56 protein-coding genes (1 of these 56 running past the window's edge) are annotated in these 55,814 nt (G+C 58.9%); 37 read left to right on the top strand and 19 right to left on the bottom strand.

Annotated features, from left to right (window positions below; genetic code table 11):
- A protein-coding gene (locus tag ACB035_RS17015; protein ID WP_371167771.1) for a multidrug effflux MFS transporter crosses the window boundary here: on the bottom strand, positions 1-321 show its 5' end (the start). It extends 807 nt beyond the left edge of the window; 321 of the gene's 1,128 nt are visible here — the first part of the coding sequence; its start codon is at positions 319-321; its stop codon lies beyond the left edge, outside the window.
- Between the two features lie 92 nt (positions 322-413).
- Between ACB035_RS17015 and ACB035_RS17010 the strand changes: the two genes are divergently transcribed.
- A complete protein-coding gene (locus tag ACB035_RS17010; protein ID WP_371167770.1) occupies positions 414-1,238 on the top strand; it encodes a helix-turn-helix transcriptional regulator in 825 nt (274 codons plus the stop codon).
- Here ACB035_RS17010 and ACB035_RS17005 read toward each other — a convergent pair.
- A complete protein-coding gene (locus ACB035_RS17005) occupies positions 1,168-1,401 on the bottom strand; it encodes a hypothetical protein (protein WP_371167769.1) in 234 nt (77 codons plus the stop codon). The two genes, ACB035_RS17010 and ACB035_RS17005, sit on opposite strands and share 71 nt — an antisense overlap.
- Positions 1,402-1,694: 293 nt before the next feature.
- On the opposite strand from ACB035_RS17005, the gene ACB035_RS17000 reads away from it, so the two are divergent.
- Positions 1,695-2,945 carry a valine--pyruvate transaminase gene (locus ACB035_RS17000; RefSeq protein WP_371167768.1) on the top strand — a complete coding sequence of 417 codons (1,251 nt, stop codon included), beginning with the start codon at positions 1,695-1,697 and terminating at the stop codon, positions 2,943-2,945.
- Positions 2,946-3,017: 72 nt separating this feature from the next.
- Here the strand turns inward: ACB035_RS17000 and ACB035_RS16995 are convergent, their stop codons facing one another.
- Both ACB035_RS16995 and ACB035_RS16990 read right to left on the bottom strand, forming a co-directional pair.
- Positions 3,018-3,458: an Hsp20 family protein gene (locus ACB035_RS16995; RefSeq protein WP_108614333.1), complete on the bottom strand. Its 441-nt coding sequence runs from the start codon at positions 3,456-3,458 to the stop codon at positions 3,018-3,020.
- A 92-nt stretch (positions 3,459-3,550) separates the two neighbouring features.
- On the bottom strand, positions 3,551-3,964 hold the full coding sequence (locus ACB035_RS16990; RefSeq protein WP_005339298.1) for an Hsp20 family protein: 414 nt from the start codon (positions 3,962-3,964) through the stop codon (positions 3,551-3,553).
- A gap of 280 nt (positions 3,965-4,244) precedes the next feature.
- On the opposite strand from ACB035_RS16990, the gene ACB035_RS16985 reads away from it, so the two are divergent.
- The 4 genes from ACB035_RS16985 (at position 4,245) to ACB035_RS16970 (ending at position 7,283) form a co-directional block, all read left to right on the top strand.
- The gene (locus ACB035_RS16985) at positions 4,245-5,015 is read left to right on the top strand and encodes an MBL fold metallo-hydrolase (RefSeq protein WP_371167767.1); all 771 of its coding nucleotides are present in this window, start codon (positions 4,245-4,247) and stop codon (positions 5,013-5,015) included.
- Between the two features lie 91 nt (positions 5,016-5,106).
- On the top strand, positions 5,107-6,066 hold the full coding sequence (locus ACB035_RS16980) for a helix-turn-helix domain-containing protein (protein ID WP_371167766.1): 960 nt from the start codon (positions 5,107-5,109) through the stop codon (positions 6,064-6,066).
- Positions 6,067-6,131: 65 nt separating this feature from the next.
- Positions 6,132-6,836, top strand: coding sequence for a helix-turn-helix transcriptional regulator (locus ACB035_RS16975; RefSeq protein WP_371167765.1), 705 nt, complete (start codon positions 6,132-6,134; stop codon positions 6,834-6,836).
- A gap of 66 nt (positions 6,837-6,902) precedes the next feature.
- The gene (locus tag ACB035_RS16970; RefSeq protein ID WP_371167764.1) at positions 6,903-7,283 is read left to right on the top strand and encodes a VOC family protein; all 381 of its coding nucleotides are present in this window, start codon (positions 6,903-6,905) and stop codon (positions 7,281-7,283) included.
- Between the two features lie 101 nt (positions 7,284-7,384).
- Here ACB035_RS16970 and gyrB read toward each other — a convergent pair whose 3' ends face one another.
- The 4 genes from gyrB to dnaA form a co-directional block, all read right to left on the bottom strand.
- The gene (gene gyrB, locus ACB035_RS16965) at positions 7,385-9,796 is read right to left on the bottom strand and encodes a DNA topoisomerase (ATP-hydrolyzing) subunit B (RefSeq protein WP_005357188.1); all 2,412 of its coding nucleotides are present in this window, start codon (positions 9,794-9,796) and stop codon (positions 7,385-7,387) included.
- Entirely contained in the window at positions 9,793-10,896 is a 1,104-nt protein-coding gene (gene recF, locus ACB035_RS16960) for a DNA replication/repair protein RecF (RefSeq protein ID WP_371167763.1), read from the bottom strand. Before recF ends, gyrB begins: the two co-directional genes overlap by 4 nt.
- 2 nt (positions 10,897-10,898) lie before the next feature.
- On the bottom strand, positions 10,899-12,002 hold the full coding sequence (gene dnaN, locus ACB035_RS16955) for a DNA polymerase III subunit beta (RefSeq protein ID WP_005339306.1): 1,104 nt from the start codon (positions 12,000-12,002) through the stop codon (positions 10,899-10,901).
- An 83-nt stretch (positions 12,003-12,085) separates the two neighbouring features.
- Complete coding sequence (gene dnaA / locus ACB035_RS16950) at positions 12,086-13,456, bottom strand: chromosomal replication initiator protein DnaA (protein ID WP_005339307.1); 1,371 nt, start codon at positions 13,454-13,456, stop codon at positions 12,086-12,088.
- Between the two features lie 311 nt (positions 13,457-13,767).
- On the opposite strand from dnaA, the gene ACB035_RS16945 reads away from it, so the two are divergent.
- The 8 genes from ACB035_RS16945 to mnmE all read left to right on the top strand — a co-directional run bounded on the left by ACB035_RS16945 (position 13,768) and on the right by mnmE (position 20,034).
- A complete protein-coding gene (locus ACB035_RS16945; RefSeq protein ID WP_019445519.1) occupies positions 13,768-14,526 on the top strand; it encodes an amino acid ABC transporter substrate-binding protein in 759 nt (252 codons plus the stop codon).
- A complete protein-coding gene (locus ACB035_RS16940; protein WP_019445518.1) occupies positions 14,527-15,195 on the top strand; it encodes an amino acid ABC transporter permease in 669 nt (222 codons plus the stop codon).
- A gap of 12 nt (positions 15,196-15,207) precedes the next feature.
- Complete coding sequence (locus tag ACB035_RS16935; protein WP_371167762.1) at positions 15,208-15,942, top strand: amino acid ABC transporter ATP-binding protein; 735 nt, start codon at positions 15,208-15,210, stop codon at positions 15,940-15,942.
- Between the two features lie 270 nt (positions 15,943-16,212).
- A complete protein-coding gene (gene rpmH / locus ACB035_RS16930; RefSeq protein ID WP_005307156.1) occupies positions 16,213-16,347 on the top strand; it encodes a 50S ribosomal protein L34 in 135 nt (44 codons plus the stop codon).
- Positions 16,347-16,706, top strand: coding sequence for a ribonuclease P protein component (gene rnpA, locus ACB035_RS16925; RefSeq protein ID WP_005339313.1), 360 nt, complete (start codon positions 16,347-16,349; stop codon positions 16,704-16,706). Before rpmH ends, rnpA begins: the two co-directional genes overlap by 1 nt.
- A complete protein-coding gene (gene yidD, locus ACB035_RS16920; protein ID WP_010672280.1) occupies positions 16,673-16,921 on the top strand; it encodes a membrane protein insertion efficiency factor YidD in 249 nt (82 codons plus the stop codon). Before rnpA ends, yidD begins: the two co-directional genes overlap by 34 nt.
- A 5-nt stretch (positions 16,922-16,926) precedes the next feature.
- A complete protein-coding gene (yidC, locus tag ACB035_RS16915; protein ID WP_005355794.1) occupies positions 16,927-18,573 on the top strand; it encodes a membrane protein insertase YidC in 1,647 nt (548 codons plus the stop codon).
- A 99-nt stretch (positions 18,574-18,672) separates the two neighbouring features.
- Positions 18,673-20,034 (top strand): tRNA uridine-5-carboxymethylaminomethyl(34) synthesis GTPase MnmE, encoded by a 1,362-nt coding sequence (gene mnmE, locus ACB035_RS16910; RefSeq protein WP_371167761.1) that lies wholly within the window; start codon positions 18,673-18,675, stop codon positions 20,032-20,034.
- A gap of 71 nt (positions 20,035-20,105) precedes the next feature.
- Here mnmE and fhuB read toward each other — a convergent pair whose 3' ends face one another.
- From fhuB to ACB035_RS16885, 5 genes are all read right to left on the bottom strand, one after another.
- On the bottom strand, positions 20,106-22,088 hold the full coding sequence (gene fhuB, locus ACB035_RS16905) for a Fe(3+)-hydroxamate ABC transporter permease FhuB (RefSeq protein WP_371167760.1): 1,983 nt from the start codon (positions 22,086-22,088) through the stop codon (positions 20,106-20,108).
- Positions 22,085-22,978: an ABC transporter substrate-binding protein gene (locus ACB035_RS16900; protein WP_108540620.1), complete on the bottom strand. Its 894-nt coding sequence runs from the start codon at positions 22,976-22,978 to the stop codon at positions 22,085-22,087. The genes fhuB and ACB035_RS16900 overlap by 4 nt, the downstream gene beginning before the upstream one ends.
- A 30-nt stretch (positions 22,979-23,008) precedes the next feature.
- Entirely contained in the window at positions 23,009-23,773 is a 765-nt protein-coding gene (locus ACB035_RS16895; protein ID WP_371167759.1) for an ATP-binding cassette domain-containing protein, read from the bottom strand.
- 46 nt (positions 23,774-23,819) lie between these two features.
- Entirely contained in the window at positions 23,820-25,466 is a 1,647-nt protein-coding gene (locus ACB035_RS16890; RefSeq protein WP_088868086.1) for a multidrug ABC transporter permease/ATP-binding protein, read from the bottom strand.
- A gap of 79 nt (positions 25,467-25,545) precedes the next feature.
- Positions 25,546-27,642, bottom strand: a complete 2,097-nt coding sequence (locus tag ACB035_RS16885) for a TonB-dependent siderophore receptor (RefSeq protein ID WP_371167758.1) — start codon at positions 27,640-27,642, stop codon at positions 25,546-25,548.
- Between the two features lie 396 nt (positions 27,643-28,038).
- On the opposite strand from ACB035_RS16885, the gene mioC reads away from it, so the two are divergent.
- From mioC to glmU, 15 genes are all read left to right on the top strand, one after another.
- Positions 28,039-28,488 carry an FMN-binding protein MioC gene (gene mioC / locus ACB035_RS16880; RefSeq protein WP_033138545.1) on the top strand — a complete coding sequence of 150 codons (450 nt, stop codon included), beginning with the start codon at positions 28,039-28,041 and terminating at the stop codon, positions 28,486-28,488.
- A 508-nt stretch (positions 28,489-28,996) separates the two neighbouring features.
- Positions 28,997-30,886 carry a tRNA uridine-5-carboxymethylaminomethyl(34) synthesis enzyme MnmG gene (mnmG, locus tag ACB035_RS16875; RefSeq protein ID WP_371167757.1) on the top strand — a complete coding sequence of 630 codons (1,890 nt, stop codon included), beginning with the start codon at positions 28,997-28,999 and terminating at the stop codon, positions 30,884-30,886.
- 21 nt (positions 30,887-30,907) lie between these two features.
- Positions 30,908-31,534, top strand: a complete 627-nt coding sequence (rsmG, locus tag ACB035_RS16870; protein ID WP_041202839.1) for a 16S rRNA (guanine(527)-N(7))-methyltransferase RsmG — start codon at positions 30,908-30,910, stop codon at positions 31,532-31,534.
- Positions 31,535-31,560: 26 nt separating this feature from the next.
- A complete protein-coding gene (locus tag ACB035_RS16865; RefSeq protein ID WP_005357226.1) occupies positions 31,561-32,364 on the top strand; it encodes a ParA family protein in 804 nt (267 codons plus the stop codon).
- Positions 32,361-33,269 (top strand): ParB/RepB/Spo0J family partition protein, encoded by a 909-nt coding sequence (locus ACB035_RS16860; protein WP_005342343.1) that lies wholly within the window; start codon positions 32,361-32,363, stop codon positions 33,267-33,269. Before ACB035_RS16865 ends, ACB035_RS16860 begins: the two co-directional genes overlap by 4 nt.
- A gap of 190 nt (positions 33,270-33,459) precedes the next feature.
- Positions 33,460-33,870: an ATP synthase subunit I gene (locus ACB035_RS16855; RefSeq protein WP_019445506.1), complete on the top strand. Its 411-nt coding sequence runs from the start codon at positions 33,460-33,462 to the stop codon at positions 33,868-33,870.
- Positions 33,871-33,878: 8 nt separating this feature from the next.
- Positions 33,879-34,661, top strand: coding sequence for a F0F1 ATP synthase subunit A (gene atpB, locus ACB035_RS16850; RefSeq protein WP_005339335.1), 783 nt, complete (start codon positions 33,879-33,881; stop codon positions 34,659-34,661).
- Between the two features lie 58 nt (positions 34,662-34,719).
- Positions 34,720-34,962, top strand: a complete 243-nt coding sequence (gene atpE / locus ACB035_RS16845; RefSeq protein ID WP_005307205.1) for a F0F1 ATP synthase subunit C — start codon at positions 34,720-34,722, stop codon at positions 34,960-34,962.
- A gap of 54 nt (positions 34,963-35,016) precedes the next feature.
- Positions 35,017-35,487, top strand: coding sequence for a F0F1 ATP synthase subunit B (atpF, locus tag ACB035_RS16840; protein ID WP_005339336.1), 471 nt, complete (start codon positions 35,017-35,019; stop codon positions 35,485-35,487).
- Between the two features lie 13 nt (positions 35,488-35,500).
- On the top strand, positions 35,501-36,034 hold the full coding sequence (gene atpH, locus ACB035_RS16835; RefSeq protein ID WP_005339341.1) for a F0F1 ATP synthase subunit delta: 534 nt from the start codon (positions 35,501-35,503) through the stop codon (positions 36,032-36,034).
- Between the two features lie 15 nt (positions 36,035-36,049).
- Positions 36,050-37,591, top strand: coding sequence for a F0F1 ATP synthase subunit alpha (gene atpA, locus ACB035_RS16830; protein ID WP_005339342.1), 1,542 nt, complete (start codon positions 36,050-36,052; stop codon positions 37,589-37,591).
- A gap of 43 nt (positions 37,592-37,634) precedes the next feature.
- Entirely contained in the window at positions 37,635-38,501 is an 867-nt protein-coding gene (atpG, locus tag ACB035_RS16825; RefSeq protein ID WP_005339343.1) for a F0F1 ATP synthase subunit gamma, read from the top strand.
- A gap of 33 nt (positions 38,502-38,534) precedes the next feature.
- Positions 38,535-39,923, top strand: coding sequence for a F0F1 ATP synthase subunit beta (atpD, locus tag ACB035_RS16820; RefSeq protein WP_005339344.1), 1,389 nt, complete (start codon positions 38,535-38,537; stop codon positions 39,921-39,923).
- An 18-nt stretch (positions 39,924-39,941) separates the two neighbouring features.
- The gene (locus ACB035_RS16815) at positions 39,942-40,370 is read left to right on the top strand and encodes a F0F1 ATP synthase subunit epsilon (RefSeq protein WP_005339345.1); all 429 of its coding nucleotides are present in this window, start codon (positions 39,942-39,944) and stop codon (positions 40,368-40,370) included.
- A 94-nt stretch (positions 40,371-40,464) separates the two neighbouring features.
- A complete protein-coding gene (glmU, locus tag ACB035_RS16810; RefSeq protein ID WP_371167756.1) occupies positions 40,465-41,826 on the top strand; it encodes a bifunctional UDP-N-acetylglucosamine diphosphorylase/glucosamine-1-phosphate N-acetyltransferase GlmU in 1,362 nt (453 codons plus the stop codon).
- A gap of 51 nt (positions 41,827-41,877) precedes the next feature.
- Here glmU and creD read toward each other — a convergent pair whose 3' ends face one another.
- The 5 genes from creD to blrA form a co-directional block, all read right to left on the bottom strand.
- The gene (creD, locus tag ACB035_RS16805; RefSeq protein ID WP_371167755.1) at positions 41,878-43,227 is read right to left on the bottom strand and encodes a cell envelope integrity protein CreD; all 1,350 of its coding nucleotides are present in this window, start codon (positions 43,225-43,227) and stop codon (positions 41,878-41,880) included.
- 117 nt (positions 43,228-43,344) lie between these two features.
- Positions 43,345-43,824, bottom strand: a complete 480-nt coding sequence (locus ACB035_RS16800) for a DUF1566 domain-containing protein (protein WP_346213058.1) — start codon at positions 43,822-43,824, stop codon at positions 43,345-43,347.
- An 84-nt stretch (positions 43,825-43,908) separates the two neighbouring features.
- Positions 43,909-44,703, bottom strand: coding sequence for an OXA-12 family class D beta-lactamase (blaOXA, locus tag ACB035_RS16795; protein WP_111900863.1), 795 nt, complete (start codon positions 44,701-44,703; stop codon positions 43,909-43,911).
- Between the two features lie 81 nt (positions 44,704-44,784).
- Positions 44,785-46,206, bottom strand: coding sequence for a beta-lactam sensor histidine kinase BlrB (gene blrB, locus ACB035_RS16790; protein WP_201976419.1), 1,422 nt, complete (start codon positions 46,204-46,206; stop codon positions 44,785-44,787).
- A complete protein-coding gene (gene blrA, locus ACB035_RS16785; RefSeq protein WP_033138557.1) occupies positions 46,203-46,877 on the bottom strand; it encodes a beta-lactam response regulator transcription factor BlrA in 675 nt (224 codons plus the stop codon). The genes blrB and blrA overlap by 4 nt, the downstream gene beginning before the upstream one ends.
- Positions 46,878-46,999: 122 nt before the next feature.
- Between blrA and ACB035_RS16780 the strand changes: the two genes are divergently transcribed.
- Both ACB035_RS16780 and glmS read left to right on the top strand, forming a co-directional pair.
- Entirely contained in the window at positions 47,000-47,773 is a 774-nt protein-coding gene (locus tag ACB035_RS16780; protein ID WP_201976421.1) for a DeoR/GlpR family DNA-binding transcription regulator, read from the top strand.
- A gap of 56 nt (positions 47,774-47,829) precedes the next feature.
- The gene (glmS, locus tag ACB035_RS16775; protein ID WP_005355853.1) at positions 47,830-49,662 is read left to right on the top strand and encodes a glutamine--fructose-6-phosphate transaminase (isomerizing); all 1,833 of its coding nucleotides are present in this window, start codon (positions 47,830-47,832) and stop codon (positions 49,660-49,662) included.
- Between the two features lie 74 nt (positions 49,663-49,736).
- Here the strand turns inward: glmS and ACB035_RS16770 are convergent, their stop codons facing one another.
- A complete protein-coding gene (locus ACB035_RS16770; RefSeq protein ID WP_371167754.1) occupies positions 49,737-50,513 on the bottom strand; it encodes an autoinducer binding domain-containing protein in 777 nt (258 codons plus the stop codon).
- Positions 50,514-50,723: 210 nt separating this feature from the next.
- Here ACB035_RS16770 and ACB035_RS16765 point away from each other — a divergent pair, with 210 nt between their 5' ends.
- From ACB035_RS16765 to ACB035_RS16740, 6 genes are read left to right on the top strand one after another with little or no spacing between them, the layout of a single operon-like run.
- Positions 50,724-51,485: a DUF3450 domain-containing protein gene (locus ACB035_RS16765; protein WP_371167753.1), complete on the top strand. Its 762-nt coding sequence runs from the start codon at positions 50,724-50,726 to the stop codon at positions 51,483-51,485.
- The gene (locus ACB035_RS16760; RefSeq protein WP_042082287.1) at positions 51,482-52,786 is read left to right on the top strand and encodes a MotA/TolQ/ExbB proton channel family protein; all 1,305 of its coding nucleotides are present in this window, start codon (positions 51,482-51,484) and stop codon (positions 52,784-52,786) included. The genes ACB035_RS16765 and ACB035_RS16760 overlap by 4 nt, the downstream gene beginning before the upstream one ends.
- The gene (locus ACB035_RS16755; protein ID WP_005339367.1) at positions 52,783-53,313 is read left to right on the top strand and encodes a MotA/TolQ/ExbB proton channel family protein; all 531 of its coding nucleotides are present in this window, start codon (positions 52,783-52,785) and stop codon (positions 53,311-53,313) included. The genes ACB035_RS16760 and ACB035_RS16755 overlap by 4 nt, the downstream gene beginning before the upstream one ends.
- A complete protein-coding gene (locus tag ACB035_RS16750) occupies positions 53,310-53,711 on the top strand; it encodes a biopolymer transporter ExbD (RefSeq protein WP_005339369.1) in 402 nt (133 codons plus the stop codon). The genes ACB035_RS16755 and ACB035_RS16750 overlap by 4 nt, the downstream gene beginning before the upstream one ends.
- Positions 53,708-54,370 (top strand): energy transducer TonB, encoded by a 663-nt coding sequence (locus tag ACB035_RS16745; protein ID WP_047437742.1) that lies wholly within the window; start codon positions 53,708-53,710, stop codon positions 54,368-54,370. Before ACB035_RS16750 ends, ACB035_RS16745 begins: the two co-directional genes overlap by 4 nt.
- Positions 54,371-54,372: 2 nt before the next feature.
- Positions 54,373-55,551 (top strand): hypothetical protein, encoded by a 1,179-nt coding sequence (locus ACB035_RS16740; protein ID WP_259584450.1) that lies wholly within the window; start codon positions 54,373-54,375, stop codon positions 55,549-55,551.
- The last annotated feature ends 263 nt before the right edge of the window (positions 55,552-55,814 follow it).

Raw genomic sequence — 55,814 nt, 5'->3', positions numbered from 1 at the left:
GCCAAAGGCCGAGATGATCCGGGCCAGCAGCAGGGTTTCAAACTGGTTGGCCAACAGCGCCAGCAGGGTGCCGACACCATAGGTGAGCAGACCCGCCAGCATGGCGGGACGCCGCCCGATCAGATCGCAGAGCCGCCCCCAGCAGACCACGCCCACCGCAAACGCCAGAAAATAGAGCGACAGGGTCTGGGATGCCTGCCCTTCGCTCACCTGAAACTGGCTGGCGATGTGGGTCAGGACCGGGCTGTAGATGGTCTCCACTATTTGGGGAAACATCATCAATCCCACCACCAGCCAGAGCGGTGGCAACTTGTTGTTCATGACAAACCTCCTTCACAAGAGGTCGCCATTCTAGAGAGATGCCGATTGTCTGATTACAATAAGCAGGACTATAAACATCAAAAATCGGACATATGGCCTTTATTCTTCCCGATCACCCTTTTGACCCCGACCAGCTGACGGGCAGCGTGATCGGCATTGCCTCCGCCCTCGGCTGGCACGACTCGGGCCAGCATCAACATCAGCGCCATCAGCTGCTGTTCGCCCAATCCGGCTGCATGACCATGGAGCTGGAAGGTCGGGTCTGCCTGCTGCCGCCCACCCGCGCCGCCTGGCTGCCTGCAGGCACCGAACACAGGATCTTGATGCGCGGTGTGGTGGCCTACCGCTCCCTCTACTTCCAACCACACCCCGAGTTGCCCGGCACGGTGGAGGTGCTGGCGGTCAATCCGCTGCTGCACGAACTGATCGAACGGATGGCGCTCTGGCCGTGGGACAAACCGCAAGAGCAGCAGCAACGGACGGTGGCACTGTTTATGGAGGAGTTGGGGCAGGCGCCACGGGAGTCGTGGCAGTTGCCGCTGCCGACCGATCCCAGACTGGGCGACTGGCTACAGCAGTTGAAGCGGGGGGATGCACTGCCCGATCGGCTCAACCGGCTGGCCGAACGGGTGGGTGCCAGTGACAAGACCATTGGCCGCATCTTCATGCGGGAGACCGGCATGAGCTATCAGGCGTGGCGTCAGCAGTGGCGGCTGTTGCGCGCCATGGAGCTGCTGGCAGAAAGCGAGCCCATCAGCCGGATTGCCGCTGCGCTGGAGTTCTCCAGCGACAGCGCCTTCATCAGCTTCTTCAAACAACATACGGGACAGACCCCCCTGCGCTACCTCAACTCTCGGGGTGAGTCGCCACAGCCTGGCTCGCCTCCACCACCAGGGTATCCAGCGCCAGCGGCTTGAGATTGTGCAGCGCATCCTGCATCACGGCGTGGGATGCCTGTTGCAACTCGCTCTGCACATCTTGCTCCAGCTGGGCACTCTCCAGCTCGGGCCACGGGTTTTCGTTGGCCATCACGTTCAGGCTCAGGACACTCACAATCAGGGTAGCGATCAGGCTTTTCATCTGGTTTGCTCCGGTATGGTTGAGATGACCAGATAGCTATTCCAATAGTTGTGCCAATCCTCACGCAATTCATAACATGATGATTTTGTTTAAATTAACTATATCTCGATACCAAATTGAGTCGCAAAATGCATTCCGCTCGGTCATTTTTAAACCAACAGTTGGTGCTTTTAACCACGCTTGATTTTTGCACCATGTTTCACGTGGAACGTCCCATCTTTTTGATCGACACCCGCTTTTAAACTGAGCTATGGTGCTACATCCCCGTAACTCAAATCTGGATCTGTCACTGAATGGAATTTTCCTTGTTCGGCGAGAAGTTCACTCGCCACGCCGGTATTACCCAACTCATGGATGACCTCAATCAGGGGCTGACCAATCCGGACGCCATCATGCTGGGTGGCGGCAATCCGGCCCCCATCCCCGCCATGCTGGAACGCTTTCAGGCCGAGGCCAAGAGCCTGCTCGACAACGGCGAGCTGGTCAAAGCGATGGCCAACTACGACGGCCCCCAGGGCAAAGACAGGTTCACCAAAGCGCTGGCCGCCCTGCTCAGCAAGGAGCTGGGATGGGATATCTCGGCCCGCAATATCGCCCTGACCAACGGCAGTCAGAATGCCTTCTTCTACCTGTTCAACCTGCTGGCTGGCGAATTTGCCGATGGCCGCAAGAAGAAGGTGCTGTTCCCGCTCGCCCCCGAATACATCGGCTATGCCGACTCAGCGCTGGCCGACGACTACTTCGTAGCCTACAAGCCCACCATCGAGAAGCTGCCCGATGGCCAGTTCAAATACCACGTGGATTTCGAGAGCCTGCAGGTGGGCGACGATATCGGGGTGATCTGCGTCTCCCGCCCAACCAACCCCACCGGCAATGTGCTGACCGATGAAGAGATCGAACATCTCGATCAGATCGCCCGCGACAAGGGAATCCCGCTGCTGATCGACAACGCCTACGGCGTCCCCTTCCCGGGCATCATCTTCAGCGAAGCCAAGCCGTTCTGGAACGCCAACACAATCCTCTGCATGAGCCTCTCCAAGCTGGGCCTGCCGGGCACCCGCTGCGGCATCGTCATCGCCGACGAGAAGATCATCCAGGCCATCACCAACCTGAGCGGCATCATCAATCTGGCGCCGGGCAGTCTGGGGCCCGCCATCACCATCCCGATGATCGAGAGCGGCGATATCATCACCCTCAGCGAACAGGTGGTGAAACCCTTCTATCAGCAAAAGGCAGAGCTGGCGGTGCAGCTGCTGCGCGAAGCGATCCCCGACCCGCGCTTTCACATTCATAAACCGGAAGGGGCCCTCTTCCTCTGGCTCTGGTTTGAAGGCTTGCCGATCCACTGTCAGGAGCTGTACGAGCGACTGAAGGCGAAGAACCTGCTGATCGTGCCGGGGCACTACTTCTTCCCCGGTATCGATGACCCCGAGTGGCGCCACAGCCAGGAGTGCATCCGCCTCAACTACTCCCAGAGCGAGGAGCTGGTGCGCAGTGGCATCGCCATTCTGGCCGACGAGATCAACGCCCTCTACGCCGGCTAAGTCAGTCCGGCCAGCCAAAAACAGAAAGGCCTGCAGATGCAGGCCTTTATTGTTTATCGCGATCCGGTTTGCTTAGCCGGGCAGCGCCAGCTGCTCGGGTTTACCGATGGGGATGGCGCGGGGCTTGAGCGCCTCCGGCAGTTCGCGGGCCAGATCGATGGTCAGCAGACCATGCTCCAGCTTGGCACCCTGCACTTCCACGTGCTGGCTCAGCTTGAAGGCGAGCTCGAAGTCACGCTCGGCAATTCCCTGATGGAGGAACTGACGCTCACCGGCCGCAGCCCCTTTGCGCCCCTTCACCTTGAGGGTGCCGTTTTCGGTCTCCAGCTCCAGCTCTTCGCGCTCGAAGCCAGCCACGGCGACCGTGATGCGATAGCCATCCTGATCGCGCTTTTCAATGTTGTACGGGGGGTAAGCGGTGGTCTTCTGCTCGAACAAACCTTCCAGCTCACGGGCCATCCGCTCGAAGCCGACAGCGTTGGAATAGAGATGAGAAAAATCGAGGTTACGCATAATCCTATCCTTCTAATAAGCAACAGGTTCAACTCTCCACAGGCCCGTCATCGGCACCCGGGAAATTTTAAAATTTCAGTGAATTCAGGCTATCAGCCGTTGATCTCAATCTTGCGCGGCTTCATCGCCTCGGGCACTTCACGCACCAGCTCGATGTGCAGCAAGCCGTTTTTCAGGTCGGCCCCTTTCACCCGCACATAGTCGGCCAGCTGGAAGCGACGCTCGAAACCACGTTCGGCAATCCCCTGATAGAGATAGTTGCGCCCGGTGTCGGCCTGCTTGTTGCCCTTCACCGTCAGCAGATTTTCCTGGAAGCTCAGCTCCAGCTCTTCCTGGGTAAAGCCCGCCACCGCCATGCTGATGCGGTAGTCGTTGTCACCCAACTGCTCGATGTTGTAGGGGGGATAACCGGCATTGCCATTGCTGGCCGCAGATTCGATGAGATTGGCCAGACGATCGAAACCGATGGCAGAACGATAGAGCGGAGAAAAGTCGATAGAACGCATAGTATTACCCTCTTGTGAGCGATAACGGATTGTTTGCCCTCCTTATGGACGGGCGCCTGGTCGAAACCTCTGTCGAGCGTTCCGGCCTTGTTACCTATATAGGGGATCACTTTTTCCTTTCAAGGGGATTTTTTCAAATTTTTTAAATGGCCGCGCCGACCTGTAGAAAATCAACCTCTTGGCCCGATAGTGATGATAATCGACCCGTGGGCCACTGATGGCAACTCGCTTAGCGCCCCATAATTGGTTGCATATCCACCAGCCAACATGGAGCCATCCCATGAAGATTACCCAGGTTCGCAACGCCACCCTGCTGCTCAACTATGCCGGCACCCGCTTTCTGATCGACCCCATGCTCTCGGCCAAGGGAGCCTTCCCCGGCTTTGAGGGCACCGCCAACAGCCATCTGCGCAATCCGCTGGTCGAGCTGCCGCTACCGATCGATGAGCTGGTCGATGTGGACGCCGTTATCGTCACCCACGACCATCCCGACCACTGGGATGATGCCGCCAGAGCCCGGATCCCCAAGCATCTGCCGCTCTTGGTGCAACATCAGAAAGATGCTGATGCCATTCGTGCCAGTGGATTTGAGGATGTGCGCCTGCTGAGCGACCAGCCCGAGTTTGCCGGCATTCGCCTGCAGCAGACCGGTGGCCAGCACGGCAGCGACCAGTTGATGGCGGTACTGGGCGAGCGCATGGGAGAGGTATGCGGCGTGGTCTTCTCCCACCCCGATGAGCAGTGCCTCTATCTGGCCGGTGATACCATCTGGCATCCCACGGTCGAGCAAGCCCTGCAACAGCATCAGCCTGAGGTCATCATCCTCAACTGCGGCGATGCACAGGTGCCCGGACTCGGTTCCATCATCATGGGCAAGGAGGATGTCGCCGCCGTATATCAGGCGGCACCGCAAGCCACGCTGATCGCCAGCCATATGGAGGCGGTCAACCACGCCGTGCTGTCACGCCAGGAGCTGCGCAACTATCTGGCGAAACGGGGCATGACGGATCGGGTACGGGTGCCGCAAGATGGCGAGGCGATATCACTGTGACCCGCAGGGGGGCCATGCCAGACATGGCCCTTCGGCTTTCACTGTCAGACGCTTATGATGAGTGGTCTGCGCACAGAGAGGAGCCAACATAATGCCCACCCCGATCGTTGCCGTGGTGACCTTCGATCACTTCAGCCCTTTTCACTGCGCCGTTCCCTGCCTCATCTTCGGCGATATCCTGCCGGGCCAGCCGCTGTTCGAGCTCAAGATCTGCTGCGGTGATGGCAACCGCCACGCACACTCGGCGCAAGGCTTCACCATTCAGGCGCCCCATGGGCTGGAGGTGCTGGCCGAGGCGGAGATCATCGTTATCCCCTTCTGGCACGACCCGGCAGCACGGCCACCCGCTGCGTTGCTCGATGCCCTGATTGCCGCCAGAGCCAGAGGCGCCCGACTGGTCGGGCTCTGTCTTGGCACCTATGTGCTCGCCTACGCCGGACTACTTAATGGTCGCAAAGCATCGACCCACTGGGAGTATGAGCAGGATTTCTGCCACCGCTTTCCCTGCGTGCAGCTTGATACCAACGCCCTCTATGTGGATGACGATGGGCTGGTCACCTCGGCAGGCACTGCCGCCGGGCTGGACTGCTGCCTCTATCTGGTGCGCCAGTACCACGGCTCAGCCATCGCCAACAAGGTGGCGCGGCGGCTAGTGATCCCGCCCCACCGGGAAGGGGGCCAGGCCCAGTTTATCGAGCAGCCGGTACCCGCCTCCACCCGCGATGTCCGGATGAACCAGTTGCTCGATCACCTGCGTGCTCATCTGGCAGAGCCCCATACCCTGGACTCTCTGGCAGCCCATACCCTGATGAGCCGACGCACCTTTACCCGCCGCTTTCATCAGGCTACCGGCCTCTCGGTGGGTGAATGGCTGCTGGCGGAGCGGCTCCGGCGTAGTCAGGAGTTGCTGGAGGTAAGCGGTCATTCTATCGACCGCATTGCCGAGCTGGTTGGCTTCAAGAGTGCCACCTCTCTGCGCAATCACTTCCGCACCCGCTTTGCCATCTCCCCCAGCGAGTGGCGACGATCTTTTCGTGGCAACAATGTCTGATGACATCCTCTATACCCGCTCACTCCGCTATGGCAGGCTAACCAGAGATCCCGAGGAGTCACTCCATGTCCCGTTCCGAACGCCTGCTGACCCTGCTCCAGCTGCTGCGCGGCCACCGCTACGCCATCACAGGCGCGGAACTGGCCAGCCAGCTTGGCATCAGCCTGCGCACCCTCTATCGGGATATCGCCACCCTGCAGGCGCAAGGTGCCCATATCGAGGGCGAACCGGGGATCGGCTATGTGCTGCGTCCCGGCTTCATGCTGCCGCCATTGATGTTCAGTGAAGAGGAGCTGGATGCGCTGGTGCTGGGGTCACGCTGGGTAGTCGCCCATGGTGACGGATCCTTGAGTGCATCGGCCAGCAGTGCGCTGGCCAAAATAGAAGCCGTGCTGCCCGCCGACTATCGCCAGCAGCTCCAGAGCAATGCCCTGCTGATCGGCACCTCCCGCAGCGACAGCCTCACCGATGAAGCCCCGCTGCGCAGCGCCATCCGCCAGCAACGCAAGGTGACCCTGCTCTATCGCGATCTCAAGGATGAGGCCTCTGAGCGCACCGTCTGGCCCTTTGCCCTCGGCTACTTCGAACAGGTACGGGTACTGGTGGCCTGGTGCGAACTGCGTCAGGGCTTTCGCCACTTTCGGGTCGATCGCATCACCCGGATGCAACCGCAAGATTGCCGCTATCCAAAAAGCAGAGAGAGCCTGCTGAAGGAGTGGCGCACCACCCAGCAGATCCCGCAGCCGAAATTCATTGCTGACAGAAACTGACAGCAGGTAGCACCATGCTGACGGGGTCGGCGCCAATGCGCCATCTCATCAGCAAGGAGCATCACCATGTTAGTCCCCCAGTTCACCATCCTCTACGTTACCAACCCGGCCCGCAGCGCGCTCTTCTACCGCGAGCTGTTCGGGCGTGAACCGGTGGAGGAGTCACCTACCTTTGCCATGTTCGTGTTCGAGTCAGGCGCCAGACTGGCACTCTGGTCCAGCGCCATTGTTGAACCTGCCGTGACCCAAACGGCCGGAGCGATAGAGCTGGCCTTCGCCCTCCCCGATGATGATGCCGTCGATCGCCTGTCTGCCGAATGGCTGGCACGCGGGCTCACCCTGATCCAGGCGCCGACCAAGATGGAGTTTGGCTACACCTGCATGGCCCTCGATCCGGATGGCCATCGTCTGCGCCTCTACTGCCCGGCACCTGAGCTGCTGGGGTAATCCGGTTCAATGTTCCACGTGGAACGAGCAACATCCTCCGCCAGAAAAGCAAAAAGCCGCTCACAGGGAGCGGCTTTTTTATATCGAGCTGACAGCGTCGATTAGACGTCGAGGTTGGCTACGCGCAGGGCGTTGGTCTCGATAAAGTCACGACGTGGCTCAACGGCATCACCCATCAGGGTGGAGAAGAGCTGGTCAGCGCCTACGGCGTCGTCGATGGTGACGCGCAGCATGCGGCGGGCTTCCGGATCCATGGTGGTTTCCCACAGCTGGTCCGGGTTCATCTCTCCCAGCCCTTTATAGCGCTGGATGTAGATGCCGCGTTTGCCTTCGCCCATCAGCCACTCGACGGCTTCCACGAAGTTGGCAACCGGTTTGACCTTCTCGCCACGCTTGATGAAACCACCTTCCTCAATCAGGTTGGCGATCTCCTTGCCCAGCGAGACCAGTTGACGGTACTCACCGGATTGCAGGAAGTCGTAGCTGAGCGGATATTCGCGGTCGACACCGTGCTGACGAACCACGGCGTGCGGAACGTACAGGCTACGCTCTTCATCACGACGAACCTGGATCTGGTACTGGATACCGTGGTTGCTCTCGTTGAGCACGGCTTCCATCCCCTGACACCAGGCCAGCAGATCGCTCTCGCTGTTCAGCAGCGCTTCGTTCAACTCCGGCTGATAGATCAGCTGGGTCAGCACGGCTTCCGGCGCACGACGAGACATGCGGGTGATCAGGTGAGTCACCGAGCGGTGCTGGTTGACCAGGCGCTCCAGTGCCTCGCCACCGATAGCCGGGGCAGACTCGTTGACGTGCAGGGTAGCACCGTCCAGCGCCATGGCGGTCTGGTACTGCAGCAGCGCGTCTTCGTCTTTCAGGTACTGCTCCTGCTTGCCCTTCTTAACCTTGTAGAGCGGCGGCTGGGCGATGTAGACGTAGCCACGTTCGATGATTTCCGGCATCTGACGATAGAAGAAGGTCAGCAGCAGGGTTCGGATGTGCGCACCATCGACGTCCGCATCGGTCATGATGATGATGTTGTGATAACGCAGCTTGTCCGGGTTGTACTCGTCGCGACCGATACCGCAACCCAGTGCGGTGATCAGGGTGCCCACCTCTTGCGAGGAGATCATCTTGTCGAAACGGGCCTTCTCCACGTTCAGGATCTTGCCCTTGAGCGGCAGGATGGCCTGGTTCTTACGGTTGCGACCCTGCTTGGCGGAACCGCCAGCAGAGTCCCCTTCCACTATGTAGAGTTCGGAAAGAGCCGGGTCTTTTTCCTGACAGTCAGCCAGCTTGCCGGGCAGACCGGCGATATCCAGCGCGCCTTTGCGACGGGTCAGTTCGCGAGCTTTGCGGGCCGCTTCACGGGCACGGGCCGCATCGATGATCTTATTGACCACGATCTTGGCATCGCCCGGGTTTTCCAGCAGGAAGTCAGCAAGCTTCTCACCCATCGCCTGTTCAACGGCGGTCTTCACTTCGGAAGAGACCAGCTTGTCCTTGGTCTGGGAGGAGAACTTGGGATCCGGCACCTTCACGGAGATAACGGCAATCAGACCTTCACGTACGTCGTCGCCACTGGCGGCAGACTTGGCCTTCTTGCTGTAGTCCTCTTTGTCCATATAGGAGTTCAGAGTACGGGTCAGCGCGGTACGGAAACCAACGAGGTGAGTACCACCATCCCGCTGCGGGATGTTGTTGGTGAAGCAGTAGACCCCTTCCTGATAGGCGTCGTTCCACTGCATCGCCACTTCAACGCCGATACCATCCTGCTCGGTGGTGAAATGGAACACCTTCGGGTGGATCGGGGTCTTGTTCTGGTTCAGGTATTCAACGAACGCCTTGATGCCACCCTCGTAGCAGAAATGCGCCTCGCGGCCATCACGCTCGTCTTGCAGACGGATGGAGACACCGGAGTTGAGGAAGGAGAGCTCGCGCAGGCGCTTGGCCAGGATCTCGTAGTGGAACAGGGTATCGCTGAAAATGGCAGGGCTCGGCCAGAAACGAACTTCGGTACCGGTGCCGGTGCTGTCGCCAATCTGCTTGAGCGGCGCTTGTGGCTCACCCAGATGATAGGTCTGCTCGTAGACGTGACCGTTACGACGAATGGTCAGCAACAGCTTGTCAGAGAGGGCGTTAACGACGGAGACACCCACGCCGTGCAGGCCGCCGGATACCTTGTAGGAGTTGTCATCAAACTTACCGCCTGCGTGCAGCACAGTCATGATGACCTCTGCGGCGGAGCGGCCCTCCTCCTCGTGCATGTCTACCGGGATACCCCGGCCATTGTCACGCACAGAGACAGAACCGTCGGAATGGATCTTGACCAGAATATCGGAGCAGTAGCCAGCGAGCGCCTCGTCAATGGAGTTATCGACGACCTCGAACACCATGTGGTGCAGACCCGAGCCATCATCCGTATCGCCGATATACATCCCCGGGCGCTTGCGGACCGCATCCAGGCCCTTCAGCACCTTGATATTCGAGGAGTCGTAAGTATTTTCACTCATAGCTTACTCTCTGCCTTCTCTAACGTTTCGGAGATTTTACCCTGTTCCACGTGGAACAACTTGCAGTCATTCGCATCCATCATGTCTGCGAGCTGACCGGTGTCGATGGCGGTGATAAACACCTGGGACGCACACTGCTTCAGCCTTGCGGCCAGCAAGCGGCGCTTGTCGACATCCAGTTCAGAGGCAAAATCGTCAATTAAAAAAATACAGCCACGGCTGCTATGTTGATTCAAATAGAGCCCTTGGGCCAGTCGCATGGCGCAGACCAGCAACTTCAGCTGACCCCGGGACAAAATATCCTGAGCGGGCACCCCGTTCGCCTTGAGGCGCACATCGGCTTTTTGTGGACCGACACCGGTATAGCCCAGCGCCCGATCCCGCTCAAACCCCGCCTCCAGCAGATCGCCGAGGGGAGTATCTTTCTCCCAGCCTCGGTAAAAGCCGAGACTGATATCGAATTCCGGCAGAAAATCCGCCGTCATCTCCTTGATCAGGGGCGTAATGGCCTGACAATAACTGGCGCGAAACTCGGCCAGCTCACCCCCCAGCCGCACCAACTCCTGATCCCAAAACGCCAGCTGGCGGTACTGGGTGCTCTGACGCAGCAGCGCATTGCGCTGTTTCAGCAGCCGCCGCACTCGCCCCCACAGGGCAAAGAAGGTCGGCTCCTGATGGAAAACGCCCCAATCGAGCCAGGCGCGGCGAGCCTGAGGCCCGCCCGTCAGCAAGTTGAAACCATCGGGATGGATCAACTGCACCGGCAACAACTCCGCCAAATCGGCCAGCCGCTGGGCCTGCGCCCCGGCAATCTTGAGCTGGGTCTCGCCACTCTTGTCTTTGGCAAGACCGATCGGTACCTGACGCCCCCCCAGCTCGCACTGGGCAAACAGGGTAAAGGCCCTCTCCCCCTGGCGGATAACCCGCCCGGTCAAATGAGTGCGAAAGGAGCGCCCCAGACCAAGGTAGTGAATGGCTTCCAGCACGCTGGTCTTGCCGCTACCATTGCACCCGACCAGAATGTTGAGGCCGGGCGACAGCTTGAGACTGGCTTGCTGGATATTGCGAAAGTCGCTGAGCTGGAGTTTGACCAGGGACACGACTAGATCCGCATCGGCATCACCACGTACTGAGCATCCTGATGTTCAAAATCCTCAATAATGGCACTGCTGATGGAATCGCTCAGGCTAATCCGAATTTGGTCACATTTTAACGTATTCAGCACGTCGAGCACATAAGAGACGTTAAAGCCGATCTCCATCTCGCCAGCGGCATATTGTACGTCAAGCAGCTCTTCGGCTTCTTCCTGTTCCGGGTTGTTGGCGGTGATGCGCAGCAGGTTTTCCTGCAGATTGAGACGCACCCCACGGAATTTCTCGTTGGAGAGGATGGCGGCGCGGGCAAACGCCTGACGCAGATCCTCACGACCGGCGATCAGGGCCTTGTCGCTATTGCGCGGAATGACACGACGCCAATCCGGGAAGCGGCCATCCACCAGCTTGGAGGTGAAGATGAAACCGTCCAGCGCAGCACGCAGGTTGCTGCGACCGATCTGCAGCCGCACCGGCTTGTCTTCCGCCTCCAGCAGACGCACCAGCTCCAATACCCCTTTGCGCGGCAGGATAACTTGATGATCGGGCAGCGATTCCCCTACCACCTCGCGGCGGCAGGTGGCCAGACGGTGACCGTCGGTCGCCACGGTACGCAGACCGTGACCTTCACTCTCGAACAGCATGCCGTTCAGGTAGTAACGCACGTCCTGGCTGGCCATGGAGAACTGGGTCGCATCGATCAGCTTCTTCAGCTCCAGCTGGCTGATATCGAACTCGAGCACGGATTCCCAATCCTCGATGTTCGGATACTCGGTCGCCGGCAGGGTCGAGAGGTTGAAGCGGGAGCGACCGGAGCGGATGATCAGGCGCTCGCCTTCGGTATTGAGACGGATCTCGGCGCCTTCCGGCAGACCACGGCAGATATCCAGCAGCTTGCGCGCCGGTACTGTGGTGCGGCCATCTTCACTGGCCCCGTTCAGATAGACCTGACCGATCATCTCTACTTCGAGATCGGTACCGGTCAGTGACAGCAGACCGTTGCTGACATCAAGCAGCACGTTGCCGAGGATCGGCAGGGTCGGTCGGCCGCCGAGGGCGCCGGACACCAGTTGCAGAGGACGTAACAGGGCCTCACGGCTAATTTCGAGCTGCATCTGTGCTCTCCGTTGTGATTAGGAGGAAAAGATTCGGATCAGGTTGGAATATTCGCGCTGCATCTGTCCACTCGATTCCGTTATCAGGAAGAAAGGGTACGGATCAGGTTGGAATAGTCCTCCTTGATGTCGTGACTCTCCTCCTTCAGCTGCTCGATCTTGCGGCAGGCATGAAGAACGGTAGTGTGGTCACGGCCACCAAAGGCATCACCTATCTCCGGCAAACTGTGGTTGGTCAGCTCCTTGGCCAGTGCCATCGCCAGCTGGCGCGGACGGGCAACGGAGCGGGAACGACGCTTGGAGAGCAGATCCGCCAGCTTGATCTTGTAGTACTCCGCCACCGTCTTCTGGATATTGTCGATGGTGACCAGCTTCTCCTGCAGTGCCAACAGGTCGCGCAGCGCTTCGCGCACGAAATCGATGTTGATGGCACGGCCGGTGAAGTTGGCGTTGGCGATCACCCGGTTGAGGGCACCTTCCAATTCACGGACGTTGGATCGCAGACGTTTGGCAATGAAGAAGGCCACTTCGTCCGGCAGATGGATCTGGTTCTCGTCTGCCTTGCGCATCAGGATCGCGACGCGGGTCTCCAGCTCCGGCGGCTCGATCGCCACGGTCAGGCCCCAGCCGAAGCGGGACTTGAGGCGATCCTCGACACCGTTGATCTCCTTCGGATAGCGATCCGAGGTCAGGATGATCTGCTGGTTACCTTCCAGCAAGGCATTGAAGGTATGGAAGAACTCCTCCTGGGAGCGCTCCTTGTTGGCGAAGAACTGGATGTCATCGATGAGCAGGGCATCGACGCTGCGGTAGTAACGCTTGAACTCTTCAATGGCGTTGTTTTGCAGCGCTTTCACCATGTCCTGAACAAACCGCTCGGAGTGCATATAGATGACTTTGGCATCTTTTTTACTCTCCTTGATGGCATTGCCAACGGCGTGCAGCAGGTGGGTTTTACCCAGGCCGGTGCCGCCATAGAGGAACAACGGGTTGTAAGCACCACCCGGATTGTCCGCTACCTGACGGGCAGCCGCACGCGCCAACTGGTTGGACTTACCCTCGACGAAATTCTCGAAGGTATAGTTCACGTTGGTGTTGCTCTTGTGGTTCGGCTCGGGCTTGGCTTCAGCCTTGCTTTCCCAGCTCTTCTGCAAGTTATTCACAGGCGCGGCACCCTGTACCGGCGCTCTGGCGACAGCAACAGGATGGGGACGATTGCCTATATCAAAACGCAGGGCGGGGCCGTCGACCCCGCAGAGTTCGTTGATGATGCCGTTAACCCGGATGAGATACTTGTCTCGTACCCAGTCCAGAACAAAGCGATTCGGTGCATACAGGGTCAGAGTATTGTCACTCAACTCCGCTTGAAGCGGCCGGATCCACATGCTGAATTCTGCCGAGGGCAACTCATCTTGCAGCCGGTTAAGGCACTGCTGCCATAGCGAAGCAGTCACTCTAAACTCCTGTCGATTGATTAACTAAAGACCGGCTATTCTACGTTTTTAGCCGCCGGATCTCCAGCCATCGCCCGGTGGATCCAGCAAATAAGATCCTTGACTTTCAAGGATCCAGCGCCTTTGGATCGGATTTCATCCCCAAAGTTACCCACAGCTTGATCCACCGTCCGGATTGGTCGATCCCGTGCTTCTCTCCTGTTATTTCATATAACCAAATGTCATTTATTTTTTAAATTTTATTCCAATAACATCAGGGCCAAACCAATTATTACAACTACAAATACAAGACATTGAGAGAGAGAAACACCATGAAAACATCCATCAAACTGATTTCCGGCGCAGCCATCCTGCTCGCCACCCTGTCCGGTCAGGCCATCGCCCAGGAGACCATCAAGGTCGGCATGTCTGGCAAATATTTCCCGTTCACTTTCGTCAAGCAGGACAAGCTGCAGGGCTTTGAAGTGGATATGTGGAACCAGATCGGCGAGCGCACCGGCTACAAGGTCGAATTCGTGACTGCCAGCTTCTCCGGCCTGTTCGGCATGCTGGAAACCGGCCGCATCGACACCATCTCCAACCAGATCACCATCACCGACGAGCGCAAGGCGAAGTACGACTTCTCCCAGCCTTACGTCTATGACGGCGCCCAGATCGTGGTACGCAAGGGCAACAGCACCATTCATGGCATCAAGGATCTGGAAGGCAAGAGCGTTGCCGTGAACCTGGGTTCCAACTTCGAAGAGCTGCTGCGCAAGAACGACCCGAACAAGAAGATCGATATCCGCACCTATGACTCCGCCTTCGAGCAGGATGTCGCGCTGGGTCGCATCGATGCCTTCGTGATGGACCGCGTCTCCACCGCCCAGCTGATCAAAGAGTCCAAGCTGCCGCTGCAACAGGCTGGCGCACCGTTCGAGACTATCGAGAACGCCCTGCCCTTCCTGAAGACCCCGGAGAAACAGGCACTGCTGAAGAAGGTCGACGAGGCCCTGACCGCCATGCGCAAGGATGGCTCCCTGCGTCAGATCTCCGAGAAATGGTTCGCTTCCGACATCACCGACAAATAAATGATGGAATTTGACCTCGAATACACGCTGGGGCTGTTTCCCATCCTGCTCAAATACCTGGGCACCACGATGGAAATGGCCCTGTGGGGATTCGTGCTGGCACTCGTACTCTCGCTGGCCCTGGCGATAGTACGGGTGTTTCGCGTCCCCGCGATTCACTGGCTGGCGATGCTCTATATCTCGTTCTTTCGGGGTACACCGCTACTCGTTCAGCTGTTCCTGCTCTACTACGGATTGCCGCAACTGTTCCCGATCTTCGTGGGGATGGATGCCTTTACCGCCGCCATCGTCGGTCTGACCCTGCACTTCGCCGCCTATATGGCTGAGTCGATCCGCGCAGCCATCCTCGGCATTCACAAAAGCCAGATGGAAGCGGCGCTCAGTATCGGCATGAGCCGTTATCAGGCGATGCAGCGGATCATCCTGCCGCAGGCGGCCCGCATCGCCACCCCGTCGCTGATGAACTACTTCATCGACATGATCAAGAGCACCTCGCTGGCGTTCACCCTGGGAGTGGCCGAGATCATGGGCAAAGCGCAGATGGAAGCCTCCTCCTCCTTCAAGTTCTTCGAGAGCTTTATGGCGGTGGCGCTGATCTACTGGGTGGTGGTGATCTTCTTTACCCGCTTGCAGCATCTGCTGGAAGTCCGTCTCAACCGTGCCTATTAAAGGAGGGCGTTCATGATCAAGCTAACCGGCCTCTCCAAGGCATATCACGGCAATCAGGTGCTCAACGGTATCGATCTGGAAGTAAAAAAGGGGGAAATTGTCGTCATCATCGGCTCCTCCGGCACCGGCAAATCGACCCTGTTGCGCTGCCTGAACCTGCTGGAGACCCCGGATGCGGGCACCCTTGCCATCGACGATCTCGAGCTCAATCTGGCCAAGGCCAGTGAACAGCAGGCGATCGAGCTGCGCAAGCGGGCCTCCTTTGTGTTCCAGAACTACGCCCTTTTTGCCAACAAAACAGCGCTCGACAACATCGCCGAAGGGCTGATCACCGTCTGGAAGCAACCAAAAACGGAGGCCCGCGCCACAGCGCTCGGCATCCTCAAGGACATTGGCCTCGCCGACAAGCAGGATGCCTATCCGGCGTCGCTCTCGGGCGGCCAGCAACAACGGGTCGGCATTGGCCGCGCCATGGCGGCCCACTCCAAGGTGATCCTGTTTGACGAGCCCACCTCGGCCCTCGATCCCGAGTGGGTCGACGAGGTTTTGGGACTGATGAAAGAGTTGGCCCGCCAGCACCAGACCATGGTGGTGGTGACTCATGAGATTGAATTTGCTCGTGATGTTGCCGATCGGGTGATCTTCATGGAAGGAGGGCGGATCGTCGAGCAGGGCCCGCCGGATCAGATATTGGTCGATCCCAAGGATCCCCGTACCCGGGAGTTCTTGCGGAAAGTCCTTAAATAGCTCTCTCTTTGGCGGCCTGGCCGCCTTTTTTATTGAGGGATCCCTTGTTTAACCCCGGGTTGCCAGTATAATCCGGAGCCCTTGATCCTCTGGATCCTCACGCTCGGCAGCGGCCTTTTCAAGACCACGGCAGGATGAGAGGGAACGGCGGATTGACTAAAAGCCGAACTCTGTTTAGAATTCGGCCTCTTTTGCTAGTCGTCACACGCTATAGCTGGCGCGTCGGCTAAGTGTGACAATCAAAACTGTACAGAAATACGGAATCGAATCATGAAACGTACTTTTCAACCGTCCAACCTGAAGCGCAAGCGCTCTCACGGTTTCCGCGCCCGCATGGCAACTGCCAACGGTCGTAAAGTTCTGGCCGCTCGTCGTGCCAAGGGTCGTGCCCGTCTGGTAGTTTAATGCCTACCCAGCACACCTTCTCTCGGGAGTTACGTCTGTTAACTCCCGAACACTTCAAACGCGTTTTCGCCGAGCCTGTCCGGGCTGCTTCCCCGCAAATTACGCTTCTCGCCTGCCCCAATTCACTCGAACACTCTCGTCTTGGTCTCGCTGTGCCCAAAAAAGCACTCAAGCGTGCCGTCTGGCGTAACCGTGTCAAACGGGTGGTCCGGGAAAGTTTCCGCCTCAAACAACATCAGCTGCCCGCTATCGACATCGTGGTGATCGCCAAGGCCGGTGTGAAAGAGATGGATAACGAGGAACTGTTCAAGTTACTGGAAAAGCTATGGCGCACTCTGTCACGCCGTTGCAATGGGTAGCTATCAAACTGATACGCCTGTATCAGCTAATCATTAGCCCTCTGCTCGGGCCGCGCTGCCGTTTTACTCCAACTTGTTCCCAATTTGCGATAGAAGCCATCCGACTTCACGGTTTCATAAAAGGCGTTTGGTTAGCTAGCAAACGTCTATTAAAATGCCATCCCTTATCCGAGGGTGGTTATGACCCGGTTCCGCAACCAAAGCGAAGAAACTGAAGACTATGGAATCACAACGCAATCTACTCCTGATCGGTTTGCTGTTCGTGAGCTTTCTGCTCTGGCAACAGTGGGAGTCCGACAAGGCTCCGAAGCCGGCCCCGACTACCGTGGCCCAAACCGAACATTTCGTACCTGAAGCCGGTCAGACCGGTGATATTCCTCAGGTTTCCGAGCAAGCCAACGCGACTGCCGCACGCAAGCTGATCACCGTCTCCTCTGACGTGCTCAAGCTGACCCTGGATACCCAGGGTGGTGACGTCGTGTCTGCTGAACTGCTGTCTCACAAACTGGAAGAGGGCAAGGACCAACCGTTCGTGCTGCTGACCAGCAAGCCTGAGCACCTCTATATCGCCCAGAGCGGTCTGGTGGGTCGCAACGGTCCGGACAGTCAGGCCGAAGGTCGTCCTACCTATGAAGCCGCCCAGACCAGCTATCAGCTGGCCGATGGTCAGGATCAAGTCGTCGTTCCGATGACCTGGACCGACAGCAAGGGCGTGGTCTTCACCAAGGAGTTCATCCTCAAGCGTGGCGACTATGCCGTTGGCGTTGATTACAAGATCGACAACAAATCTGCCGAGCCGGTTCAGGTGCAGTTCTATGGTCAGCTGAAGCAGACCGTAGCAACGCCGAAGGATCAGGAAGGTCATGCCATGGTAGCCAGCGCTTACCGTGGTGGTGCCTTCTCCACTGAAGATACCCGCTACAAGAAGTACACCTTCGACGAGATGAAGGATGCCGACCTGAACAAGACCACCAAGGGTGGTTGGGTCGCCATGCTGCAGCACTACTTCGTCTCTGCCTGGGCACCAAATGCCGACGATACCAACAGCTTCTACAGCCGTGTGATCCCGGGTAAAGGCCAGGCCATCATCGGTTACAAGGCGCCGCTGGTTGACGTGGCTGCCGGCCAACAGGCTGAAGTGACCAGCAAGCTGTGGGTCGGTCCCAAGCTGCAAGACCAGATGGCCAAGGTGGCTAACCACCTCGACCTGACTGTCGACTACGGCTGGCTGTGGTTCATCGCCCAACCGCTGCACTGGCTGCTGACCGTGTTCCACGGTTTCGTCCAGAACTGGGGTCTGGCCATCATCATGCTGACCCTGCTGGTGCGCGGCATCATGTTCCCGCTGACCAAGGCCCAGTACACCTCCATGGCCAAGATGCGCATGCTGCAACCCAAGATTGCGGCCCTGCGCGAGCGCTTCGGCGATGACCGCCAGAAGATGTCTCAGGGCATGATGGAGCTGTACAAGAAGGAGAAGGTCAACCCGCTGGGTGGCTGCCTGCCGATCCTGGTTCAGATGCCGATCTTCATCGCCCTTTACTGGGCACTGATGGAGTCCGTTGAACTGCGTCACGCGCCGTTTGCCCTGTGGATCACTGACCTGTCAGTGAAGGACCCCTTCTTCGTGCTGCCAATCCTCATGGGTGCCTCCATGTGGTATCTGCAGAAGATGAGCCCGACCACCGTAACCGACCCGATGCAGCAGAAAGTGATGCAGTTCATGCCGATCATCTTCACTTTCATGTTCCTCTGGTTCCCGGCTGGCCTGACTCTCTACTGGCTGGTGAGCAACGTCATCTCCATCATCCAGCAGACCATCATCTATCGTCAGCTGGAGAAGAAAGGACTGCATTCACGCAGCTAATCTTCCCGTGATGACAAAAGAGGCGGCCTTCGGGCCGCCTTTTTTATTACAATGTCTCCCACTACGTTTTCCTATCAGCGAACAAACGAGCCAAGCAAGATGACAACAGATACGATCGTGGCCCAGGCCACCGCGCCAGGCCGTGGTGGCGTCGGCATAGTCCGGGTCTCCGGCCCCGCCGCCGAACAGGTCGCCGGGATAGTGCTCGGCAAGCTCCCGCGGGTGCGCTACGCCGAATATCTGCCGTTCAGGGATGAGCAAGGCCAGGTACTGGATCAGGGCATAGCCCTGCTGTTCAAAGCCCCCAACAGCTTCACCGGCGAGGATGTGCTGGAGCTGCAGGGCCACGGCGGCCCCGTCATCATGGACATGCTGATCCGCCGCATTCTGAAAATCGACGGAATTCGTCCTGCCCGCCCCGGCGAGTTCAGCGAGCGCGCCTTCATCAACGACAAGCTGGATCTGGCCCAGGCCGAAGCTATCGCTGACCTTATTGAAGCCTCCAGCGAACAGGCCGCCCGCAGCGCCATGCACTCCCTGCAGGGGCAGTTCTCCAGCAAAATCCAGCAACTGGTGGAGAGCCTGATCCGGCTGCGCATCTATGTGGAAGCGGCCATCGACTTCCCGGACGAGGAGATCGACTTCCTCTCCGACGGCAAGGTGGCGGGCGACCTCTACGCCATCATGTCCGAGCTGGACGATGTCCGCGGGGAAGCCAAACAGGGCGCCCTGCTGCGGGAAGGGATGAAGGTGGTGATCGCCGGTCGTCCCAACGCCGGCAAATCGAGCCTGCTAAATGCCCTCGCGGGCCGTGAGTCGGCCATCGTCACCGAGATCGCCGGCACCACCCGCGATGTGCTGCGCGAGCATATCCATCTCGATGGCATGCCGCTGCACATCATCGACACCGCCGGTCTGCGCGACACCCAGGACAAGGTGGAGCAGATCGGTATCGAACGCGCCTGGGCCGAGATCGAACAGGCCGACCGGGTGCTGTTTATGGTGGATGGCACAACCACAGACGCGGTTGACCCGCGGGAGATCTGGCCGGAATTTGTTGATCGGTTGCCAAAAAACATCGGCCTCACCGTCATTCGCAACAAGGCCGACCTGACCGGCGAGGATCTGGCACCGAGCCAGGAGCAGGGCCACGCCGTCTACCGTATATCCGCCAAGACCGAGCTGGGGCTGCCAGCCCTGCGCGAGCACCTTAAACAGTGCATGGGCTTCCAGGGCAACACCGAAGGGGGCTTTATGGCCCGCCGCCGCCATCTGGATGCGCTAGAACGCGCCGCCGAGCGCCTGCTGGTGGCCAAGGAGCAGCTGGAAGTGTTCGTAGCTGGCGAGCTGGTGGCCGAAGAGCTGCGCCTGGCGCAGGAGTCTATCTCCGAGATCACCGGCGAATTCAGCTCCGACGATCTGCTGGGCCGTATCTTCTCCAGCTTCTGCATCGGCAAGTAACGCCGCACGACAGACAATAAAAAGCCCGGGTTCATCCCGGGCTTTTTATTGTGCGTTTTTTGTCCGCAAACCTAGAGGCGACGCAGGCACCACATGAAGTAAGCGCCCCCTAACAGGGTGGAGACCAGCCCGACCGGCACCTCCTGCGGGAAGAGGATCTGCTGGCCGACCCAGTCAGCCGATACCATCAACAGGGCGCCGGAAGCGGCGGCCCCAAGCAGGTGCCAGCGTGCCCGCACCAACCCCATCAGCTTGGCCATGTGTGGCGCCAACAGGCCGACGAAGGAGAGCGGCCCCACCACCAGGGTGGAGCTGGCAGTGAGCACGGCCACCAGCAGCAGGATGACGAGCTGGGCACGGTTGAGGCGAATGCCCAGCGCGGTCGCCATCGCCTCCCCCATCGGCAGCAGATCGAGCCAGCGGCTGATGAGCAGGCAAGCAGCCAGCATCAACAGCGCCAGCCCCATCAGCCCATAGGCCACCGGCAGAGTGACGTAATAGGTGGAGCCAGACATCCAGGAAAGCAGTTGCTGCACCCGCATGTCGCCGTTGGCCAGCGCGATGGCCTGCAGCGGCTCGAACAGTGCCGTGATGGCAATACCTGAGAGCAGGATCCGCTCCGGCTGGAAGCCGTGCTTGCGATTGACCACCACCAGCAGCAACAGGCAGCCGAAGGCACCGAGCAGGCCACCGACCAGCATCAGCGGCAGGGGCAATACAGGCAGCAACAGCGCCGTCGCTATCACCCCCATAAAGGTGCCGCCGCTCACCCCCAGCAGCTCCGGACTCGCCATAGGATTGTTGCTGACCCGCTGCAACAGGGTGCCCGCCAGCGCCAGCAGCACACCAGCCGCCCCCGCCGCCAGAGTGCGCGGCAACCGCCACTCCAGCTGGGCCTGCCAGCGGAGCCAGCTTGGCCAGCTCCAGCCAGTCATCCCCTGACCAAACAGCAGGGAGGCGACCACGGCCAGCAGCAGCCCGACCAGCAACAGGCCGATAAGGCGAGCCGGTGCCGGATGGCGGGCCACCAGCAGGCCAGCGTTTGCCTTTGGCGTACCCGACTTGATGCCAAGGCGCGGGATCAGCCAAAGCAGCAGCGGCGCGCCCAGCAGGGAGGTCATGGCGCCGGTGGGGATCAAGACCGGCCAGAAGCGACTCAGACTCTGCAACAGCAGATCAGTCGCCGCCAGCAGCAGGGCGCCGAGGATCGGTGCCCACAGCAGCCGCTGGCCGAGCTGGCGGATCCCGAGCAGCCGCACCATGGCGGGCGCCGCCAACCCGATAAAGCCGATCAGCCCCACCACGCTCACCACGCAAGCGGTGACAAACACCGCCAGTCCCAGTCCGGCAAAACGCAGATGCTGCAGGGAGACCCCCAGACTGCGGGCGCTGGCATCATCCAGCTCCAGCACCGCCAGCGGGCGCACCAGTACTGCGGCCAACGCAGCAGCTGCCAGCAGGCGGGGTAACAGGTAACTCACCCCGCTCCAACTGTTCTGCACTAGCGAGCCACTGCCCCACACCAGCAAACCTTTCAGCTCCTCCTGAAAGAACAGCAAGAGTCCCATGCTGATAGCCGCCAGATAGAGGTTGATCACCAGCCCGGCAAAGACGATGACCACCGGATTGAGCTGACGACGCCAGGCCAGGGCAAACACCAGTGCCATCGCGAGGCTGCCACCGGCCATGGCGATCCACTCCCGCCCCAGCAGCAACCAGGAGGGGACAAACAGGGTCACCATCATCAGCGCCAGCTGGGCGCCGGAGGCCACCCCAAGAGTGGTGGGTGACGCGAGCGGGTTGCGCAGCACCTGCTGCATCAGGGTGCCTGCCAGCCCGAGCGCCGCCCCGGCCAGCAGGGTGACAACCAGGCGGGGTAGCCAGCTGAAATGCACCACCGCTTGGCTGACATCATCCAGATTGGGGGCGAAGAGGCTCTGCCACCAGAGCGCACCGGGCAGCTGGCGAGCCAGCTCCCAATACGCGAGCGAGAGGGTCAACCCCAGCAGGATCGAGACCGGCCGCAGCAGCGGCGATGTGAGCAGTCGCTTCATCGGCTAACCTCCATACGCTGGGCATCTTGCAGCAATGCATCGCTGAGCAGACCGGCGAAACGGCGGGCGGCAAGTACGCCGCCAAAACTCCAGACCGCAGGCAGATGCAGCACGGGGGCTTGGCGTACCAGCGGCAGATGCTGCCACAGCCCAGGCTCCTGCAGCCGTTCGCTCACCCCTACCGGGATGGGATCGACCACCACCAGCCGCGCGGTTGGCAAGGTCATGAACTGCTCGATGCTGACCACCGAGAACCCCCAGTCATTGGTCTGCTCCTGCCAGCCATTACGCAGCCCGAGCCGCGTCATCACCGCATCGAACAGGCTGTGGCGACCAAACACCCGCACATGGCGCTCATCGATAAACTGCACCACCAGCAGGGGCGGCAGATCCGCAGGCAATCCGGCCTGCATGCTGGCGAGATCCCGATCCAGCCCGGCCAGCAGCCGTTCGCCCTCGGCGGTTTTGCCCACCATACGGGCGAGGGTCAGGGTCACCTCGTGCAGCCGCTGCCACAAATCGGTTTGCCCATCATAGAGGGCGATGGTACTCACAGGCGCGATGCGGGAAAGAGTTGGCGCCAGCGGGGCCGCCAGCGGCGAGATGAGGATGCGATCGGGTTTGAGCTCCGCCAGCAGCTCACGGTTGGGCTGGGTGCGCAGGCCGATATCCACCACTCCGGCAGGTAGCCGTGGCTCGCCGACCCATGCCTGATAGGGGCCTGCATCCCCAACGGCCAGCGGCGTCACCCCGAGTGCCAGCAGGATCTCGGCGATGGTCCAGTCGACGGTGGCGATACGGGGTAGCGCGCTGGTGGCCTCGTTTGTTGCGGATGATTGTACAGCCTGCAACGGGAGCGCCAGCAGCAGGCTGACGAGACAAGGGGCCATCTTCAATAAAAGGTTCAAGGATGCCCCCGGTCAGACGATGGCGATGGGATGAGCATAAGCCGGGTGGCGAATGACCTCCATCGGAATGCCATAGATGGCGTGCAGGGTCTCACTGGTCATGAGCCCCTCAGGTTCGCCGTGGGTAAGCAGGCGGCCGGAGTGGAGCGCCACCAGCCGATCGCAGAAGCGGGAGGCCATATTGATGTCGTGAATGACGATGATGACCCCAAGGTTTAGCTGACGACTCAACTGCTTGACCAGCGTGAGCACCTCCACCTGATGGGCCACATCCAGCGCGGCCAGCGGCTCGTCCAGCAGGATGAAGCGGCTCTCCTGGGCCAGCAGCATCGCCAGCCAGACCCGCCCCCGCTCGCCGCCGGAGAGGGTATCCACCAGTCGATCGGCAAAGCGTTCGGTATAGGTAAGGGCGATGGCCCGCTCGACCTGACGGTGATCCTCCGCCCCCATCCGGCCCAGCAGGCCGCGCCAGGGGTAGCGGCCCATCTCCACCAGCTCCCGCCCGAGCAGGTTCTCGGCGCTCGGCAGATGCTGGGGCAAATAGGCCACCTGACGGGCAAACTCCCGGTTGCCCCAGTCGAGCAGCGGCTTGCCATCGAACAGGATCTCGCCATCACTCAAGGGTTGCTGGCGGGCCAGCAGCTTGAGCAGGGTCGATTTGCCCGAACCATTGTGGCCGATGAGGCCATAGACCTGTCCCTGCTCGAAACGCAGGTCGGTGGGGTGCAGCAGCGTGCGATCATTGACCGTGAAGCTGGCTGATTTCATCTCGAACATAAGCAATTCCTGTGCTGGCTTGCCGCCAGTCTCATCGGTGCCGGCATCAAGCCGGCACCTCGCAATCCAGGTGGGCGATCGCATCGCGGCTCACTGCGGCACGGCGCGCGCCGGTCAGTTCGGTGAGTTTTCCCTGCCGCATCTCCAGCAGGCGATCGGCCAGCGGGAAGTAGTGATCATCGTGGCTGATGGCAATCACCGTCTTGCCCATCTCCTTGAGGCGCGGCAACAGCACCTGATAGAAGATGCGGCGGAACTGGGGATCCTGATCCGCGGCCCACTCGTCAAACAGCATCACCTCGCGCTGCTCGGCCAGCGCCAGCAGCAGGGCAACCCGCTTGCGCTGCCCCTGAGAGAGATCGATATCGGCGATAAAGCCATCCTCAATGGTGAGCTTGCTGCCCATCTGCAACCGCTCCAGCCACTCGGCCACCAGCTCATCCTTGGGTTCCGGCCCCAGCAGATGCTGGAACAGGTGATAGTCGGTGAAGATGGCGGAGAAGAGCGCCAGATAGCCGTTGCGATCGGTGATCGGCTCACCATCCAGCAGGATCCGGCCCGATACCGGCTGGTAAAGGCCGGTCAGCAGCATGGCCAGGGTCGACTTGCCGGAGCCATTGCCACCGATGATGAAAATCTGCTCCCCCTTTTCGATGACCAGATCAATGGGGCCAACGGCAAAGCCGCCCTCCCCCTGATAGTGAAAGCTCACCTGCTCCAACTCGATACGCTGCCAGGGGCGGATGGCGGGCGGCAGCGGGAAGTCCGCATCCGGCTCGGCCAGATTGAGGGCGGCGATCTTGTCGAAGGCCACCTGAGCGGCAAGCAGGGTCGGCAGGGCGCCAATCCCCTGCAACAGCGGGGTGCGCAGGAACAGCAGGGTCAGCGCAAAGGTGGCGGCCACATTGGTGTTGGCCCAGCCAAGGCCGTTGGCCAGAAAGAAGACCAGACCGATGGCCCCCAGCATCATGATATTCGACCAGTTCACCGCGCTCAGGTGATAGGTGTCGGCGCGAATGATCTGCTGGCGGTAGTCACGGGCATTTTGCTCATAGAGCTGGTGATAGACGAAGTGAGCCCGCTCGCGGTTGAGCGCCAGCTCCTTGCTGCCGGCGATGATGGCCTGATAGTTCTGATAGAGCCGATCTTCGGCCTGACGCATGTGGGAGAGATGGCGATAAACACGGTTCACCAGCAGCCAGCCCACCACCATGGTGACGGTGACCCAGAGCGCAGTAACCCCGAGCAATGCAGGAGAGAGCCAGCCAAGGTAAAGGGCAGAACCCAGCGTGAGCACCAGCCCCTGCACCAGCTCCGGCAAGCGCACGAAGGCGATGGTGATTTGGCCGATATCGCTGGAGAGGGAGGCCAGCAGCGGCCCCTGACCAATCTGGCGGATGCGGGCGACATCGGTATCCAGCAGTTGCTTGAGCAGACGGCCGCGCAACCGGTAGACAAAATGGTGACCGAGAGTGGTCAGGGCCAGCTGAGATCCGAGTGTGATCACCAGCAGCAGCACTATCAAGCCGACCAACTGACCGAGGATCGGTAGCGGATCACCTATAGATTCGATAAGAGACTGATTGATAAAAGCAATGACGCCAATCCCGCTAACGGCACTGAGCAGACTGAGCAGGGTGATGGCGATAAAAGGCCAACGATATTGGCGATAAACCAGAGACAAGAGTTCCATAACGGACCGGTATTCCAGAGAGATCAGAACAACTGCGGGTGAAAAGAAGGGCGGGAACCTGGTTCCCGCCCGACTTCGATTACCAGCGGTAGTTGATGCTGCCCACTACGCTGCGCGGCTCGCCGTAGTAGCAGTAGTAGTCACAACTGGCCACGTAGGTTTCACCCAGCAGGTTGTTGACGTTGAGCTGGGCACGCCAGTTCTTGGCAAAGTCATACCCGATCATCGCATCCCAGACGGTATGGGCCGGCACCTCGGCAGAGCCGTAGATGGGGGTATAGTCCGCATTCACTGCGCCAATACCCACGCTGGAACCGATATAACGCACACCGGTACCCAGCTCCAGACCCGAAGCCACCCCTTGCTGCACCTTGTAGTTACCCCAGAAGGAGGCCTGATGGCGCGGGATCAGGCTGGCACGGCGATCGCCACTGCCGGTGTCGTTGGTTTTGGCATCTGTGTAGGTATAAGCAGCGGTCAGACGCAGCGCATCGGTCACCTGCACGCTCCCTTCCAGCTCAACCCCCTGAGAGGTCACTTCACCCGCCTGGGTCTGCTGGCCGGAACCGGTAGAGACCAGCGAGTTGGTCTGGGCCAGATCGAACAGCGCCAGATTGATGTAACCGTCGAGGAAGGCTGGCGCATACTTCACGCCGGTCTCGTAGAGCTTGCCCTTGAGCGGCTTGTAGGAACTCTTGGTGTTGGGATCTATCCCCGGCAGCACCTCGAACGACTCGGCATAGGCAAAGTAGGGAGAGAGGCCGCTGTCAGCCAGATACATCAGGCTGCCCGAGAGGGATAGCTCGTGATCGTACTGGCGCTCGTCCTTGCTGGTATTGGTGTTGTGGGTCTCCACATAGTCAAAACGGCCACCGGCAGTCAGCAACCAGCGATCGTCCCAGCGGATCTGGTGCTGGGCATAGAGGCCGCTCTGGCCCTTGCTGCTCTTCTGGTGAGTGGCGGTCGACTCATCAAAACCGGGGAAGCCGCTGTAATCCGGGTTCATGGTATTGATGGAGCCCATGGCGTAGTTGTCGGCCTCGACCCCTTCATTGACGTGACGCTGCAGATCCACCCCCAGCAGCAAGGTCTGCTCGGTGCTGTCGGTGTTCCAGTAGCCCACCATCTGGTTATCCATGGTGGCACTCTTGGTATTGCCATCACGGTAAACCAGGCCACGACTGGCAGTTGTGCCTTCATAGGTCGGGAAGATATAGGTCTGGCGCAGCAGCAGATCGTTATAGTTGAAACGGACGTTCTGCTTGAACTCCCAGGTCTGGTTGAGCTGGTGGGCCAGCTCGTAACCGGTGGAGATCTGGGTATTGCGGTTGCGATCGTAATCCGGCTGGCTCAGGTTGGTGGAGGGATCAATCTGGCCACCTGACGTATTCAGGGTGCCATAGACCGGGAAGAAGCCGTTGGTCGGGACCCCTTCGTCGTGCAGGAAACTGGCCAGCAGGGTCAGGCTGGTACGATCCGAAAGATCGAAGGTGACGCTCGGCGCCAGATAAACCCGATCGTTGTAGGTGCCGGTGAGCACACCATCACGCTCTTTATAAAGAGCAACCATGCGGTAGCGGCTGTTGTCGGAGAGCGCGTCAGAGACGTCCACCCCGACCTGACGATGATCCCGGCTGCCAAGCTGCAGATCCACCTGCCCTTGCGGCGTGGCGGTCGGCCGCTTGCTGATGGCATTGATCACCCCGCCCGGAGGCGCCTCACCGTAAAGGATCGAGGCTGGCCCCTTCAGCACTTCCACACTCTCCAGACCAAACGGTTCCGGCGTCCAGACGTAGTAGCCGGTGCCAAACAAGCGGTTGCCATCCAGATAAGAGGCGGCATCGAAGCCACGCACCTTGAACCAGTCGGTGTTGTTGTCTGAGCCATAGAGGCCGGTCAATACGCCGGAACGGTAGCGAATCGCTTCATCCAGCTGCAACACGGCGTGCTGATCCAGCTCCTCGCGATTAACCACGGAGACGGCGCGAGGGGTCTCGGCCATCGGCACTTCCACCTTCATGGCCGTACCGGTCACCACCATGGTTTCACTGGCTTTGGGCAGCTCAGCGGTGGTTTGTTCGGCCATCAGCGGCAGGGAGACGAGCAAACCGGAGAGCGAAAGGACGCCGAAGGCGCCCTTCTTGCCGGGTCCTGTAGTGTATTTTTGCGCAATCATATTAAAGTCTCGTTTATCAATAAGTTATGTTGTTTTAATTGTTATTTGTGGTCGTTTGTCACGACATCACCCTGTTCCATGGGCGAATAAAGCAGCGCAATCCTACTACAGGAGCCGTGATCGAATCGATTCAACAATTGCTAATCATTTGCATCTACATTGTTATCTAGCTGCATCGTTGGCAGGATTTCGCGGGAGATGGGAGCCATCAGGAGAGCTATGAGCGGAGAAGAAAATGGAGAGGAATATAAAGAAGCAGAAAAAAGATCGGCAGGATGGATCCGGTGACATTATCTGACTGGATCCATTATCCCCAAGCTTTATCCATATTTATCCACACCCTTTGGCGGTAGAATCCGGCTTTCCGTTTCTTTGTCTGAAATCAGGATCCATTCCATGGCCAAACTCAATCTCGTCGTCGGCTCCATGCTGGGCGCCGCCGAATATGTCGCAGACCACGTCGCCAACCTGCTGGAACAGGCTGGCCACCAGACCCGGATCCACAACCCGGCCAAGCTGGCAGAGGTGCTGGATGATGCGGGATCCATCCTGCTGGTGGTCACTTCCACCCATGGTGCCGGGGATGTGCCCGACAACCTGCAACCCTTCGCCAAGGATCTTGCCGAGCAGCATCCGGATCTTAATTCATTGAAATATGGCGTGATCGCCCTTGGTGACAGCAGTTATGACACCTTTTGCCAGGGTGGCAAGACGCTGGATCGGCTGCTGGCCGAGTGCGGAGCCAGCCGGATTGGCGAGCGACTCGACATCGATGTGACCCAACACGAGATCCCCGAAGATGCCGCAGAAGTGTGGATCCGCGACTGGATGACGATGATCGCCTGATCAGCGTGCGGGAGATCCTGAAAAAAAGCTTGATCTCCCCACTTATCCCCAGATCGACTATCCACCATGTTATTAACAGATTGATCCGGGGGAGTTGTTCTACAAGGTTACCCACAACGCCCAGGGGTAATGTGTATAACTACGGTGTAAAGCTCTGCAAAACCTATAGTTATCCATGTATTAGATCCTGACTGACAGACCTCTGTGTATAAAAGTCCTGGTTATCCCCTCGTTCACCGGGCCTGGATCCAAGCTTTTCCACAAGCTAGGATCGTCCTTAAATTAATGATCTTTATGATCAAAAAGTGCTTATCAACAGAAAGGGCGGATCCTAATAAGAGATCCAGTAAAAGATCGATCTAAAGATCCTTAAGATCTAATTAGTGGATCCTCCCTTCATACTGAACGTTAAGTAGACGTTCCCCTCAGGACGCGAAACAGATAGAATGTTCCGCCCTTTAGCCCAGGCAAATAAAGATCTTCAGGCGTGCAGATCAAGGTGATCCCAATGCAATACCATGAACAATTTGATGTGATCGTCGTCGGTGGCGGTCATGCCGGAACCGAAGCAGCAACAGCGGCAGCCCGTATGGGCATGAACACCCTGTTGCTGACCCACAATATCGATACGCTGGGACACATGTCCTGTAATCCGGCGATAGGCGGGATCGGCAAGGGACACCTGGTCAGGGAAGTTGACGCACTCGGCGGGATCATGGCGCGTGCCATCGATCTTGGCGGGATCCAGTTCCGCACCCTAAACTCCTCCAAGGGCCCGGCGGTAAGAGCCACTCGTGCCCAGGCGGATCGCCTGCTCTACAAGGCCGTTGTTCGCCAGATGCTGGAGAACTACCCGAACCTGAAGATCTTCCAGCAAGCCTGTGACGATCTGATCATGGACGGGGATCGTGTTGCCGGTGTGGTCACCCAGAGCGGGATCCGCATCAGCGGCAAGACTGTGGTGCTGACGGTCGGTACCTTCCTGAACGGTTTGATCCACATCGGGATGGAAAACTACAAGGGCGGTCGTGCCGGGGATCCGCCCTCGATCACCCTGGCCCAGCGCCTGCGTGAACTGCCGCTGCGCATCGATCGCCTCAAGACGGGCACCCCGCCGCGCATCGATGCCCGCAGCGTCGATTTCTCCGTCATGCAGGAGCAGCACGGCGACGATCCTCGTCCGGTCTTCTCGTTTATTGGCGATGCCAGCCTGCATCCCCGTCAGGTGCCTTGCTACGTTACCCATACCAATGAGCGCACCCACGATGTGATCCGCAATAACCTGGATCGCAGCCCCATGTACGCCGGGGTGATCGAAGGAATTGGCCCGCGCTACTGCCCGTCGATAGAAGACAAGATCACCCGTTTCGCCGACAAGACGGCGCACCAGATCTTCGTCGAACCGGAAGGCCTGACCACCCACGAGCTTTACCCAAACGGGATCTCCACCAGCTTGCCGTTTGACGTGCAGGTGCAGATCGTCCGTTCCGTGCGCGGCTTCGAGAACGCCCACATCACCCGCCCCGGCTATGCCATCGAATATGATTTCTTCGATCCGCGGGATCTCAAGGCCAACATGGAGAGCAAGTGCATTCCAAATCTGTTCTTTGCCGGCCAGATCAACGGCACGACCGGTTACGAAGAGGCGGCGGCACAAGGCCTGATGGCCGGCCTGAACGCGGCACTGCGTGCCCAGGACAAGGATCCCTGGAACCCGCGTCGGGATCAGGCCTACATGGGCGTGATGATGGATGATCTCTCCACCCTGGGGACCCGCGAGCCTTACCGCATGTTCACCAGCCGCGCCGAATATCGCCTGCTGCTGCGGGAAGACAACGCCGATATCCGCCTGACAGCCATCGGTCGCGAGCTGGGTCTGGTGGATGACGAGCGCTGGAGCAAATTCAACGCCAAGATGGAACAGGTCGAGCTGGAGCGTCAGCGCATGCGTTCAACCTGGATCCACCCGCAACATCCGTCACTGGAAGCGGTCAACGCCCTGGTCAACACCCCGCTGACCCGCGAACAGAGTCTGGAAGAGCTGCTGCGTCGCCCCGAGGTGACCTATGATGCGCTGATGGCCATCGAAGGTGTCGGCCCCTCCGTGACCGATCCTGCCGCGGCCGAACAGGTTGAGATCCAGATCAAGTACGCCGGTTACATCGAGCGTCAGCACGATGAAGTGGAGAAGCAGCTGCGCAACGAGAACACCTTGCTGCCGCTGGATCTGGACTATCGCGATGTGAATGGCCTCTCCAACGAGGTGAAAGCCAAGCTGAACGATGCCAAACCGCAGACCATTGGTCAGGCTTCCCGCATCTCCGGCATCACCCCGGCGGCCATCTCCATCCTGCTGGTTCACCTGAAAAAACACGGCCTGCTGCGTAAAACCGCCTGAGGATTCTTACCGTTGGAAAATATGCTGGAAAGATTGAACGGCCTGCTCATGCAGGCCGGAATTGTTATCACCGATACCCAAAAGAGCCAACTGGTGCAGTTGGTCGAGTTGCTGCACAAGTGGAACAAGGCTTACAATCTCACCTCGGTGCGAGATCCGGACGCCATGCTGGTCAAGCATATCCTCGATAGCCTGGTGGTAAGCCCCCACTTGCACGGTGAGCGCTTCATCGACGTGGGGACAGGTCCTGGCCTGCCGGGATTGCCGCTGGCGATCATCAATCCGGACAAGCAGTTCGTCCTGCTCGACAGTCTGGGCAAGCGGATCAACTTCATCCGTCAGGTGATCCAGGAGCTGGGGCTGACCAATGTGACGCCGGTCAAATCCCGGGTTGAAGAGTATCAACCCGAGGTGGGATTTGATGGTGTACTGAGTCGGGCATTTGCCTCGCTGGAGGACATGCTGAGCTGGTGTCACCACCTGCCGTCAGAACAGGGCTGCTTCCTGGCACTCAAGGGACAATATCCCGAGCAGGAGCTGGCCCAGTTGCCTGCCAATATCCGTCTGGTAGCCTGTCATGAGTTGCGGGTGCCGGAGCTGGAAGGCGAACGTCATCTGCTGGAATTCAAACATATCCAGCCCGAATAGGGTCGCAGTTTCATTTAGGGGATCGTGTGGGAAAAGTCATCGCCATAGCCAACCAGAAGGGTGGAGTGGGTAAAACCACCACCTGTGTGAATCTGGCCGCCTCCATGGCTGCCACCCGGCGCAAGGTGCTGGTGATCGATCTGGATCCGCAGGGCAATGCCACCATGGGCAGCGGTGTCGACAAGTATGACGTCGAGCGCACCGCTTATGAGTTGCTGATCGAGGATGCCCCCATCAGCGAAGTGATCATCCCCGAAACTACCGGGGGTTATCACCTGATCGCCGCCAACGCCGACGTGACCGCGGCCGAAATCCGTCTGATGGAATTTTTCGCCCGCGAAATCCGCCTGCGCAATGCGCTGGCCTCGGTGCGGGACAAATACGACTACGTCTTCATCGACTGCCCGCCCTCTCTCAACATGCTGACCGTGAACGCCATGGCCGCCGCCGACTCCGTGCTGGTGCCCATGCAGTGCGAATATTACGCGCTGGAGGGGCTCACCGCCCTGGTCGACACCATCAGCAAGCTGGCCGCCGTGGTCAATCCGGAGCTCAAGATCGAAGGGGTGCTGCGCACCATGTTCGATCACCGCAACCGGTTGGCCAATGATGTGTCCGATCAGCTAAAACAGCACTTTGGCGACAAAGTCTACCGCACCATCATTCCCCGCAATGTTAGACTGGCTGAGGCCCCGAGTTTCGGTGCCCCGGCCATGCACTATGACAAATCATCGGTGGGCGCCAAGGCCTACCTGGCACTGGCTGGCGAGATCCTGCGCCGCCAGGAGCAGGAACGTCAGGCGACCATCGCAGACCGAGAGAGCATATGACTCCGAAAAAACGTGGACTGGGCAAGGGGCTGGATGCCCTGCTCAGTACCAGCACGGCTGCCCGCCAGAAACAGGTGATGAGCGATCAACGTACTGAAGAGGCCATGGCCCCCACCAATCAGGGCGAGCTGCGCAAGCTGCCGGTGGAGTGGTTGCAGTCCGGCAAGTACCAGCCCCGCAAGGATATGTCCCAGGATGCACTGGAAGAGCTTGCCAATTCCATCCGCGCCCAGGGGGTGATCCAGCCCATCGTGGTACGCCCTCTCGGCGAGCAATCCTTCGAAATCATCGCCGGTGAACGGCGCTGGCGCGCGTCCCAGCTGGCGCGGCTCGAGGTGGTGCCCTGCATCGTCAAGGATGTACCCGACGAGGCTGCCGTCGCCATCGCGCTGATTGAGAATATTCAGCGGGAAGACCTCAATGCCATCGAAGAGGCGGTCGCTCTACAAAGACTGCTGACCGAATTTGAACTCACCCACCAGCAGGTGGCCGAGGCGGTGGGCAAGTCCCGCACCACGGTGACCAACCTGTTGCGTCTCAACCAGCTCAACGACGACGTGAAGCGTTTCGTCGAGCATGGCGACCTCGACATGGGCCATGCCCGTGCCCTGCTGGCTCTGAGCGGCCAGGCCCAGTCTGAACTGGCCAAGCTGGTTGCCCAGAAGGGGCTGACCGTACGCGATACCGAGAAGCTGGTGCAAAAAGCGCTCGAACCGGCAAAAGCCAGGGTCGAACCGGCCCGTGATCCGCAGATCGGCTACCTGGAGCGCCAACTGGCAGAAAAAATTGGCAATCAGGTGCAACTTCAGCCTGGCAAGCGGGATAGCGGGAAGTTAGTAATAAGTTACGAGAATTTGTCCGATTTGGACCGTATATTGGGCTATTTTGGCGTGTCGGAATCGTGATTTTTACGCTTTTTGTAGTAATAAAACATCCATTCCTTTTGATATGACCATAACCCTGATTTGCCGCGGAAAGCCGCAAAAATTAAGGATTTTTGTCATATTGCAATAGCTGCCCTCAAGGGTATAATTTGACCGGCTTTAAGAGCTGTTAACATGGGGTCTTCGGATCCCGATTTTTTACAGTTCTGTAATGTTCAGGGGTAGGTTGGTGAAGCAGAAAATAGCCTTGGAAGGTTTGACACTGGCCTTGGTTATGCTCGTTTGTCAGCTCATCCTGATCCTGGCGATGAGTGCCGTCTGGTTTTACCTGACTGGTGCCAGCGCCGGTTATTCCGCCCTCTACGGAGGGGGGATGTACTGGGTTCCTCAAGCCTTGTTTACTGTCTGGGTGCTGCGCCGCAAGGTGACAACCGAGAGTGTGGGCCTGGTTTTGCGGGACTTTTATGGTGGGGCAGGGATTAAGCTCATTTCTACAACAGGTCTATTCGCCCTGATGTTTGGTGCGGGAGTCGAGGTCGTTACCGTCTCGTTTTTCGCCACTTATATCCTCGCCCTCGTTGTACAGTGGATGGTTTCATTCACGCTTAACAACCACTATTAGGAAAACTCATGTCTGCAACCGGAGAAGTCCTGACTCCTCAGGGATATATCTCCCACCACCTGACCCACCTTCAAGTCGGGTCCGGGTTCTGGACGGTCAATATCGACTCAATGGTATTTTCCGTCGTGCTAGGCGCCCTGTTTATCCTGCTGTTCCGCAAAGTAGCCGTTAACGCTACCAGCGGGGTGCCGGGTAAGCTGCAGTGCTTTGTGGAGATGCTGGTCGAGTTTGTGAATGGTAACGTCAAAGACATCTTTCACGGTCGCAACAAGGTCATCGCACCTTTGGGGCTGACGGTGTTTGTGTGGATCTTCCTGATGAACTTCATGGATCTGATCCCCGTTGACTTTATCCCTCACGCTGCACAATTGATGGGTATTCCCTATCTGCGTGTGGTTCCCTCTGCTGACGTTAACATCACCATGTCCATGGCTTTGGGCGTGTTCTTCTTGATCCTGTATTACAGCATCAAGGTCAAGGGTATCGGCGGGTTTGTGAAGGAGCTGACGCTTCAGCCTTTCAACCACCCGGCGGCCATCCCGGTTAACCTCATCCTGGAAACTGTTACGCTGATTTCCAAACCTGTTTCTCTGGGTCTTCGACTGTTCGGCAACATGTATGCTGGCGAACTGATCTTTATCCTGATTGCTGGTTTGTTACCCTGGTGGTCACAGTGGATCCTGTCCGTGCCTTGGGCAATTTTCCACATCCTGATCATCACTTTGCAGGCATTCATTTTCATGGTTCTGACCATCGTCTATCTGTCGATGGCGCAGGAAGACCATGGTTGATGCAACTCAAATAATCCTTTTTATACAATCAATTACATCTAAATAACTGGAGATCCTCATGGAAAACTTGAACATGGACCTGCTGTACATCGCTGCTGCAATGATGATGGGTCTGGCTGCTATCGGCGCTTCCATCGGTATCGGTATCCTGGGTGGCAAGTTCCTGGAAGGTGCTGCTCGTCAACCGGATCTGATCCCTGTTCTGCGTACCCAGTTCTTCATCGTAATGGGTCTGGTGGATGCGATCCCGATGATCGCCGTTGGTCTGGGTCTGTACGTGATGTTTGCGGTTGCTGGCTAAGTCGTTACGACTCTCCAGGCATAACCCATTAACTAACTTAAGAGGACATCGGCTGTGAATATCAATGCCACCCTCCTCGGCCAAGCAATTGCTTTTTTCTTCTTCGTAGTGTTTTGCATGAAGTACGTATGGCCGCCGCTGATTGCAGCCATCGAAGCCCGTCAGAAAGCTATTGCTGACGGTCTCTCTTCTGCCGAACGTGCCAAGAAAGATCTGGATTTGGCCAAGGCCAACGCCACCGATCAGCTGAAAGAAGCCAAGCTGCAGGCTGCTGAAATCATTGAGCAGGCTAACAAACGTAAAGCCCAGATCATTGATGAAGCTGCCGCTGGTGCCCAGTCTGAGCGGGAAAAAATCCTGGCTCAGGGCCGTGCCGAGATCGAAGCTGAACGTCATCGTGCCAAAGAAGAACTGCGTAAGCAGGTTGCTGCTCTTGCCATTGCTGGTGCAGAGAAGATCCTGGCGCGTCAAATCGACCAGGCTGCCAACAGCGACATCGTCGACAAACTGGTAGCAGAACTGTAACGGGAACGGGGCTATGTCTGAACTGACTACAATCGCTCGCCCCTACGCCAAGGCTGCTTTCGAGTTTGCCGTTGAGCACAAGGCGGTTGACCAGTGGTTGGGTATGCTCGGTTTCGCTGCGCAAGTAGTGGAAAACGAGACCATGCACAACCTGGTAAACGGCTCTGTGGCCGCCGAAGAGCTGGCAACGCTGTTTGTCGGTGTCTGCGGTGAGCAACTCGACGTGCATGGCCAGAACCTGATCCGGGTGATGGCCGAGAATGGTCGCTTGGGTGTGCTGCCGGCGGTCGTTGCTGAATTTGTAGCGTTCAAAGCTGAACTGGATAAAGAGGTTCAGGCTGACGTGATTTCGGCGATCGAACTGACCGACCAGCAGAAAGCCAATATTCAGGCTTCTCTGGAACAACGTCTCGCGCGCAAAGTGAAGCTGAATTGCAGCATCGATGCGTCCTTGATGGCCGGGGTGCTCATCAAGGCCGGTGATCTGGTAATCGACGGCACAGTCCGCGGTAAGCTGGATCGCATGGCTGACGCGCTGCAATCTTGATTGGGGTATTAGAGCATGCAACTGAATTCCACTGAAATCGCCGAGCTGATCAAGCAGCGCATTGCGCAGTTTGATGTAAAGAGCGAAGCGCGTAACGAAGGTACTATCGTCTCTGTGAGCGACGGTATCATTCGTATTCACGGCCTGGCTGATGCCATGCAGGGTGAGATGATCGAGCTGCCGGGCAACCGCTACGCTCTGGCATTGAACCTGGAGCGTGACTCCGTCGGTGCGGTGATTATGGGTTCCTATGACGGTCTGTCAGAAGGAATGAAAGTAAAAGGTACTGGCCGTATTCTGGAAGTGCCGGTAGGTCGTGGTCTGTTGGGCCGGGTGTTGAACACCCTGGGTCAGCCGATCGACGGTAAAGGTCCGATCGACAACGACGGCTTCTCGCCGATCGAAGTGATCGCACCGGGCGTTATCGAGCGTAAGTCTGTTGACCAGCCGGTCCAGACCGGTCTGAAAGCCATCGATGCCATGATCCCAATCGGTCGTGGCCAGCGTGAGCTGATCATCGGTGACCGTCAGGTTGGTAAGACCGCCATCGCGATCGACACCATCATCAACCAGAAAGATTCCGGCATTAAGTGTGTCTACGTTGCGATTGGCCAGAAGGCCTCCACCATCGCCAACGTGGTGCGCAAGCTGGAAGAGCACGGCGCCCTGGCCAACACCATCGTGGTGGTTGCCTCTGCCTCCGAAGCGGCTGCTCTGCAGTACCTGGCTCCGTATGCCGGTTGCTCCATGGGTGAGTACTTCCGTGACCGCGGTGAAGACGCGCTGATCATCTATGATGACCTGTCCAAGCAGGCCGTAGCTTATCGCCAGATCTCCCTGCTGCTGCGCCGTCCGCCAGGACGTGAAGCTTACCCGGGTGACGTTTTCTATCTGCACTCCCGTCTGCTGGAGCGTGCTGCTCGCGTTAACGCCGAGTACGTAGAGAAGTTCACCAAGGGTGAAGTGAAAGGCAAAACCGGTTCTTTGACCGCACTGCCAATCATCGAAACCCAGGCGGGTGACGTATCTGCGTTCGTTCCGACCAACGTGATCTCCATCACCGATGGTCAGATCTTCCTGACTTCACAGCTGTTCAACTCCGGTATTCGTCCGGCGGTTGACCCGGGTATCTCTGTATCCCGTGTAGGTGGTGCTGCTCAGACCAAGATCGTCAAGAAGCTGTCCGGTGGTATCCGTACCGCGCTGGCCCAGTATCGCGAACTGGCGGCCTTCGCCCAGTTCTCTTCCGATCTGGACGAGGCGACTCGCAAGCAGCTGGATCACGGTGTGAAAGTGACCGAGCTGATGAAGCAGAAGCAGTACTCTCCGCTGAGCGTGGCTCACCAGTCTCTGGTGCTGTTCGCCGCCGAGAAAGGCTATCTCTCCGATGTCGAGCTGAACAAGATCGTCGACTTCGAAGCCGCTCTGCTCTCTTACGCCAATACCCAGCATGCCGAGCTGATGGCTGAAATCAATGCCAAAGCCGACTACAACGACGCGATCGTTGGCAAGCTGACTGCGTTGCTGGATAGCTTCAAAGCAACCCAGACCTGGTAAGCGTGTGTGGCAGCGTGAGCTGCCACTTGATGGAGAGTAAGAGATGGCCGGCGCAAAAGAGATACGTAACAAGATCGGGAGTGTGAAAAACACTCAGAAGATCACCGGCGCTATGGAAATGGTGGCAGCAAGCAAAATGCGCCGTGCGCAGGAACGCATGTCTGCCAGCCGTCCGTACGCTGAAACCATGCGCAAGGTGATCGGCCATATCGCTCAGGGGAACTTGGAATACAAGCACCCCTACCTCATCGAACGTGAGGTCAAGCGAGTGGGTTACATCGTCGTCTCCACCGACCGTGGCCTGTGTGGTGGTCTGAACATCAACCTGTTCAAGGCTGCCCTCAATGATATGAAGCAATGGAGCGCGAAAGGTGCCAAGGTTGACCTGGCACTGATCGGTAACAAGGCCTCCAACTTCTTTGAACGGCACGGCGCCAAGGTTAAAGCTCATGTCGCAGGACTGGGCGATAGTCCGAGCGTCAATGACCTGATTGGTTCAGTCAAGGTCATGCTGAAGGCTTACGACAACGGTGAGATTGACAAGCTGTATCTGGTGTACAACAAGTTCGTCAACACCATGGTGCAGCAACCACGGGTCGATCAACTGCTGCCTTTGCCCGTAACTGAAGACAGCAAGCTCGCCAAGAAACACCACTGGGATTACCTCTATGAGCCGGATCCCAAGAAGCTGCTGGATACCCTGCTGGTTCGCTATGTCGAATCTCAGGTTTACCAGGGTGTAGTGGAAAACTTGGCAAGTGAACAGGCAGCCCGAATGGTTGCCATGCAAGCCGCGACTGACAACGCCGGTAACCTGATTAACGATCTGCAACTGGTATACAACAAGGCCCGTCAGGCCAGTATTACCCAGGAGCTGACAGAGATCGTATCCGGTGCTGCTGCGGTGTAAGGCAAGGGTTATCAAAGGTTTAGAGGATTTGACATGAGTAACGGTTTCATCGTCCAAATCATCGGCGCTGTGGTGGACATCGAGTTCCCGCAGAATGCCGTGCCCCAGGTGTACGATGCACTGAAGGTCGTTAGCGAAGGTCAAGGCCAGGGTCTGGTGCTGGAAGTTCAGCAACAGATCGGTGGCGGCGTCGTTCGTTGCATCACCATGGGCTCCTCCGACGGTCTGCGTCGTGGGTTGGAAGTAGTGAATAGCGGTAAATCCATCCAGGTTCCGGTCGGTACTGCGACTCTGGGTCGGATCATGAACGTACTGGGCGAGCCAATCGACGAAAAAGGTCCGATCGGTGAAGAAGAGTGCTGGTCTATCCACCGCGCTGCCCCCAGCTACGAAGATCAGTCCAACAGCAACGATCTGCTGGAGACCGGCATCAAGGTTATCGACCTGGTATGCCCGTTCGCCAAGGGTGGTAAGGTTGGTCTGTTCGGTGGTGCCGGTGTAGGCAAAACCGTAAACATGATGGAGCTGATCCGTAACATCGCGATCGAGCACAGTGGTTACTCTGTGTTCGCCGGTGTTGGTGAGCGTACCCGTGAGGGTAACGACTTCTACCACGAGATGATGGAGTCCAACGTACTGGACAAAGTATCTCTGGTTTACGGTCAGATGAACGAGCCGCCCGGAAACCGTCTGCGCGTTGCGCTGACCGGCCTGACCATGGCCGAGAAGTTCCGTGACGAAGGTCGTGACGTACTGTTCTTCGTAGATAACATCTACCGTTACACCCTGGCCGGTACCGAAGTATCCGCACTGCTGGGCCGTATGCCTTCCGCAGTAGGTTACCAGCCGACTCTGGCCGAGGAGATGGGTGTTCTGCAAGAACGTATCACCTCCACCAAGACCGGTTCCATCACCTCCGTACAGGCCGTTTACGTTCCTGCTGATGACTTGACTGACCCGTCTCCGGCGACCACCTTCGCCCACCTGGATGCGACCGTCGTACTGTCCCGTCAAATCGCGGCACTGGGTATCTACCCGGCCGTTGACCCGCTGGACTCTACCTCTCGTCAGCTGGATCCGCTGGTCGTTGGCAAAGAGCACTACGAGACCGCTCGTGGCGTTCAGACCGTACTGCAGCGCTACAAAGAGCTGAAGGACATCATCGCCATCCTGGGTATGGATGAACTGTCAGAAGAAGACAAACTGACCGTAGCCCGTGCCCGTAAGATCGAGCGTTTCCTGTCCCAGCCGTTCTTCGTAGCAGAAGTGTTTACCGGTTCTCCGGGTAAATACGTGCCGCTGAAAGAGACCATCCGTGGTTTCCAGGGCATCCTGAAAGGCGAGTATGACGATCTGCCCGAGCAGGCGTTCTACATGGTTGGCGGTATCGACGAAGTCGTCGAGAAATCCAAGAAACTGTAAGCCTCGACAGGAGGGCCCATGGCAGAGATGATCTCCTTTCACCTGGATGTGGTGAGCGCCGAAGGAAAACTGTTTTCCGGTCGCGTGCAATCCGCTCAGGTATCAGGCTCCGAAGGTGAGTTGGGTCTCCGCCACGGTCATGCTCCGTTGCTGACTGCCATCAAGCCGGGCCTGGTCCGCTTGGTGAAGCAGAACGGAACTGAAGAGGTGCTGTACATCTCCGGCGGTATGCTGGAAGTACAACCTGAATCCGTGACCGTGCTGGCGGACACCGCGATTCGTGCTGACGACTTGGATGAGGCGAAAGCCCAGGAAGCCAAGCGCGCAGCCGAAGAGCGGATCCACAGCTCCCATGGTGATATCGACTACGCCCAGGCCGCCACCGAGCTGGCCAAGGCGATGGCTCAACTGCGAGTCATCGATATCGTCAAAAAGAATTACCGCTAATAACGGTGATGTAAAAAGCGACCTTCGGGTCGCTTTTTTTTTACCCGTTGGATAGACTCCGCCGAGTATTTCCTCATGTTCCAAAGGTCAATTTATGTCCCTCAACGTCGTGATCCTGGCGGCGGGTAAAGGTACCCGCATGCGCTCTTCCCTGCCCAAGGTACTCCACCCGGTAGCCAACAAACCCATGGTTTCCCATGTGATCGATACTGCCCGTCAGGTTGGTGCCGAGCAGCTGCATCTGGTCTATGGCCACGGTGCCGAACTGCTGAAAGAGCGGATCGTGGCGGCCGATGTGAACTGGGTGCTGCAGGCGCAACAGCTGGGGACTGGTCACGCCGTCGCCCAAGCCATCCCGTTTTGGAAGGATGAAGACGACGTGCTGGTGCTCTACGGCGATACCCCGCTGATCCAGCCAGAGACCCTGCAGCGACTGCTGGCTGCCAAGGCTGAAAACGGTATGGCACTGCTGACCGTGGTACTGGACAACCCTACCGGCTATGGCCGTATCGTCCGTGAAAATGGTCAGGTAGTCGGCATCGTCGAGCAGAAGGATGCCAATGCCGAACAGCTGGCCATTCGTGAGGTGAACACCGGCGTGCTGGTGGCCAACGGCGGTCAGCTGCGCAGCTGGCTATCCCGTCTGGACAACAAGAATGCCCAGGGCGAATTCTACCTGACCGACGTGATCGCCATGGCTCACGGCGATAATTGCCCGATTGCTGCCGTTCATCCGGAGCGCGCCGCTGAAGTGGAAGGGGCTAATAATCGAGTTCAATTGGCTCAACTTGAGCGCAGCTACCAGCAGATGCAGGCCGAGAAGCTGATGATTGCTGGTGCAACCATGATCGACCCCGCACGCTTTGATTTGCGTGGGGTTTTGGAAATTGGTGAAGAGGTTGTTATTGATGCAAACGTCATCATTGAGGGCAAGGTGACTCTCGGCAATCACGTTCGTATCGGAGCCGGTTGCGTACTGAAAGATTGTGTCATTGGCGATCACACCGAGGTGAAACCCTACTCGGTCATCGAGGGTGCACAGGTGGCAGAACAGTGCTCAGTGGGTCCGTTTACCCGCTTGCGTCCGGGGGCGGTTCTGGAGCAGGATGCGCACGTTGGCAACTTCGTCGAGATGAAGAAGGCCCGTCTGGGGGTTGGTTCCAAGTGCGGTCACCTCACTTATCTAGGGGATGCTGAGGTGGGTGCTAAGGTGAACATCGGTGCCGGCACCATCACCTGCAACTACGACGGCGTGAACAAGTTCCAGACCATCATCGAGGATGATGTGTTTGTCGGTTCCGATACCCAGCTGGTGGCGCCGGTGCGCATCGGTAAGGGGGCGACTCTGGGGGCGGGTTCCACCATCACCAAGGATGTGGCCGAGAACGAGCTGGTGATCACTCGGGTGCCCCAGCGCCACATCAAGAACTGGGCTCGCCCGGTCAAGAAGAAGTGATGCCCGATCAATAAAATAGAACCGGCGCCTGATGGCGCCGGTTTTTTTGGCTTATGACTTATGGCTGGTGTCACTGGTCGATGACTGGGGGGCCGCCCATGTGGTGGCGGGGGCGCTGTAGTCCATCACCTGATACCAGTCGAGCTTGCGGGTCAGTATCATGATCAGCGCCAGGGTGGCGAACAACAGCAGGGCGCCGAGCAGCAAGGCGATCTCTTCGGCCTGCAGCAGGCTGTAGAGGATGGCATAGACCAGCCCGAGCAGCGATGCGAAGCCGATCCCCTGTTTCGGGCCACCCAGCACATGACTGAGGTAGAAACCGTTGAGCAGTACGCTGGCCAGTGCGGCCACCAGATAGGCCCAGCCAAAGCCGAGGTGTTCGGTCAGGGCCAGCAGTACCAGATAGAAGATAGCCAGCCCCATGCCCACCAGCGCGTACTGGATCGGGTGAACCCGCAGCCCCTTGAGCAGCTCGAACATGAAGAAGCTGATAAAGGTGAGGCCGATAAACAACAGGGCATATTTGGCCGCCCTCTCATTGAGTTGATAGTGATCCACCGGCTGCACCAGACTGACGCTGAAGCTGGGCAGATGTTTGGAGGCGCTTTGGATCATGTCAGGGAACTGATTCTCCATATCTGTGGCAAACCAACTTGTCTGCCAGTCAGCATTGAAACCTTGATCTTTTACTGTACGGGTGGTTGGCAGGAAATCGCCCAGGAAGTTGGGGTGGGGCCAGTTACCGGACAAGGTTAGTTTGCTGTCACGACCGACCGGAATCAGGGTGAATTTTTCCATACCCTGTAGGGAAATCTTTATATCGAACCACCCTCCTTGCTGTTGTTTGGTGGTTAGCGGGACATGCACGCCGGATCGGTTGCCAAGCCGTGCACCGGGGGTGACAGTCAGTAGCTCGTTGGCGAAGGTGATGGTTGGTATCTGAATGATGCCTCGAGCGTCGGAGACGATGAGGCTGAGATAGGGTTGGCCGGGTATGCTGTCACGTGGTGGCTGCCAATCAGGGATCGCTGGTAATTGGCCGGTTAGAGTGACGTTAGCCTGATACAGCTGGGCTTGGTAGATCCCCAGTTTGCGTGGCGTTACTTCCATATTCGCTGTGGCCGTTAACTGTTCTGGCAACAGGTAGCGATAGCGTGTCTCCACCTCTCTCCGAGTGTCCTTGCCATTGGTCAGGATCAGTTCTCTTGTATATGGGAGGACAATTACGGGGCCTATTAGGCGCTGCGGTCCACTCGTACTGGCCATTATCTGTTTGATGGCCTGACTGCGGTAAGCCTGACGCTCCCGGTTGAGCTCCATGATGGATTGCACCGGCACCATCAACAACAGGCTGAGCAACAGCAGCAGAAAGATCTTGTGGGTAAATATCTGTTTGACCATGACACGTCTCCTTGTTGGATGGAGTGAGTCTGTCAGTCCGGCGTGAAGTGGTGATGGGCTTGTGTGAAGTGGTGGTGAACTGTTGAAAAACGGCGCCATCAGGCGCCGCGGGATTGTTCAGGGGCGGGAGCGCACCAACCGAGCGGCTTGGGCGAAACGATCGGTGTGGCCGTCGATGAGTCCGTGCATAAAGTCGATGTAATAGACCAGTTCCGGCATCTCCTCAATGGAGCTGGAGGTCCAGTAGGGGGCTGAATTTTCCCCGTTGTCATGGATATCGGAGAAGAAGCGTGGGTCTGTCATCGGCGCCCGGCAATTTTCGTCGAGCAGGGTGAAGAGCTCCTCGATGGTGGGGAGTCGCCACCCCTCGCCAAGGCGGGCTGCTTCATCTTTGGCTTCAAGCAGCGTCAGCAGGGCCGGTGTGCCCACGCACCCTTTCCCCTCCTGCCACTGGCTGCCGAGGCTGCACGCCTGCCATTCTAGCTGGTTGAGCCGATCATGGATGACTTCTCCCTGCCGCGTCAGGCGGTCGGAGAGATCACAGGCAGCAAGCGCCATGCTGGCCGGAAGCCAGAGCAGCAATAGAAATAATTTCATGTTTGTCTCGTTTACGAATGGCGGTCAGCCCGTCGCTGGTGGGCTGACCGTGGTTATCGGGGGGTTATCTGGCGGGAAGCGAGCTCACTGCTTTTTAAGTTGTGCAGGCAGGGCCGCAAGCACCTCTTCTTTCGCTTTGAGGGAGGCGAACTGCTTGCCGGGCTTTTGCACCACGGTATGGACGAAGATCAGCTGTTTGCCCGGTTTGCTGGCCCAGCCGACGAACCAGCCGATCTGCTGATCGCGGTTGAGGCTGCCATCCAGCTTCTTCGGGTAGCCCATGCCGGTCTTGCCGTGGATCTGCCAGCCGTCGATCTCGCTCACCTTGAGGATATTGGCGGTGTACTGCAGGGTCTGCGCCGAGACCGGCAGCTTGCCGCTGAGCATCTTGCCGAGGAAGCGGGCCTGCTCCTCCGGACTGATGGCGAGGCTCGAGCTGAGCCAGGCCTGGGTCAGACCGTCATGTTTGCCCGGATTGCCGGAGAGATCCCGGTTGCCGTAGTCGAAGCGGTCGACATACTGCTGGAAGCGCTCCATCCCCAGCCATTCGGTGAGCTGCTGGGAAAACCAGACCACCGAATAGGTTTCCCAGCGGCGCGGGGTAGTGGTTTCGCGCCAGGCGGGCAGCCAGCCGTCATAGCTCGGTTTGTAAGGCAGTGCTGGATGCTCTTCATCCACCAGATAGCCGCTATCGTAACCCATCAGCGCCAGCGGGATCTTGAAGGTGGACGCGGGTGGCAGCTGGCTGGAGCAGTCCCCTTCGCTGGAGAGGGTCTGGCCGTTGCCGTCAGCATAGAGAAAGCAGCCGCTGGCGGCGGAGGCAGGCAGGGCTGCGAGCAGACCGGCAGCCAGCAGGCTGGAGAGAAGCAGGCGGGACATAGCATTTCCTTGAGCAAATGGATGAGAGAAAGCGGCAGTCTAATGCCGCTTTGTGTGGGGAATGTGAAGTTGCGGGGGTGACTAGGCGAACGGCAGCCAGAGTTCCGCCAGCGCGCCCCCTTCCGGCCGGTTGCTCAGGGTCAGACGGCCGCCATGCTGGTGGGCCACCTCATGGGCGAAGCTGAGCCCCAGACCGCTGCTCTTGCCCTTGTCCGGGCGCGGCAGGGAGTAGAAGCGCTCGAAGATGCGCGGCAGGGCGTAGTCGGGAATGCCGGGGCCGCTGTCGGTGACCCGAAAACAGTAGCCCTCCTCCTGCTGGCTGCCGCTCAGGGTGACCAGCCCGTTGGCGGGAGAGAAGTCGATGGCATTATCCAGCAGGTTGCCGATGGCCTGCTCCACCAGCAGCGGATCCCACTTCTGTTTCGGCGCGCTGGCCAGCTCGGCCACCAACTCGACCTGACGGCGCTGGGCGATGATCTGGCGGGCGTCGAGGGTGCGCTTTCCCAGTTTCGCTGGCTCCACCGACTGGCGATCCAGCCCCTGCCCCGACTCCAGCCGCGCCAGTTGCAGCATTCGCTCGATCAGCTGCTGCATGCGGGCACTCTCCTGATTGATGTTGCCGATAAAGCGTTTGGCAACTTCGGGGGGCGGCGTTTCGGCCAAAATCTCCCCTGCCCCGCGAATAGCGGCCAGCGGGCTCTTCAGCTCGTGGGTCAGGCTGTGCACATAGGCTTCGATGTAGCTTTTGCCATCGAGCTGGTGGCGCATGGTCTCCAGCGAGCGGCCGAGCCGATCCAGCTCGACGGTGTGCAGCCTTGGCAGCGGTGCCGCCTCCCCCTTGCTGACCGAGTCGGCGTAGTGCACCAGCTTGCCGATGGCGCGGTTGAGCCACCACACCAGCAGGCTGCCGATCAGCAGCGAGATGAGCAGCATCTGGCCGCCGGCCCGCAGCAGCTCCTGTTCCCCCCGCTCAATGGCGGGCATCAGGGTGCGATTCGGTTTGGCGACGGTGAGGGAGCCGATGATCTCGGCCCCTTCCCGCAGCGGCGCCGCCACATACATGGTCGAGCTGGCGGCATCCTCGGGATCGGTGCGGGTGCTGCGGGCGCCATACTGGCCGCGCAGGGTGCGGTAGACATCGTTCCAGCGGGAATAGTCCTTGCCCAGATCCGTGCCGTCGGAGTCGTAAATCACCATGCCCTTCTGATCAGTGACATAGATGCGGTACTCCGCCTGCTGCTTGAGGTGGCCATCGATCATCGCATTGATGGGATTCTGGTTGAGGCGGGCGAAGGCGCTGGCCAACCGCCCGTTCATCATATTCCCCTCTTGCAGATCATCGAGGGCGAGCGGCGCCAGCAACTGGGTCATGTCTACCAGAGTATCCTCGGTGGCGCTGCGCACCCCGGGTTTTATCTCCTCGACGAAGATCTCCAGCACGAACCAGGCGGCCAGCGCGAAGATCAGCAGCAGGCCGCACAGCAGTTGCAACCCGAGTCTCATGCCAGCTCCAGGCTGTAGCCCAGCCCGCGGTGGGTGAGGATCAGGTTTGCCTCGGGATCATGTTCGCGCAGCTTGGCGCGGATGGTCTTGATATGGGTATCTACGGTGCGATCCAGACTCTCCTCCGCATCCTGCCACACCAGATCCATCAGCTGCTGGCGGGAGTAGACCCGGCCCGGCGCCTGCATCAGGGTCTTGAGCAGCAGATATTCGTAACGGGTGAGGGCCAGCGGCTGACCGCGAAAGTGAATGCGGGCCCGCTCCTCATCCAGCACCAGCAGGGCGCTGGGCTGGGGGGCGACGGGCTGGCTGCGGCGCAGGATGACCCGCACCCGGGCACACACTTCCCGTGGCGAGAAGGGTTTGGCCACATAGTCGTCGGCACCGATCTCCAGCCCGATCAGTCGGTCTATCTCCTCGCTGCGGGCGGTGAGGAACATCAGGGGGATATCGGTCAGCGCCCTCACCTGCTTGCAGAGTTCGAAGCCGCTGATGTCGGGCAGCCCCACATCGAGGATCAGGAAGTCGGGTCGCGTCTGTTCCAGTCGTGTCAGCAACTGCTGGCCCAGCATGAACCACTCCACCTCGAACCCGTCGGTCTGCAGGGCGTAAATCAGGGTGTCGGCGATGCTGGCCTCATCCTCCACCAGCCAGATGACTCTCTTTTGCATGGCATCCTCGTCGCAAATTGGCACCCCATTCTGGCATCGAACCAAATCGGATCCTATTTGCTGTTTTATTTTTCCGAAAAAGGGGCTAATATTTCGATGTTCTTTCGAATCGAAACTTAAAAATGACCAAACGTAATACTCAACAACGCCGCCACACCATAGTGACCCTGGTACAAGAGCAGGGTGAAGTGAGTGTCGACGCCCTCGCCAAACACTTTTCTACCTCCGAAGTGACCATCCGTAAAGATCTGGCCGTACTGGAGACCGGTGGTCTGCTGCTACGTCGTTACGGTGGCGCCGTCCCCTTGCCGAGCGAGATGGTGGTCGAGGTCAACCTTGAACAAGTTTCGAACCGAAAGTTAACCATTGCCCGTGCGGCAGCTGAACGGCTGCGTGACCACAACCGAGTCATCATCGACAGCGGCAGCACCACCAGCGCCATGATCCCCATGCTGGGCAACAAGCGCGGCCTCATCGTGATGACCAACTCCCTCAATGTGGCCGGTGCCCTGCGCGAGTTGGAAAATGAGCCTACCCTGTTAATGACCGGTGGCACTTGGGACCCTCACTCCGAATCCTTCCAGGGGCAGGTGGCGGAACAGGTGCTGCGCTCCTACGACTTCGACCAGCTCTTTATCGGTGCCGACGGCATCGACCCGGAGCGTGGCACCACCACCTTCAACGAGCTGGTGGGCCTGTCGCGGGTCATGGCCGAGGTGTCGCGGGAGGTCATTGTGATGGTCGAATCAGAGAAGATCGGCCGCAAGATCCCCAATCTCGAACTTCCCTGGTCGAGCATCCATACCCTGGTGACCGACGAGGGGCTGGCCAGCGAGGCCAGAGAACAGATTCAAGCCCAGGGGGTGACGCTTATCTGCGCCCCGGTCACTTGCTGACATCGAGCTCTGAACCATCCAACTGACTTTACGATTTGCATCTCAAGGAGAAGTGTATGTGTGGCATCGTCGGGGCTGTTGCCCAACGTGATGTGGCTGAAATTCTGGTAGAGGGCCTGCGCCGTCTGGAGTACCGCGGTTATGACTCAGCCGGTGTGGCCGTGTTCAGCGCCAACCAGCCGCTGCAGCGGGTTCGCCGTCTGGGCAAGGTGGCCGAGCTGGCCAAGGCGCTCGATGAGCAGTCCGTCCATGGTGGTACCGGCATCGCCCATACCCGCTGGGCCACTCACGGCGAGCCTTCCGAGCGCAATGCCCACCCCCACGTCTCCGAGCATATCGTGGTGGTGCACAACGGCATCATCGAGAACCACGAAGAGCTGCGGGAAGAGTTGAAGGCGCTGGGCTACGTGTTCAGCTCCGACACTGACACCGAAGTGATTGCCCATCTGGTCCATCACGAGCTGAAGAGCGCCGGTAGCCTGCTGGCCGCCATGCAGACTGCGGTGAAGCAGCTGCGCGGTGCCTACGGTACCGTGGTGATGGACAGTCGCGACGACAGCCGCGTGGTGGTGGCCCGCTCCGGTTCACCGCTGGTGATCGGTCGCGGTATCGGCGAGAACTTTATCGCCTCCGACCAGATGGCGCTGCTGCCGGTGACCCGTCGTTTCATCTTCCTGGAAGAGGGTGATGTGGCCGAAGTGACCCGCCGTGACGTGCACATCTTCGATACCAACGGCAACGCCGTGGTGCGCGAAGAGCAGGAGTCCGAGCTCTCCCACGATGCCGGTGACAAGGGCGAATACCGTCATTACATGCTCAAGGAGATCCACGAGCAGCCCAAAGCGATCACCAACACCCTGGAAGGGCGTCTGGGTAGCGATCACGTGGTGGTCGAATCGTTCGGCAACGGTGCGCGCGCCATCTTTGACAAGGTCGAGCACGTGCAGATCGTCGCCTGCGGCACCTCCTATCACTCCGGCATGGTGGCTCGCTACTGGTTCGAAGAGATCGCTGGCGTCTCCTGCGATGTGGAGATCGCCTCCGAGTTCCGCTATCGCAAATCGGTAGTGCGCCCCAACAGCCTGCTGGTGACCCTCTCCCAGAGCGGCGAGACCGCCGATACCCTGGCGGCGCTGCGTCTGGCCAAGGAATCCGGCTACATGAGCTCGCTGGCTATCTGCAACGTGCCGGGCTCTTCGCTGGTGCGTGAATCGGATCTGGCCTTTATGACTCGCGCGGGGGCAGAAATTGGTGTGGCCTCCACCAAGGCATTCACCACCCAGCTGGCTGGCCTGCTGATGCTGGTGGCCTCCGTCGGTCACTGCCGTGGCCACCTGAGCGCCGCCGCCGAGGCTGAACTGGTCAAGGCGCTGCAAGCCCTGCCGCTGCGTATTAAAGAGAGTCTGGCGCTGGCCAAGGATATCGAAACCCTGGCCGAAGAGTTTGCCGACAAGCAGCACAGCCTGTTCCTCGGCCGTGGCAGCCAGTACCCCATCGCCATGGAGGGGGCACTCAAGCTCAAAGAGATCTCCTACATCCACGCCGAAGCCTATGCCGCTGGCGAGCTGAAGCATGGCCCGCTGGCGCTGATCGATGCCGAGATGCCCATCATTGTGGTGGCACCGAACAACGATCTGCTGGAGAAGCTCAAGTCCAACGTGGAAGAGGTGCGCGCCCGTGGTGGTATCCTCTACGTGTTCGCCGATGCCGACACCGGCTTCAAGAGCGACGAGACCATGCGGGTCATGAACCTCAACCATGTGGAAGAGGTGATCGCCCCCATCGTCTATACCGTGCCGCTGCAGCTGCTCTCCTACCACGTTGCCCTGATCAAGGGCACTGACGTGGACCAGCCGCGCAACCTGGCAAAATCGGTGACCGTTGAGTAGGTCACTATCTTATAAGTCACTCTCTCAAATGAAAAAGAGCCGCTATTGCGGCTCTTTTTGTTTCGGCTGAGGGGTTACGACAGCCGCAGGTTGGTGATGGTGACCTCGTCGAGGGAGGGCACTATGATGCCGCTGGTGATCCCTTTGGCGATAGCCTGACTGCGGTTCTTCGAGTCGGTCTTGTTGGTCACCTGAGTCAGGTGGAAGTTGACCGTCCGCTCACTGATGCCGAGGATGGTGGCGATCTCCCAGGAGGTCTTGCCCTCGCTGGCCCAGAACAGGCACTCCTTCTCCCGATCCGACAGTTCGGTCAGGCACTTCATCATATCCGGTCTGCTTTTGATCAGTTGCAGTGCGGAGTTGAAGATGTAGCTGGCGCAGAACGACAGCAGCGGGACATTTTCAAACATCAGGTCGGAGTTGGATTTCTCCTTGGTGATGAATGAGAGGATGCCGTGCTCCCCCTGTGGGGTGTGCAGCGGAAAGGAGACGCCATTGCGTACCCCGAAATCGGCGGCCAGGTTCATCACGTCGCGGCTGGCGCTGGGCAGCCAGGGCGAATCGCAGTCGAGCTTGTTCCAGAAGATCGGCTGGGTCTGTTTCAGCCCCAGATAGACCACCGGATCCTGGGTCAGATACTGGTTTTCGCTGTAGGCGTCAAACCAGGTGGTCGGACAGTTGTTGAACAGTGCCACGTGGGATTTTTGCATGCTGATGGGGAAAATAATCAGCAGCCGAAAGTAATCAAAGCCCATTTGATGACTGAAGCGCTCCAGCAGTTGCTGGATATCGCTGGTTTTTGTTGCCTTGGTGAACTTGTCGATATGTTCCCAGATCGCATCGTTGAGCATTACTTTCTCCTTTTTCGATCTCTATCACACTGATCGAAAAGATTTTTTATCGTTATTTATATTTGTGCGGTGGCTATTGGCGCCACTTATTCCGTGCGTGCTTAAAAATTATCCTGTTTTTGTGCATAAAGGCCAAGAAAATCCTCTCGTTGCCAGTCCGCCCTGTATTTGAGATAATGATAATAGTTATCATTAGTAAGATGTATTTCAATGAACAAATTATGGGGTGTGGCCCTGCTGCCACTGTCAGTCCACTTTGCTGCCATCGGGGATGAGCTGGTTGCTCCCGCCCTCAAGAACAGCATAGCTGCCGGGAAAGCCTCCCAGCAGCGGGTGGAAAAAGCCGCCGATGCCGCTGTTGCCGCACGACTGGAGCTGCAAAATGCCCAGCTTCAACTACGCGACCTCGAAGCCTACAACCGCTACATGCAATCTCTGGTGGCCGATCAGCAAAATGAGCTGGGTAAATTGAGCCAGCAGCTGGAAGCGGTGCAAGAGACCCGTCAGGGCTTGATCCCGCTGATGTTACAGATGCAGGCAGATCTGGAACAGCTGGTGCAAAACGACATCCCGCTGCGCAAGGAAGATCGGCTGGCGCGGGTTGAACAGTTGAAAGCGACCCTGGCCCGCGCAGACGTTAGCGAGGCAGAGAAATTCCGTCAGCTGCTGCAGGCCTATCAGATTGAAGCCGAGTACGGCAGCCGGATGGACAGCTATTCCGCCGAGCTGGAGCTGGATGGTGCTCCGCGTCGGGTCGATGTGCTGGCGCTGGGTCGGGTCTCCCTGCTGGCGATGACGGCCGATCGCAGTCAGGCATGGCGCTGGTCTGCCGAGTCTAAGCAGTGGCAAGCTCTCGACAGGCAGTGGCTCTCCCCTATCGCCGAGGCGATGGATGTGGCCGCCGACAAGAAAGTTCCCCAGTTGCTCAATGTCCCCCTCTCTGTCAGCCGTAGTCAGGAGGCCCAATCATGAGAGTCACCATGAAGTGGTTCCCCCTCCTTATTGCTCTCTCCTGCGGTACCAACGCCGCTGTCGCCGATGAGTGGCAGCAGCAGGAACAGGCTCGTGAACAGCAGGCTCAGCAAGATCTGGCGACCGTTGCCAAGGAGCTCGGCACTGCCCGCGCCAGACTGGCCGAGGCCCAGCGCCTGAGCAAGGAGCTGGCTGGCAAGTTCGCCAGCAACGAGAAGCAGCTGGTCGAGCTTAACGCCCAGTGGGAGCAAGCCTCCGGCGACATGAACGAGATCTTCGCGGTCACCCGTCAGGGCGCCAGCGATGCGGTCAAGTTGCTGAGCGAATCCGCCGTCGAGGGCCAGTACCCGGAACGTCTCGCCCCGCTGAAAGCCATGGCACAGGATAAACAGGTGCCGGATCGCGCCGCCCTCGCCCTGCTGCCCGCCACGCTGCTGCAGGAGATCCGCGAATCTGGCCGGATTGCCCAGTTCAACGGCAAGGTGCTCGATGCCCAGGGGGCTGCCAGCGAGCAGTCGCTGACCCGGGTTGGCAGCTTTGCCCTGCTGGGGAGCGAAGGCTTCCTGCAACCGACCGCCGAAGGCTTGAGCCCGGTACTGGGTCTGCCCGGTAGCGTGCTCTCTGCCGTTGCGGCTTATCAGGGTCAGGAAGGGGAAGCGCTGCCGCTGGATCCTTCTCATGGCACTCTGCTGGCGATGCTGGCACAGGCGCCCACCTTCTGGCAGCAGGTACAACAAGGTGGTCAGGTCGGCGCCATTATCGTGCTGTTGGCCGCCATCGGTTTGGGTATCGCTGCGGTACGGCTGTGGAGCCTCTCCCGAGAACTGGGTCGGGTGCGCCGCCAGCTCAAGAGCGGTGAGTATCACGCCGACAACGCCCTCGGCCGGGTGCTGACGGTGGCAGACAAACACCCCGAGCTGAGCATGGAGACCCTCGAACTGCGTCTTGATGAGGCAATCCTGCAGGAGACTCCTCGTATGGAGCGCGGCATCGGCATGGTCAAAGTGATCGCGGCCATCGCCCCCATGCTGGGTCTGCTCGGTACCGTGACCGGTATGATCGGCACCTTCCAGGCCATCACCCAGTTTGGTACCGGCGATCCCAAGATCATGGCGGGCGGCATCTCCATGGCGCTGGTTACCACGGTACAGGGTCTGGTTGCGGCCATTCCGCTGATCCTGGCCCACAGCCTGCTGCAATCGCGCTTCACCGAGCTCTCCAATGTGCTGGAGCAGCAGGTAGCCGGCATTCTGGCCGAGCGCGCCGAGAGCAATAACGGCGGGATGGAGCGAGCAGCATGATGCTCGACATCTGGCAACAGCTGCAGAGTTTCATGGGCCGTGGCGGCCCGGTGCTCTGGGTCATTCTGGCCCTGCTGGTGCTGATGTGGATTTTGATGATCGAGCGGCTGCTCTACCTCAATCTGGGTTTCGGCCCGTTGCAGCAACAGCTGCTCGGTCGCTGGCAGGCCCGCAGCGAGCGCCACAGCTGGCACGCCCGGGCGATCCGCAGCCGCTGGCTGGCGCAGGCGGAGCTGGAACTGAACCGTCATCTGATCTTCATCCGCACCCTGGTGGTGCTCTGTCCCATGCTGGGGTTGCTGGGCACTGTGACCGGCATGATCGGCGTATTCGATGCGTTGGCTGCGGCCAACCGCTTTAACCCGGAGAGCATGGCGGGCGGGATCTCCCGCGCCACCATCCCCACCATGGCAGGCATGGTGGTGGCGCTATCCGGTGTGTTGTTACTCAGTCGGCTCGAGAGTCAGGCCAAGCGTGCGCTGGCCAAGACCCGGGACGGCCTGCGAGAAGAGAAGGTAATGCAATGAGACGGCAATCCAAACGCCAGCGTGACGAAGTGCAGATCGACATGACCCCCATGCTGGATATCGTGTTCATCATGCTGATCTTCTTTATTGTCACCACCTCCTTCGTGCGCGAAGCCGGGCTCGAGGTACACAGACCCCAGGCCAGTCAGGCCAAGGCGCAGAAATCTTCCAGCATCATGCTGGCTATCGGGGCTCAGGGTCAGATCTTCCTCGACCGCAAGCAGATCGATGTGGAGCGGGTACAGGCCACCATCGCCCGTCTGCTGGCGGAGCAGCCCGATGCCAGCCTGGTGATCCAGGCCGACGAGCGAGTGCCCCATGGCAAGGTGGTGCGGGTGATGGATGAGGCCAAGGCGGCGGGTATCGCCAATATCGCCGTGGCGGTGGCGCCGAAATGAAATACAAGCTGATGAGCCTGGGGCTGGGGATCGCCCTCAGTCTGGGCATCCTGCTGTTCATGGCCACGCTGGTTGAACCGCCCCGGGGCGAGAAGGTGGCGAGCGAACAGAAGCCCATCGTCATCAATATGCAGAACGAGGTGACCGAGGTGCAGGTGCGCGAGCGTCCGGTGCCGCAGGAGCCTGAACCTCTGCCAGAGCCTCCTGCGGCATTGGCCTCCGCACCGCTGCCGATGCCTGCCGCGGCCCCCTTGGCGGCCGTTGAGCCGAGTCTGGATCTGGTTTCCAGCCTCAGCGCGGTGCAGGTCTATGCCCCCGGAGTGGCGACCAGTACCGCACCGGTATTGAGTGGCAACTACCACGGACAGCAGCAGGGTGCGGGTATCGGCGCCGGTGACATGCTGATGCCGCTGCAACGGATCGAGCCGGTCTACCCCTATCGTGCCCAACAGTCAGGGATCGAAGGATTCGTCACCCTGCGCTTTAGCGTGAATGCCGACGGTGGCGTGCAGGATGTGGAAGTGGTCGAGGCCAAGCCCAAGCGTCAGTTCGAGCGAGCGGCCATTCAGGCGATCAACAAGTGGCGCTATCAGCCGAGACCGGGCGCCACCGACAAGCTGGTGCAAGTCATCACGCTCAAATTCAAACTGGAGTCATAACTATGTTGCGGATCTGGATCTGTCTGCTGGCCCTGGTCGGCCAAGCCTGTCTGGCGATGGAGGTCAGCCCTCACTTCTCCCGTCAGCTTGAACCCGTGATGAAGCTCTATCAGTCTGGTCAGTGGCAACAAGCCCAGAGCAAGGCATCCGGCCTCAAGCCAAATAGCGATGCCGAGCGTGCCTGGCTGGCGCAGTTGCAAGCCTCGCTGGCGGCCAATCTGCAACAGACCGCCCAGGCGAGCCGTTATGTCGAACAGGCCCTTGCCTATAAAGAGTGGCCCGAGCAACAACAGCTCCAGCTGCTGCGACTGCGCGGCGATATTCAGGCCCAGCAATCCAACTGGTCTGGCGCCATCGCCAGCTACAAGGCGGCACTGGCACTCAAACAAGACGATGCACTGCGCCTGCGTCTGGCCGGCCTCTATTACCACAACAAGCAGTACGGTGACGCCGCCAGCCAGAGCGAACAGTTGTTGAAGAAGGGTTGGCAGAAGCAGGCCGCCATTATTCGTCTCTCCGCCCTCACCGCTCAGCAACGTTATGGCGTAGCGGCCGATCAGGCGGCCGAGCTGATCCGTCACGAGCCGACAGAGAGCAAATGGTGGCAGCAGTCGGTGTCGCTCAACCTCTCCGCCAAACGTGGCGATCAGGCGTTGGCTCTGTTGCAAACAGCTATCGACAGAAAACTGATGGATGATGCGTCAGCCCGCAATCAGCTGATCCGTCTCTATGCCTGGCAAGGGCTGCCTTATCGTGGTGCCCGTCTGCTGGAAGCGGCCATGGCCAAGGGACAGATGAAGCAAAGTGCTGAAAACCGCCAACTGCTGGCCCAATTGTGGGAAGGTGCCCGGGAGTGGTCACAAGCGGTCGATAGCTGGCAGCAGCTCGCCAACCAGCACGGTCAGCCCAAAGCCGCCATGCGCGCCGCCGAACTGCTGCTGCAACAGGGCAAGACTGATGCTGCCATGACCCAGCTCGCCGCCATCAAGTCGGTAAAAGGCGAGCAAGGCAATCGTGCCAAAGCGTTGCTGGTGCAGGCACACCTTAATAAGGAGCAGTATGCCCAGGCGCTGGAACTGGCCCGTGAGCTACAGCAACAGGATAACTGGCAGCAGAAGGCAACCAGCTGGGTCAACTATATCCGGGCACAAAGCGAAGAGTTGAGCAAAAAAGCGGCGTAAAAGAGGTGCCAAGGGGCTGTTTTGGGGCGTTCAGTTCGCTTTTTCAGCAAACGAACTCATTTTTGCAAAAAGCCCTTGTCATCCCGGCGCGGTTCCCTATAATGCGCCCCTACCAGCACGGCGGAACACGCCGGACTGATGAGCCAGCTTCCTAGCGAAGTGGGCGCCGAAAGAAAAGCGAAAACAATCGCTTGACTTTCGAAGTGAGAAGCGTAATATGCGCCTCCTCAACGCGACAAGCGTGACGCTCTTTAACAATTTGA

The organism is Aeromonas sp. S12(2024) (assembly GCF_041402305.1).
In the GTDB taxonomy this organism is placed as follows: Bacteria; Pseudomonadota; Gammaproteobacteria; order Enterobacterales; family Aeromonadaceae; genus Aeromonas; species Aeromonas veronii.
This window is presented reverse-complemented; position numbering and strand designations above follow the sequence as displayed.

What these genes read in the sequence shown, in the direction of transcription:
- ACB035_RS16900 (WP_108540620.1), bottom strand. Translation starts at nt 22,978, where the DNA reads ATGGCCCCTTGTCTCGTCAGCCTGCTGCTGGCGCTCCCGTTGCAGGCT.
- atpD (WP_005339344.1), top strand. Translation starts at nt 38,535, where the DNA reads ATGAGTAACGGTTTCATCGTCCAAATCATCGGCGCTGTGGTGGACATC.
- blrB (WP_201976419.1), bottom strand. Translation starts at nt 46,206, where the DNA reads ATGAGACTCGGGTTGCAACTGCTGTGCGGCCTGCTGCTGATCTTCGCG.
- blrA (WP_033138557.1), bottom strand. Translation starts at nt 46,877, where the DNA reads ATGCAAAAGAGAGTCATCTGGCTGGTGGAGGATGAGGCCAGCATCGCC.
- glmS (WP_005355853.1), top strand. Translation starts at nt 47,830, where the DNA reads ATGTGTGGCATCGTCGGGGCTGTTGCCCAACGTGATGTGGCTGAAATT.
- dnaN (WP_005339306.1), bottom strand. Translation starts at nt 12,002, where the DNA reads ATGCAGCTCGAAATTAGCCGTGAGGCCCTGTTACGTCCTCTGCAACTG.
- yidD (WP_010672280.1), top strand. Translation starts at nt 16,673, where the DNA reads ATGGCGCACTCTGTCACGCCGTTGCAATGGGTAGCTATCAAACTGATA.
- ACB035_RS16890 (WP_088868086.1), bottom strand. Translation starts at nt 25,466, where the DNA reads ATGGAACTCTTGTCTCTGGTTTATCGCCAATATCGTTGGCCTTTTATC.
- rpmH (WP_005307156.1), top strand. Translation starts at nt 16,213, where the DNA reads ATGAAACGTACTTTTCAACCGTCCAACCTGAAGCGCAAGCGCTCTCAC.
- ACB035_RS16885 (WP_371167758.1), bottom strand. Translation starts at nt 27,642, where the DNA reads ATGATTGCGCAAAAATACACTACAGGACCCGGCAAGAAGGGCGCCTTC.
- atpA (WP_005339342.1), top strand. Translation starts at nt 36,050, where the DNA reads ATGCAACTGAATTCCACTGAAATCGCCGAGCTGATCAAGCAGCGCATT.
- ACB035_RS16980 (WP_371167766.1), top strand. Translation starts at nt 5,107, where the DNA reads ATGCCCACCCCGATCGTTGCCGTGGTGACCTTCGATCACTTCAGCCCT.
- creD (WP_371167755.1), bottom strand. Translation starts at nt 43,227, where the DNA reads ATGGTCAAACAGATATTTACCCACAAGATCTTTCTGCTGCTGTTGCTC.
- atpE (WP_005307205.1), top strand. Translation starts at nt 34,720, where the DNA reads ATGGAAAACTTGAACATGGACCTGCTGTACATCGCTGCTGCAATGATG.
- ACB035_RS17005 (WP_371167769.1), bottom strand. Translation starts at nt 1,401, where the DNA reads ATGAAAAGCCTGATCGCTACCCTGATTGTGAGTGTCCTGAGCCTGAAC.
- rnpA (WP_005339313.1), top strand. Translation starts at nt 16,347, where the DNA reads ATGCCTACCCAGCACACCTTCTCTCGGGAGTTACGTCTGTTAACTCCC.
- ACB035_RS16935 (WP_371167762.1), top strand. Translation starts at nt 15,208, where the DNA reads ATGATCAAGCTAACCGGCCTCTCCAAGGCATATCACGGCAATCAGGTG.
- ACB035_RS16970 (WP_371167764.1), top strand. Translation starts at nt 6,903, where the DNA reads ATGTTAGTCCCCCAGTTCACCATCCTCTACGTTACCAACCCGGCCCGC.
- fhuB (WP_371167760.1), bottom strand. Translation starts at nt 22,088, where the DNA reads ATGAAGCGACTGCTCACATCGCCGCTGCTGCGGCCGGTCTCGATCCTG.
- ACB035_RS17010 (WP_371167770.1), top strand. Translation starts at nt 414, where the DNA reads ATGGCCTTTATTCTTCCCGATCACCCTTTTGACCCCGACCAGCTGACG.
- ACB035_RS16800 (WP_346213058.1), bottom strand. Translation starts at nt 43,824, where the DNA reads ATGAAATTATTTCTATTGCTGCTCTGGCTTCCGGCCAGCATGGCGCTT.
- ACB035_RS16740 (WP_259584450.1), top strand. Translation starts at nt 54,373, where the DNA reads ATGTTGCGGATCTGGATCTGTCTGCTGGCCCTGGTCGGCCAAGCCTGT.
- mnmG (WP_371167757.1), top strand. Translation starts at nt 28,997, where the DNA reads ATGCAATACCATGAACAATTTGATGTGATCGTCGTCGGTGGCGGTCAT.
- ACB035_RS16760 (WP_042082287.1), top strand. Translation starts at nt 51,482, where the DNA reads ATGAGAGTCACCATGAAGTGGTTCCCCCTCCTTATTGCTCTCTCCTGC.
- ACB035_RS16745 (WP_047437742.1), top strand. Translation starts at nt 53,708, where the DNA reads ATGAAATACAAGCTGATGAGCCTGGGGCTGGGGATCGCCCTCAGTCTG.
- ACB035_RS16940 (WP_019445518.1), top strand. Translation starts at nt 14,527, where the DNA reads ATGATGGAATTTGACCTCGAATACACGCTGGGGCTGTTTCCCATCCTG.
- ACB035_RS16755 (WP_005339367.1), top strand. Translation starts at nt 52,783, where the DNA reads ATGATGCTCGACATCTGGCAACAGCTGCAGAGTTTCATGGGCCGTGGC.
- atpB (WP_005339335.1), top strand. Translation starts at nt 33,879, where the DNA reads ATGTCTGCAACCGGAGAAGTCCTGACTCCTCAGGGATATATCTCCCAC.
- ACB035_RS17000 (WP_371167768.1), top strand. Translation starts at nt 1,695, where the DNA reads ATGGAATTTTCCTTGTTCGGCGAGAAGTTCACTCGCCACGCCGGTATT.
- ACB035_RS16750 (WP_005339369.1), top strand. Translation starts at nt 53,310, where the DNA reads ATGAGACGGCAATCCAAACGCCAGCGTGACGAAGTGCAGATCGACATG.
- ACB035_RS16895 (WP_371167759.1), bottom strand. Translation starts at nt 23,773, where the DNA reads ATGTTCGAGATGAAATCAGCCAGCTTCACGGTCAATGATCGCACGCTG.
- ACB035_RS16780 (WP_201976421.1), top strand. Translation starts at nt 47,000, where the DNA reads ATGACCAAACGTAATACTCAACAACGCCGCCACACCATAGTGACCCTG.
- ACB035_RS16990 (WP_005339298.1), bottom strand. Translation starts at nt 3,964, where the DNA reads ATGCGTTCTATCGACTTTTCTCCGCTCTATCGTTCTGCCATCGGTTTC.
- yidC (WP_005355794.1), top strand. Translation starts at nt 16,927, where the DNA reads ATGGAATCACAACGCAATCTACTCCTGATCGGTTTGCTGTTCGTGAGC.
- ACB035_RS16855 (WP_019445506.1), top strand. Translation starts at nt 33,460, where the DNA reads ATGTTCAGGGGTAGGTTGGTGAAGCAGAAAATAGCCTTGGAAGGTTTG.
- gyrB (WP_005357188.1), bottom strand. Translation starts at nt 9,796, where the DNA reads ATGAGTGAAAATACTTACGACTCCTCGAATATCAAGGTGCTGAAGGGC.
- ACB035_RS16815 (WP_005339345.1), top strand. Translation starts at nt 39,942, where the DNA reads ATGGCAGAGATGATCTCCTTTCACCTGGATGTGGTGAGCGCCGAAGGA.
- ACB035_RS16985 (WP_371167767.1), top strand. Translation starts at nt 4,245, where the DNA reads ATGAAGATTACCCAGGTTCGCAACGCCACCCTGCTGCTCAACTATGCC.
- ACB035_RS16945 (WP_019445519.1), top strand. Translation starts at nt 13,768, where the DNA reads ATGAAAACATCCATCAAACTGATTTCCGGCGCAGCCATCCTGCTCGCC.
- glmU (WP_371167756.1), top strand. Translation starts at nt 40,465, where the DNA reads ATGTCCCTCAACGTCGTGATCCTGGCGGCGGGTAAAGGTACCCGCATG.
- atpG (WP_005339343.1), top strand. Translation starts at nt 37,635, where the DNA reads ATGGCCGGCGCAAAAGAGATACGTAACAAGATCGGGAGTGTGAAAAAC.
- rsmG (WP_041202839.1), top strand. Translation starts at nt 30,908, where the DNA reads ATGCTGGAAAGATTGAACGGCCTGCTCATGCAGGCCGGAATTGTTATC.
- ACB035_RS16995 (WP_108614333.1), bottom strand. Translation starts at nt 3,458, where the DNA reads ATGCGTAACCTCGATTTTTCTCATCTCTATTCCAACGCTGTCGGCTTC.
- blaOXA (WP_111900863.1), bottom strand. Translation starts at nt 44,703, where the DNA reads ATGTCCCGCCTGCTTCTCTCCAGCCTGCTGGCTGCCGGTCTGCTCGCA.
- ACB035_RS16860 (WP_005342343.1), top strand. Translation starts at nt 32,361, where the DNA reads ATGACTCCGAAAAAACGTGGACTGGGCAAGGGGCTGGATGCCCTGCTC.
- mioC (WP_033138545.1), top strand. Translation starts at nt 28,039, where the DNA reads ATGGCCAAACTCAATCTCGTCGTCGGCTCCATGCTGGGCGCCGCCGAA.
- ACB035_RS16770 (WP_371167754.1), bottom strand. Translation starts at nt 50,513, where the DNA reads ATGCTCAACGATGCGATCTGGGAACATATCGACAAGTTCACCAAGGCA.
- ACB035_RS16975 (WP_371167765.1), top strand. Translation starts at nt 6,132, where the DNA reads ATGTCCCGTTCCGAACGCCTGCTGACCCTGCTCCAGCTGCTGCGCGGC.
- mnmE (WP_371167761.1), top strand. Translation starts at nt 18,673, where the DNA reads ATGACAACAGATACGATCGTGGCCCAGGCCACCGCGCCAGGCCGTGGT.
- atpH (WP_005339341.1), top strand. Translation starts at nt 35,501, where the DNA reads ATGTCTGAACTGACTACAATCGCTCGCCCCTACGCCAAGGCTGCTTTC.
- ACB035_RS16765 (WP_371167753.1), top strand. Translation starts at nt 50,724, where the DNA reads ATGAACAAATTATGGGGTGTGGCCCTGCTGCCACTGTCAGTCCACTTT.